The sequence below is a fragment of the Microvirgula curvata genome (genome assembly GCF_054781615.1).
Map to the genome: position 1 here is coordinate 57525 of NZ_BAAGUB010000031.1, position 41985 is coordinate 99509.

At 64.6% G+C, this 41985-nt stretch carries 38 protein-coding genes (1 of these 38 cut by a window edge); 24 read left to right on the plus strand and 14 right to left on the minus strand.

The genetic code is table 11. The features are described from left to right. The 4 genes from ACYVG8_RS13735 to ACYVG8_RS13750 form a co-directional block, all read left to right on the plus strand. Window positions 1-924 carry the 3' portion of a YfcC family protein gene (locus tag ACYVG8_RS13735; RefSeq protein WP_244879582.1) on the plus strand. 573 nt of this gene lie to the left of the window's left edge, so 924 of the gene's 1497 nt are visible here — the last part of the coding sequence; the start codon falls outside the window, past its left edge; it ends in the stop codon at window positions 922-924. 285 nt (window positions 925-1209) lie between these two features. Further along, on the plus strand, window positions 1210-2739 hold the full coding sequence (locus tag ACYVG8_RS13740) for a methyl-accepting chemotaxis protein (RefSeq protein WP_460746075.1): 1530 nt from the start codon (window positions 1210-1212) through the stop codon (window positions 2737-2739). A gap of 137 nt (window positions 2740-2876) precedes the next feature. Further along, a complete protein-coding gene (locus ACYVG8_RS13745; protein WP_460746076.1) occupies window positions 2877-4661 on the plus strand; it encodes a PAS domain S-box protein in 1785 nt (594 codons plus the stop codon). Then, window positions 4661-7153: a two-component system response regulator gene (locus ACYVG8_RS13750; protein ID WP_460746077.1), complete on the plus strand. Its 2493-nt coding sequence runs from the start codon at window positions 4661-4663 to the stop codon at window positions 7151-7153. Before ACYVG8_RS13745 ends, ACYVG8_RS13750 begins: the two co-directional genes overlap by 1 nt. A 27-nt stretch (window positions 7154-7180) precedes the next feature. Here the strand turns inward: ACYVG8_RS13750 and ACYVG8_RS13755 are convergent, their stop codons facing one another. The 3 genes from ACYVG8_RS13755 to ACYVG8_RS13765 all read right to left on the minus strand — a co-directional run bounded on the left by ACYVG8_RS13755 (window position 7181) and on the right by ACYVG8_RS13765 (window position 9084). Further along, the gene (locus ACYVG8_RS13755) at window positions 7181-7384 is read right to left on the minus strand and encodes a hypothetical protein (RefSeq protein WP_146745116.1); all 204 of its coding nucleotides are present in this window, start codon (window positions 7382-7384) and stop codon (window positions 7181-7183) included. Between the two features lie 242 nt (window positions 7385-7626). Continuing rightward, the gene (locus ACYVG8_RS13760) at window positions 7627-8055 is read right to left on the minus strand and encodes a PaaI family thioesterase (RefSeq protein WP_281660323.1); all 429 of its coding nucleotides are present in this window, start codon (window positions 8053-8055) and stop codon (window positions 7627-7629) included. 123 nt (window positions 8056-8178) lie between these two features. Continuing rightward, window positions 8179-9084 (minus strand): LysR family transcriptional regulator, encoded by a 906-nt coding sequence (locus tag ACYVG8_RS13765; protein WP_460746079.1) that lies wholly within the window; start codon window positions 9082-9084, stop codon window positions 8179-8181. Window positions 9085-9186: 102 nt separating this feature from the next. On the opposite strand from ACYVG8_RS13765, the gene ACYVG8_RS13770 reads away from it, so the two are divergent. After that, entirely contained in the window at window positions 9187-9945 is a 759-nt protein-coding gene (locus ACYVG8_RS13770; RefSeq protein ID WP_233495278.1) for a sulfite exporter TauE/SafE family protein, read from the plus strand. A 20-nt stretch (window positions 9946-9965) separates the two neighbouring features. On the opposite strand, the gene ACYVG8_RS13775 is transcribed toward ACYVG8_RS13770, so the two are convergent. Next, window positions 9966-10838 carry a LysR substrate-binding domain-containing protein gene (locus ACYVG8_RS13775; RefSeq protein WP_460746081.1) on the minus strand — a complete coding sequence of 291 codons (873 nt, stop codon included), beginning with the start codon at window positions 10836-10838 and terminating at the stop codon, window positions 9966-9968. A 105-nt stretch (window positions 10839-10943) separates the two neighbouring features. Here ACYVG8_RS13775 and bla point away from each other — a divergent pair, with 105 nt between their 5' ends. From bla to ACYVG8_RS13790, 3 genes are all read left to right on the plus strand, one after another. Next, window positions 10944-11831 carry a class A beta-lactamase gene (gene bla, locus ACYVG8_RS13780; protein WP_028499833.1) on the plus strand — a complete coding sequence of 296 codons (888 nt, stop codon included), beginning with the start codon at window positions 10944-10946 and terminating at the stop codon, window positions 11829-11831. A gap of 72 nt (window positions 11832-11903) precedes the next feature. Further along, complete coding sequence (locus tag ACYVG8_RS13785; RefSeq protein WP_460746082.1) at window positions 11904-13421, plus strand: phage tail protein; 1518 nt, start codon at window positions 11904-11906, stop codon at window positions 13419-13421. A gap of 12 nt (window positions 13422-13433) precedes the next feature. Further along, entirely contained in the window at window positions 13434-13856 is a 423-nt protein-coding gene (locus ACYVG8_RS13790; RefSeq protein ID WP_460746084.1) for a tail fiber assembly protein, read from the plus strand. On the opposite strand, the gene ACYVG8_RS13795 is transcribed toward ACYVG8_RS13790, so the two are convergent. Further along, entirely contained in the window at window positions 13814-14176 is a 363-nt protein-coding gene (locus tag ACYVG8_RS13795; protein WP_460746085.1) for a DUF1801 domain-containing protein, read from the minus strand. The two genes, ACYVG8_RS13790 and ACYVG8_RS13795, sit on opposite strands and share 43 nt — an antisense overlap. A 67-nt stretch (window positions 14177-14243) precedes the next feature. Next, entirely contained in the window at window positions 14244-15761 is a 1518-nt protein-coding gene (locus tag ACYVG8_RS13800; protein ID WP_460746086.1) for an MFS transporter, read from the minus strand. 86 nt (window positions 15762-15847) lie between these two features. Between ACYVG8_RS13800 and ACYVG8_RS13805 the strand changes: the two genes are divergently transcribed. Then, a complete protein-coding gene (locus ACYVG8_RS13805) occupies window positions 15848-16825 on the plus strand; it encodes a LysR family transcriptional regulator (protein WP_460746088.1) in 978 nt (325 codons plus the stop codon). Here ACYVG8_RS13805 and ACYVG8_RS13810 read toward each other — a convergent pair. Then, window positions 16753-17142 (minus strand): autotransporter outer membrane beta-barrel domain-containing protein, encoded by a 390-nt coding sequence (locus ACYVG8_RS13810; protein ID WP_460746089.1) that lies wholly within the window; start codon window positions 17140-17142, stop codon window positions 16753-16755. The genes ACYVG8_RS13805 and ACYVG8_RS13810 overlap by 73 nt on opposite strands. 264 nt (window positions 17143-17406) lie before the next feature. On the opposite strand from ACYVG8_RS13810, the gene ACYVG8_RS13815 reads away from it, so the two are divergent. Further along, complete coding sequence (locus ACYVG8_RS13815; protein WP_107888488.1) at window positions 17407-17871, plus strand: GNAT family N-acetyltransferase; 465 nt, start codon at window positions 17407-17409, stop codon at window positions 17869-17871. A gap of 7 nt (window positions 17872-17878) precedes the next feature. On the opposite strand, the gene soxR is transcribed toward ACYVG8_RS13815, so the two are convergent. Continuing rightward, entirely contained in the window at window positions 17879-18382 is a 504-nt protein-coding gene (gene soxR, locus ACYVG8_RS13820) for a redox-sensitive transcriptional activator SoxR (RefSeq protein ID WP_276324994.1), read from the minus strand. 94 nt (window positions 18383-18476) lie between these two features. On the opposite strand from soxR, the gene ACYVG8_RS13825 reads away from it, so the two are divergent. Genes ACYVG8_RS13825 through ACYVG8_RS13835 form a run of 3 tightly spaced genes read left to right on the plus strand, consistent with a single transcriptional unit; the run spans window position 18477 to window position 24123 of the window. Then, window positions 18477-19595 carry an efflux RND transporter periplasmic adaptor subunit gene (locus ACYVG8_RS13825; protein WP_460746090.1) on the plus strand — a complete coding sequence of 373 codons (1119 nt, stop codon included), beginning with the start codon at window positions 18477-18479 and terminating at the stop codon, window positions 19593-19595. 3 nt (window positions 19596-19598) lie between these two features. Further along, window positions 19599-22676, plus strand: coding sequence for an efflux RND transporter permease subunit (locus ACYVG8_RS13830; RefSeq protein WP_460746092.1), 3078 nt, complete (start codon window positions 19599-19601; stop codon window positions 22674-22676). Then, window positions 22669-24123 carry an efflux transporter outer membrane subunit gene (locus tag ACYVG8_RS13835; protein ID WP_460746093.1) on the plus strand — a complete coding sequence of 485 codons (1455 nt, stop codon included), beginning with the start codon at window positions 22669-22671 and terminating at the stop codon, window positions 24121-24123. The genes ACYVG8_RS13830 and ACYVG8_RS13835 overlap by 8 nt, the downstream gene beginning before the upstream one ends. Window positions 24124-24262: 139 nt before the next feature. Here the strand turns inward: ACYVG8_RS13835 and ACYVG8_RS13840 are convergent, their stop codons facing one another. After that, a complete protein-coding gene (locus ACYVG8_RS13840; RefSeq protein WP_107888486.1) occupies window positions 24263-25888 on the minus strand; it encodes a methyl-accepting chemotaxis protein in 1626 nt (541 codons plus the stop codon). 759 nt (window positions 25889-26647) lie between these two features. Here ACYVG8_RS13840 and ACYVG8_RS13845 point away from each other — a divergent pair. Together ACYVG8_RS13845 and ACYVG8_RS13850 are read left to right on the plus strand one after the other, a co-directional pair. Then, window positions 26648-26854: a glycine zipper 2TM domain-containing protein gene (locus tag ACYVG8_RS13845; protein ID WP_199489849.1), complete on the plus strand. Its 207-nt coding sequence runs from the start codon at window positions 26648-26650 to the stop codon at window positions 26852-26854. 237 nt (window positions 26855-27091) lie between these two features. After that, window positions 27092-27334 (plus strand): hypothetical protein, encoded by a 243-nt coding sequence (locus ACYVG8_RS13850; protein WP_146745115.1) that lies wholly within the window; start codon window positions 27092-27094, stop codon window positions 27332-27334. Window positions 27335-27392: 58 nt separating this feature from the next. Here the strand turns inward: ACYVG8_RS13850 and ACYVG8_RS13855 are convergent, their stop codons facing one another. From ACYVG8_RS13855 to ACYVG8_RS13870, 4 genes are all read right to left on the minus strand, one after another. Continuing rightward, a complete protein-coding gene (locus ACYVG8_RS13855; protein WP_028499843.1) occupies window positions 27393-27749 on the minus strand; it encodes a phasin family protein in 357 nt (118 codons plus the stop codon). Between the two features lie 278 nt (window positions 27750-28027). Further along, complete coding sequence (locus ACYVG8_RS13860; RefSeq protein ID WP_051528971.1) at window positions 28028-28633, minus strand: methyltransferase family protein; 606 nt, start codon at window positions 28631-28633, stop codon at window positions 28028-28030. Between the two features lie 61 nt (window positions 28634-28694). Beyond that, a complete protein-coding gene (locus tag ACYVG8_RS13865) occupies window positions 28695-28904 on the minus strand; it encodes a YegP family protein (RefSeq protein ID WP_233495277.1) in 210 nt (69 codons plus the stop codon). A gap of 290 nt (window positions 28905-29194) precedes the next feature. Further along, the gene (locus ACYVG8_RS13870) at window positions 29195-30022 is read right to left on the minus strand and encodes an alpha/beta hydrolase (protein WP_460746095.1); all 828 of its coding nucleotides are present in this window, start codon (window positions 30020-30022) and stop codon (window positions 29195-29197) included. A 189-nt stretch (window positions 30023-30211) separates the two neighbouring features. On the opposite strand from ACYVG8_RS13870, the gene ACYVG8_RS13875 reads away from it, so the two are divergent. The 8 genes from ACYVG8_RS13875 (at window position 30212) to ACYVG8_RS13910 (ending at window position 39393) form a co-directional block, all read left to right on the plus strand. After that, window positions 30212-30898, plus strand: a complete 687-nt coding sequence (locus ACYVG8_RS13875; RefSeq protein ID WP_028499846.1) for a response regulator — start codon at window positions 30212-30214, stop codon at window positions 30896-30898. Window positions 30899-30901: 3 nt separating this feature from the next. After that, the gene (locus ACYVG8_RS13880) at window positions 30902-32209 is read left to right on the plus strand and encodes an ATP-binding protein (protein ID WP_460746096.1); all 1308 of its coding nucleotides are present in this window, start codon (window positions 30902-30904) and stop codon (window positions 32207-32209) included. A gap of 211 nt (window positions 32210-32420) precedes the next feature. Continuing rightward, window positions 32421-32630 (plus strand): hypothetical protein, encoded by a 210-nt coding sequence (locus ACYVG8_RS13885; RefSeq protein ID WP_036386396.1) that lies wholly within the window; start codon window positions 32421-32423, stop codon window positions 32628-32630. Between the two features lie 129 nt (window positions 32631-32759). After that, window positions 32760-34064, plus strand: a complete 1305-nt coding sequence (locus ACYVG8_RS13890) for a TolC family protein (protein WP_460746098.1) — start codon at window positions 32760-32762, stop codon at window positions 34062-34064. A gap of 49 nt (window positions 34065-34113) precedes the next feature. Continuing rightward, entirely contained in the window at window positions 34114-35178 is a 1065-nt protein-coding gene (locus ACYVG8_RS13895) for an HlyD family secretion protein (protein ID WP_028499850.1), read from the plus strand. After that, on the plus strand, window positions 35157-37103 hold the full coding sequence (locus ACYVG8_RS13900; protein WP_028499851.1) for an ATP-binding cassette domain-containing protein: 1947 nt from the start codon (window positions 35157-35159) through the stop codon (window positions 37101-37103). The genes ACYVG8_RS13895 and ACYVG8_RS13900 overlap by 22 nt, the downstream gene beginning before the upstream one ends. After that, entirely contained in the window at window positions 37100-38254 is a 1155-nt protein-coding gene (locus ACYVG8_RS13905) for an ABC transporter permease (RefSeq protein ID WP_028499852.1), read from the plus strand. Before ACYVG8_RS13900 ends, ACYVG8_RS13905 begins: the two co-directional genes overlap by 4 nt. Then, on the plus strand, window positions 38251-39393 hold the full coding sequence (locus ACYVG8_RS13910; RefSeq protein WP_028499853.1) for an ABC transporter permease: 1143 nt from the start codon (window positions 38251-38253) through the stop codon (window positions 39391-39393). Before ACYVG8_RS13905 ends, ACYVG8_RS13910 begins: the two co-directional genes overlap by 4 nt. A 74-nt stretch (window positions 39394-39467) precedes the next feature. Here ACYVG8_RS13910 and ACYVG8_RS13915 read toward each other — a convergent pair whose 3' ends face one another. Further along, window positions 39468-41102: a methyl-accepting chemotaxis protein gene (locus ACYVG8_RS13915; RefSeq protein WP_028499854.1), complete on the minus strand. Its 1635-nt coding sequence runs from the start codon at window positions 41100-41102 to the stop codon at window positions 39468-39470. Window positions 41103-41542: 440 nt separating this feature from the next. Between ACYVG8_RS13915 and ACYVG8_RS13920 the strand changes: the two genes are divergently transcribed. Further along, window positions 41543-41985, plus strand: a 443-nt coding sequence (locus ACYVG8_RS13920; protein ID WP_460746100.1) for a PDC sensor domain-containing protein, incomplete at its 3' end; no start/stop codon positions are given.

Sequence of the window (41985 nt, forward strand, 5' to 3'; positions counted from 1 at the left end):
ATTGTCTGCGTCGGCGCGATCTTCCTGGCCGCCTCGATGGGGACCACGTTCTCGACCATCAACCCGTTCTCGGTGGTGATCGCGTCCAACGCGGCCGGCATCACCTTTACCGATGGTATCGGCTACCGGGTGTTTGGCTGCATCGTCGGCGGTCTGGCCGTTATCGGTTACCTGTACTGGTACTGCCGTCGCATCAAGGCCGATCCGTCGTTCTCCTACACCTATGAAGACCGTGAAGCCTTCCGCGCCCGCTTCCTGAAGAGCGACAACAACGGTGAAGTGGTGCCGTTCACCACGCGCCGCAAGCTGATCCTGACCCTGTTCGTCATCGCCTTCCCGATCATGGTGTGGGGTGTGACCACGGGCGGCTGGTGGTTCCCGCAGATGGCGGCTTCGTTCCTTGCCGTTGCCATCATCATCATCTTTATCTCCGGACTGGGTGAGAAGGAGGCGGTCGACGCATTCACCCGCGGCGCATCCGAACTGGTGGCCGTGTCGCTGATCATCGGTCTGGCCCGCGGCATCAACATCGTGATGGAACAGGGCATGATCTCCGACACCCTGCTGGACTATGCGTCCAACCTGGTGTCCGGCATGCACGGCACGGTGTTCGCGGTGGCGCAGATGCTGGTGTTCTCGCTGCTGGGCTTTGTCGTGCCGTCGTCGTCCGGCCTGGCCGTGCTGTCGATGCCGATCATGGCACCGCTGGCGGATACCGTTAACATCCCGCGCTCGGTGGTGGTGTCGGCCTACAACTGGGGCCAGTACGCGATGCTGTACCTGGCGCCGACCGGTCTGGTGCTGGTCACCCTGCAGATGCTGGGCATCCAGTTCAACAAGTGGGTGAAGTTCGTCTTCCCGATGGTGGGATTCGTGCTGGCCTTTGGCGGACTGATGCTGGTGGTGCAGGTCATGATGTCGTAGTAGCGTGAGCAAACCCCGGGCCTGACAAGCCCGTCCCGAAGCCAGGTTCCCGCGGAACCTGGCTTTTTTTGTGCCCTGATCCGGTTCCGCATCCTGCCGGTCGCGGCACGCACAAAGTTGTTTCAACGCAAACAGGCAGTTCAATTTGCCATGCTATATATGTAAATATTTCCCGCAATAATGGCTATTGCGTATTCTGTCGTCAGAAAGCAACGGAGGCACGCGATGCGCAGTAACCTGCCTGTAACGCAGCATGAGCTTTTTCTTCAGCCCAGACGTCCGATCGTGACCAAGACGGACCCTGGCGGGCTGATTACCTATGCGAACCGGGCCTTTATCGACATCAGCGGGTTTACCGAGGAAGAACTGATCGGCCAGCCGCACAATATCGTGCGCCACCCCGACATGCCGCCCGAAGCGTTCGAAGACATGTGGCGCACGATCCAGGCGGGTCATTCGTGGCGGGGAATCGTCAAGAACCGGAGCAAGTGCGGGGGTTTCTACTGGGTGGAAGCCTATGTGACGCCGTTGACGGAAAACGGACAAACCGTCGGTTTCATGTCCGTCCGCACTCCGCCAACGCAACAGCAGAAAATCGATGCGGAAAAATGCTGTGCCGAAGTGAAGGCAAAGCGCGCCCGCTTCCCCTCCACCAGCCTGAAGCAGAACTGGGGCCTGAACCGGTACCTCTGCGTGGGCCTGTTGCCCCCCTTCGTCGCACTGATTGCCCAGCTGCTGGTGCCGGACGAAATCACGCGGGACATCCTCAACCTCGGCAGCATCCTGTGGCTCGGAATTTCCGCCTGGCTGCTGCACCGGAGCATTACCGTCCCGCTCAACCGGACCCGGGCGGGTCTGGTCAGGCTGACCGAAGCCAACTTCAGCCACTCGTTCGCCAAATCCGGGTGCCGTGAAATCCAGCAGATGCAGGCATCGCTGGAAACCATGCGGATCAATCTGCGTGCAGTGATCTCTGACGTGGTGGCCGGCGCCGGCACCGTCAACGCGGCGGCCACGTCCGCGTACAACCAGTCCGACGCGCTGCAGAAGAGAGGTGAGCAGACGCTAGAAGGCGTCAGCCGGATTGCTGCCGCGCTGGAGCAACTGGCGGTGTCAACTTCCGAGATTTCGTCCTCTACCGGTGCTGGTGCTGCGCATGCCAGTCATGCCAGCCAGCTGGCGGAGAACGGCGAGGACAACATGAAAGTGACGGAGGAGGCAGCCCGGACCGCCTCGCGGGAGTTCAACAGCACCCGCGACTCCATTTCCCTGCTCAAGCAGTCGGTCACGGAAATCGGCTCCATCACCTCCCTGATCCGCGATCTGGCCGACCAGACCAACCTGCTGGCGCTGAATGCCGCCATCGAGGCGGCCCGCGCCGGCGAGCAGGGGCGCGGTTTCGCCGTGGTGGCGGACGAGGTGCGCAAGCTGGCCGAGCGCACGACCGGCAACACCCGCGATATCGAGCAGTCGATCGGCGTGCTGACCAGCCAGACCGGGCAGGTCACCAGCAATATCGAGGCGGCGCTCAGGCAGGTGGTCGAGATCGAGCAGGCGATCCAGACCGTCAGCGACAGCCTGACCGAGATCCGGGATGCCAACCAGGGCGTGGCCTCGGCATCCGGCAGTGTCAACGACATGCTCAAGCAGCAGTCCGCTTCCGCCGCCGAGGTGGCCCAGAACATGGAGCTGATGAGCTCCATGACCGAGCAGAACAGCCAGAGCATTGCCACCGTGAACCAGGTCGCGGGCGAGCTCCGCACCACGGCGCATGACCTGCAGCAACTGGTCAAGCGGTTCGAGGCGCACCTGTAGGCCGGCTGAAGGGCGCCTGAGCCCGTCCGGCCGTGGCCGCGCCATGACCGTGCCATGAGATTTGCTTCTTTGAATACCCTGTTCCGTTACCCATAATGACTGTCAGGCGCTGACGTCCAAGTGCATGGGGTGAGGCGATGGAAAAATGGGTAGAAGATCTACTGGAAGCGTCACCGACCGGCATTGCGATTCTGGATCGCCAGCTGCGCTATGTGCACATCAACGGCCGGCTGGCCAATTCGAACGGACTGGCCGTTCAGCAGCATCTCGGTCGTCGTCCGCGGGATATCCTGCCGGCCATCGGTCCCGCACTGGAAGACATCATGAACGAGGTGATGACCAGTGGCGCCGCGCGCTGCCATTTCGAGGCCAGCGCGGAAATCCCGGCCGGCTCCGGCTGCATGACTTTCTGGGATGCCAGCTATCACCCGCGTTTCGATGACGACGGCATTGTGTGCGGCATCATCGCCATGGTGGAGGACATCTCGCTGAAGAAGCAGGCCGAGCAGGTCATGCGCAACGGCAGCGAACGGGTCCGCAAGGTGCTGGACGCGCTGTTCACCTTCGTCAGCGTGCTGGATGTCGACGGCGTGCTGCTGGAGGCCAACCGGGCGCCACTGGAGCAGGCCGGGCTGGCGCTGTCGTCGGTGCAGGGCAAGCCATTCTGGGAATGCTACTGGTGGAACCATGATCCGCTGACACAGGCCCGGCTGCAGGAGGCCATCGCCCGGGCGGCGGGCGGCGAGACGGTGCGCTACGATGTGGCCGTGCGCATGAAGAACGACAGCCGCATGACCATCGACTTCATGCTGACGCCGCTGCGGGACGGCAGCGGGCATATCGTCAATATCGTTGCTTCCGCCATCGACATCACGGCCAGAAAACAGAACGAGCTGGCGCTGGAGATCAGCGAAACCTATTTCCGCCAGGTCGTGGAATCCACCCCGGACGGGCTGATGATGGTTGACGGCCGCGGGCAGATCCGCCTGATCAACACCCGGATGGAAGAACTGTTCGGCTACACGCGCAATGAACTGGTCGGCGAGTCGATGGGCAAGCTGCTGCCGGACGATGTCCGCCACCTGCACGTTGACTATGTGCAGGGTTTTTTCCGCCAGCCGTCGGCGCGCAGCATGGCCAACCGCAAGCCGCTGTTCGCCCGGCGTCAGGATGGCTCGCAGTTCCCGTGCGAGATCGGGCTCAATCCGATGCAGGTGGGCGCCGAGCTGCTGACCCTGGCCTGCGTGACCGATGTGTCGGAACGCTATTACGCCAAACAGATGCTGGAAAAGGCCCTGCAGGAAAAGACCGTGCTGCTCGGTGAGGTCCACCACCGGGTGAAGAACAATCTGCAGGTGATCTCCAGCCTGCTCAGTCTGCAGTCACGCAATGCCACGCCGGAAGTGCACAAGGCGCTGGTGGACAGCCAGAACCATGTGCGCTCGATGGCGCTGATCCACCAGCTGCTCTATGAGCGCAATGACTTCTCGCGCATTCCGGTGTCGGTCTATGTCGAGCGCCTGATTCATCTGCTGCGCGATGTCAGTGCGACCTATGGTGCCCATATCAGCCTCACTTTCCGTCGCGAAGGCGAGGAAGCGTTTCTCGAACTGCAGAACAGCATCCCGTTCGGGCTGATCCTGAACGAAATCGTGATCAATGCCTGCAAGCACGCCTTTGAACCCGGTTGCCCCGGCTCGGTGGAAATCGTGATGCTCAGCGGAGAGCAGGTACAGGTGCAGATCCGGGACAACGGCAAGGGCATTCCCGACGACGTGAAGCTGGGAACGGCCTCCACCCTCGGTTTCCAGTTGCTGCCGCTGCTGGCCGAACAGTTGAAGTGCACGTTGACGCTGCGGTCCGGGCCGGGGCAGGGCAGTTGTTTCACCATGGTCATGCCAGACCTTATCCGGGAGTCGTGATGGGCTATCGCATCCAGATTGTGGAGGACGAGCGCATTGTCGCGCTGGACCTGAAAATCGCCCTGCAGAGCCTGGGCTTTGACGTGGTGGCCTGCTGCGCCTCCGGCGAGGAGGCGATCGTGGTTGCCGGCGAGGCCCGGCCCGACCTGATCCTGATGGACATCCATCTGGAGGATGGCATTTCCGGCACTGAAGCCGCGCTGATCATCCGTCAGGAACTGGGCATTCCGGTGGTATACCTGACGGCCTTCGCCGAAGAAATCATCCTGCAGCAGGCGGAAAAGAGCGCGCCGTATGGCTATCTGCTCAAACCGTTCGAGTTGCGCGAGCTGAATGCCACCATCCGCATGGCGCTGGCCTGCCGCATGGCGGAAGTGGAAGTCCACAAGCAGCGCAAGCTGCTGATGCTGGCGGTGGAAACAGCCCAGCTGGGTATCTGGGAGTGGGACAAGCAGCAGTCGCTGTTCACCGGGCAGGGGTATTTCGGCAAGATCACCGGACTGGACATGGCGCCGCGCCAGGAAGTCATCCCGCCGTTCCTGCGCCTGCTGGAGCATGCCGACCAGGGCCGGCTGAACCAGCTGATCAAGGACCGGGGGCGGGTGGATATGGTCACCGCCATCACCCCGGACGACGGCGAAGTGGTGTGGGTGGAAATGTCGGTGCAGGAGTACGAGCCGCAGTGGCAGGAGAACGCCAAACAGATCGGCGTGCTGCGCGACATCACCGAACGCATCAAGTCCGGGCAGCTGCTGCAGCAGGCCGGGGCCGTGTTCCAGTCCACGGCGGAAGGCATCGCCGTCATCGATGCCGAGCGGCTGGTCAAATCGGCCAATCCGGCCTTTCTGCGCATGACCGGATTCTCGCTGATCGAAATCCTCGGCATGGACATCGACGAGTTGCTGCACGTGAAAAAGCACACGCCCGATTTCTACCACAGCATCGCCCAGATGCAGGATGTGGGCTGGCATGGCGAGGTGATGTGCCGGCGGAAGAACGGCGAGCAGTTCCCGGCCTGGGAACATATCTGCCAGGTGTCCTACGACAACGAGTTTCCGTCCCACTTCATCATCGGCTGCACCGACGTCAGCTCGATCAAGAAGGCGGAGATCGAACTCAACCGCATGGCCTTTCACGATGCGCTGACCGAACTCGGCAATCGCTATCTGCTCAATGAGCAACTGGCGATCGAACTGCGGCGCGCCGAGATCAACGGCAGCGAAATCGGACTGGTGTTCATCGATCTGGACGGTTTCAAGCTGATCAATGACGGCCTCGGTCATGCCACCGGCGACCTGTTGCTGAAGGTGGTGGCACAGCGCATTCGCGAAACCATCCGCCGCTCGGACATTGCGGTGCGCTTTGGCGGCGACGAGTTTTTCATCGTCTGCCCGCACAGCAGCGAGGCGGACTGCAGCATCGTGGCCAGCCGTCTGCTGGAAAAGCTGGAACAGCCGATCGTGGCCAATGACGAAACCATCGTCGTCACCTGCAGCATCGGCATCGCCATGTATCCGCAGCATGGCACCACGGCGGAAAAGCTGCTCAGTGCTGCCGACAGTGCAATGTACGAGGCCAAGGAATCCGGCAAGCGCCGCTTTTGCACTTTCAACCAGTCCATGGCGGAAAAGATTCACGAACGCTTGCGGCTGGAGCAGCGACTGCGGCAGGCGGTGAAGGAGCGCCGCTTCCTGCTGCATTACCAGCCGCTGGTCCGGATGACGGATGGCGCGCTGATCGGCTTCGAGGCCCTGCTGCGCTGGCAGGACGGGGACCGGCTGATCCCGCCTGACACTTTCATTCCGGTCGCCGAGGAATGCGGGCTGATCCAGGAAATCGGCGGCTGGGTCCTGCAGCAGGCGTGCCAGGAGGCGCGGCGCTGGAATGTCCGCTACGGCCACCCGCTGAAAGTGGCGGTCAACGTGTCGGTGATGCAGTTTGTCGAGCCGGATTTTCTGCAGGGGATCGAGGACGTGCTGGCCACCTCCCGGCTGGCGGCCTCCCTGCTCGAACTGGAAATCACTGAAAGCGTGCTGCAGTCGCTGGAGGACAGCAAGCGCATTCTCAAGGCGCTGAAATCGGTGGGCGTGTCCGTCGCCATCGACGACTTCGGTACCGGCTTCTCGTCAATGGCGGTACTGAAGGATCTGCCGGTCGACCGGCTGAAAATCGACCGCTCCTTTATCTGCAACATTCCCGAACTGGCCCAGGATACGGCGGTCTGCAAGGCCATCATCATGCTGGCCGGAAGCCTGGGGCTGGGCATTACCGCTGAAGGCGTCGAAAAGGCCGAACAGGCCGATTTCCTGAAGGAAAACGGCTGCGATACCGCCCAGGGCTATCTGTATGCCCGACCACTGGATGCCCGTGCGCTCGACGCCTATCTGGCGCAGTATTTTTCCCGCGGGCCTGCCGGCGGGCAGAGCGGTCAGCACGACCCGTTCATCACCACGATCTGGCCCGGGGCGGAAGGCTCGCAGCCTGCCTCCTGACAAGGCAGGGCTGCGTGCTGACACGATTCAGGCCGTGACGTTGATGACTTTCCCGGTTGTCTGGCCACTGCTGTTGACCGAAGTGGCCGGCGTCGACGATGCCGGCTTGCTGCTGTCGTTCGCGTCGCCGTTACTGTTCCGGTGGTTTCTGACTTCAGTCGAGCCGTGCTTGTGGTGAGGGGCGTGGGCAGGGGAAGTCCCGTTTGTATTGCTGACGGAGGCGGTGCTCATGAATCGATCCTTTGCAAGGTGACAACACGAAATGGCACGCATGGCCACAGGGCAGCAGCGCTCCAGACGGTGTCACTGGCCGCAAGGCCGTGACCCCATGCATTGTCCTCACCGATCATTAGGGCCCGGATATATTCATAAATAAATTTTCCACCGATCAGGCCATGTCAGATGGCCGGCTGCGGGCCATCCGGAAGCGGAATGGAATAGCTGCCTGAGCCCGCCTTGATCCGCCGCCTGATTCAACGGGAACCGGTTTGCCTGGCACCGGACGGCGGGACGGAATACGTGCCGACCACATGGGCGACCGGGTCTGCGACACCTTCAGAATAAAGGGCGACTTCCCCCGTCACCAGGCTCCTGCCGACTTTCATCAGCGCGCACTTGCCGATCACCCGCTTGTGCGATTCGGGTTTTCTCAGAAAATTGATGGTCAGGCTGGTCGTCACCGCCAGCGGCACGATACCAATGGCGCCGAGCACGGCCACATAGAGGGCGACATCCGCCACCGCCATCAGGGTCGGTCCCGACACGGTGCCGCCGGGGCGCAGATCGGCCTCTCCGGTGTCCAGCGACACGGTGGCACCCCGGTCGCCCACGTCCTCGATGACCACTCGCGTCTGTGGAAATTCAGCCGCTATGAAATCGGCGATTTCTTCCCTGCTTGCCATGTTCATCCTCCTTGCATCGCCGTACTGTGCCCTGCCGGCGGCGCCAGCGCTACTGCCGCCGGACTCCGGTCATCGACCGGGGCCTTCCCGCTGCCCGGGTCTGCGGGATGGTGCCGGTCGCGGTCAGCCAGCGGCCATCGTGCTCCGGGCAAAGTAGTCGGTCAGAAACCCGACGAACACCCGTACCCGGGTCGACTGTTCGAGCCGGGGCGGATACAGCGCCCAGATGTCGGCCGGCGCGCCCTGCCAGTCCGGCAGGACCTGACACAGGCGGCCGGATTGCAGGCAGGGCGCCACATCCCACAGCGAGCGCAGCAGGATGCCGTGCCCGTCCAGTCCCCAGTTGACGGCGGTTTCGCCGTCATTGGTCGCCAGCGGACCGCCAACCTTGACCGTTTCCTGCCGCTGGCCGGCGTGAATCTGCCAGTGGCCGTAGGCATCGTGGTTTTCGCGCACCACGATGCAGGTATGCCGGCTCAGGTCGCGCGGGGTGACTATCGGCGGGTGGGCAGCGAGGTAGGCCGGTGCGGCGCACAGGATGCGGCGATTGGCGACAATCTTTCTGGCTACCAGACGCGCTTCGGGCGGTTCGCCAAAGCGGATGCTGACGTCGAAGGCGCCGGCCGTGAGGACCGGCATGCGGTCGCTCAGCTGCAGCTGTACTTCGGTCTTCGGATACGCGCGCACGAAAGCGGACACCGCCGGCGCGATATGCCGGCGGCCAAAGCCCAGCGTGGCATTGACGCGCAGCAGGCCCTGCGGCGCCGACTGGCTGCCGGCCAGTTCGCGTTCCAGCTCGGCCAGCTCGCTGAGGATATGCCGGCCCTTGTCGAGGTAACGCTCGCCCTCGTGGGTCAGGGCCAGCGTGCGGGTGGTGCGGTTCAGCAGCCGCACGCCCAGTCGCTGTTCCAGCGCGGACAGCCGCCGGCTGACCGAAGGCGGCGTTACGCCGAGTTCCTGGGCGGTGGCACTCAGGCTGCCGCACTGCATCAGCCGGGCAAAGAAGGCCAGATCGGAGACATCGCTCATTGTTGCGCTCAAGTAAAGAATGGCTTTCCCTGAGCGGAATTATATCCATTCTTCGACAGGCTACACTGGCGGCCTGTTTCCGGGAAAATGCAGGCGATGACGATGGCGCTGATCATGACACTGGGTCTGGCCCTGCTGCTGGGGGCGGCACTGGGCGCACTGGGCGGATTGCTGGGCATCGGCGGCGGCATTCTGGCCATCCCGGTACTGGTGCTGCTGTACGGCATGGACCAGCAACTGGCCCAGGGCACGGCGCTGGTGATGATGGTGCCCAATGTACTGATCGCCTTCTGGCGCTACCGCCAGCGCAACCCGTTTCCGCTGCGCACGGCGCTGGCCATCGGGCTGACCTCCATCCTGTCCACCTATCCGGCCGCGCGGCTGGCTGTGGCGCTGGATGCCCGGCTACTGAAGCTGGCGTTTGCCGTCTTCCTGCTGTGGCTGGCGGCGTATTTTCTCTGGACCAGCCGGCCGCGTGCCGGCAACGCCAGCCCGGGGGCGCACTGGAACGAACGCTATCTGCCGGCCGTCGGCGTGGTTGGTGGCCTGTTCGCCGGCCTGTTCAGCGTCGGCGCCGGCATCGTGGCCGCGCCGATTCTGGTGCGCGGTTTCGGCAAGCGCCAGGCGGTGGCGCAGGGGCTGGCCCTGGCACTGGTGGTACCGGGCGCGCTGGTCGCCCTGGCCACCTACGGTCGGGCGCAGCATGTGGACTGGCGGCTGGGGGCCGCGCTGGCGGCCGGCGGCATGGCTACCGTATCGTGGGGCGTGGCGCTGGCGCACCGCGTGCCGGAACGGCGGCTCAAGCAGTCATTTGCGCTGATGCTGCTGCTGACGGCGCTGCTGATGATCGGGCAGTCCTGAGACCCGGGGGTGCCGGGCCGCTAGCGGGTCGTGGCCATCAGCCAGTCGCGGAACGCCTCCATGGCGGGGGTCGGGGTACGGGACTTCAGATGGGTCAGCCAGTAACTGCCCATGCTGACGCTGAGGTCGAACGGCTGGCAGATGCTGCCGCCGGCCAGATGGCGCCGGAACATCAGCGCGGGGGCCAGGGCAAGGCCGACCCCCTGCAGGACCGCATCCATCATGGTCAGTGAGGAGTCGAACACCACCTGCTTGTGCGGCGGTACCGGCAGCGGCAGACCGGCGGCCTCGAACCAGCGCGTCCATTCTTCCGGCCGGTAGGAGCGCAGCAGGGTCTTGCCGATCACGTCCTGCGGCGTCCGCAGACCCTGCGCCATGTCCGGCGCGCACAGCACCGAGAACGGCGCCTCGCACAGTTTTGCCGCCGCCGTGCCGTGCCAGGCCCCATCGCCAAAACGGATGGCGAAATCCAGCCCTTCGGCGGCGATATCCACCCGGTTGTTGTGGGTGGACAGCCGGAGGTCGACAAGCGGATGGCGTTCGCGGAAGTCCGCCAGCCGTGGAAACAGCCAGCCGGCGGCAAAGGTGCCGACGGCACCCACGCTCAGCACTTCCCGGAACCGGCCGCCCTGGAAGCGGTCCAGCACCCCGGCCATCCGGTCGAAGCTGTCCTGCAGCACCGGCAGCAGGCTTTCGCCCTCCTGGGTGATCATCAGCCCCCGGGGCAACCGTTTGAACAACCGGACATTGAGCTGCTCCTCCAGCTTCTTGACCTGATAGCTGACTGCTGCCTGGGTCACGCACAGTTCGATCGCCGCTTTGGTAAAGCTGCAGTGCCGCGCCGAGGCCTCGAAAGCGCGGAGGGCATTGAGCGGCAGGTGAGGGCGATCCATGCTGAGGCCAGATTTTATTGATGTCAGGGGCAAAATATCATCGTTTGTCGCCACCATCCACCGTGTATACGATGCGCTTGCCCAAATAATTAAAGGACATGACCGATGAATCTGGTTTGCCGAAACCGGCTGGCAGCCGTGGTTTTTTCCCTCGCGGCCAGCGCCGCCGCCCTGCCGGGCAACACCCTGGCGGCGGACGATCCGCTGACAACCCGAGTGGCCGCCATCGAGCAGTCGCTCAATGCGCGGCTGGGGGTCGCCGTCATTGACACCGGGACCGGCCGCGAGTGGGCGTACCGGGGCAATGAGCGTTTTCCGATGATGAGCACCTTCAAGCCGCTGCTGTGCTCGCTGCTGCTGTCGCAGGTCGATCAGGGCCGGGAAATGCTGGACCGGCGCATTGAAATCCGGCCGGACGATCTGCTTGAACATGCTCCCGTAGCCGGGAAGCATGTGGGCAAGGCCGGCATGAGCCTGGGCGAGCTGTGCGAGGCGGCGATCACCCAGAGTGACAATACCGCCGCCAATCTCGTGCTTGAGCGAGTCGGTGGCCCGGCACGGGTGACGGCTTTCCTGCGTTCACTGGGCGACAGCAAGACCCGGCTGGACCGCAACGAGCCCACGCTGAACGAAGCCCGCCCCGGTGACGAGCGCGATACGACAATGCCGGTCGCCATGGCCGGCTCGCTGAAGCAACTGGTGCTGGGACAGACGCTGTCTCCCGCCTCGCGCCGTCAGCTGACCGACTGGCTGGTTGCGAACCGGACCGGTGATGCGAAGATCCGCGCCGGCCTGCCGGCCGGCTGGCGTGTCGGCGACAAAACCGGCTCCGGGGCCAATGGCAGCATGAATGATGTCGCGGTGATCTGGCCTGCCGGCCGGAAGCCGGTCGTGCTGGCCATCTTTATCACCGGAACCGGGGCATCGGTGGCGGCGCGCAATGCCGCCATGGCCGACATCACCCGGGCGCTGGTGGATACACTGCCGCACTGACCGAACCGCCCCTGAAGGCCCGGCACAAAGAGGGAGGGACTTTGCTGGCGGAATGCGCAGGTCGTCAAGCGCATGGGCATTGTTGAGCATCCGCAGCTCTCGACGAGCCACGTTCTGGATTTCCGCCGGCAGCTGTCGGGAGATCTCGCCGAGCCAGATCTTGCCGGTCTCCTTGTCGATGAAGTTGTGGATCGCCATGCGTGGAATATAACGCGGGGCGTTATCCCGTCAATGCTGGCGCAAGACGGCACGGCAAGACCGCCGCGGAGGGCAAAGTCACTGAAATCCTGCCCATGGTTAGCTTCACCGCCCGGGTTGCACACTGCTGCAACTGAACACCTTGTTCGCAACCAGGAGCTGACCATGCAAGACCGAATGCCCTCGATTGACTCACCGGACGGCCTGTTCCACGACGGCAATCCGTTTACCGGCGAGATGGGCACCATCGTGACCTCTGCGCACCTGAACGATGTGCAGTCGGGCATCCAGGACCTGCAGACCGAGGCGATCACGCTGCTGGCCGCTGCCGGCATGCAGCCGGAGCCGGCGCAGAAAAACCAGTGGCTGCAGGCGCTGAAGGCGCTGTTCCTCGGCCGGGACGACAAGGCGCGCGACAGCGCCGCGCTGGACGGGCACCCGGCCGCGTACTTCGCCAGGGCCAGCGACCAGGCTGCGGGTCTGCCGCTGCTGTTTCCACTGTGGTGCCCGAACCGCACCGCCATTCCGGCCGGCTATGCGCCGGCCGACGGTCAGACCCTGGCGCGCAGCCTGTACCCGGACGCCTGGGCCGGCATCGCCGCCGGCAATGTACCGGTCGCGACCGATGCCGCGTGGCTGGCCACGCCGACCGAGCGCGGCAAGTTCACGGCGGGGGATGGGGCGGGCACGTTCCGGTTGCCGGATTACAACGGCAAGTCGGCGGGGAGCTTGGGCGCGGTGTTCATGCGCGGGGATGGGGAGCTGTCGGCTGGGGCTGATGGGGTGATTCAGGGGGATGAGCTCAAGAGCCATAAGCATGAAACCGTGGATACATCAAATTTTTTGCTGACCAATTTCCCTGCATTCGGAAAATCCGGCATCACGCGAACTGGTGCAGCGTATGCAACGACGTTTAATGGTGAAACGACCCTGACTGCTGCAGTTGGCGGCGCCGAAACCCGCCCACTCAACGTCACCGGCTGCTGGGTCATTCGCCTGTTCGGTGCGGTGGTCAATCCCGGTGCGGCCGATGCGGCGCAACTGGCGACCGAGGTCAGCAAGCTGGGGGCGGACAAGGTGCCGTATGCCGCGTTTCAAGGGGCAAACCAGTCTCTGACTACTGGTGGTTATCAGCGGCTGCCTGGCGGGCTGATCCTGCAGTGGGGAACGTTGACAACGACCTCCGCCGCTGATTCTTCCATCACTTTCCCTGTCGCATTTCCGACGGCGTGCCAAAGCCGCACCGCGACGGTGAGGCAGGGCACAGGAGCCATTAGTTTACTGGCGTCAATTGGGGCGCATAACCTGACGGGGATGGGCATATCGATCTTTGTTTCGTCGACGGGGGCAAGGGCGACATCGGTTGTTGACTGGGTTGCGATTGGATATTAAGGAGAAGTGACGATGTTTTATTCTGCACAAACTGGCGGTTTCTACGACCGCGAAATCCACGGCGATACTATCCCCACAGATGCCATCGAAATCACCACCGCCGAGCACGCCACCCTGTTCACCGGCCAATCCGCCGGCCAGCGCATCGAGGCCGACGAACATGGCCACCCGGTGCTGCGCGATACCCCGGCACCGGATGACAATGCGCTGGCTGACGCCGCCCGCGCCCGTCGCGATGCCCTGATCACCGCGACCGACTACCTGCTGATGCCGGACTACCCGGTCAGCACCGCGCAACTGGCCGAAGTCCGTGCCTATCGCCAGGCACTGCGCGACCTGCCGCTGCAGCCGGCCTTTCCGCAGGCAATCGACTGGCCGGTACTGCCGGCAGGCTATGCGGCGGACGAGGCCGCCGCGCAAGCCAGCGCGATATAGTCCGCGACATGCCTGTCCGCCATATCTTCCAGCTGTTGCAGCTTGATATGGCGGCGCAGTTTCCCCTGTCCCTCCAGCATTTGGAACGGGTCCGGCAGCGAAGCGCCGGCGCTGAATTCCAGCGTGACGTGGTTCGCATACGAGAACACGCCGCAGAACGAGCGGGTAGTGGAAAACAGGATGCCGCCATACTTGACCTCCTCGCTCACCCCGTCGCCCGCGGCGAGGGCGAGGCGCCTGACCTGCTGCACGATGGCGTGGTTGCGCTCGCTGACGAGGCAGATGTCCTGCAGCAGGGTCTGGATTCTGTCGGTGTTCATGAGTGGCCCGGGGTCGATGGCATCCGCGCATCATAAACGGGCGCTGGTGCCCTTGCCGAGGCCCGGCTCATTCCCGGAATGTCCGCTGCAGCAGGATGATCAGCACCAGAACGGCCGCCACGCCGGTTTCGAGCCGGAAAAAATCCTGACAGGACAGCAGCATCGCCTGTTGCACCAGCTCGCCGACCAGCAGCGCCAGCCGCTGTTCCTGCCCGAGCTGCGGCAGCAGTTGCTGCAGGTGGTCCATGGCTTCCGTGAACCGCGGGGCATGCCAGGAAAAGCCTTCGGACAGTCGCTGGTAGTGCAGGGCATTGCGTGCCTGCAGAAATACGGTGCTCAGCGCCACGCCCATGGAAATGGCCAGTTGCCGGACGATGTTCTTGGTCTGGTAGGCGTGGGCGAACTGCGCCGGCCGGACCTCGCGGAAGGTGCCTTGCGCCACCGCCATGATGAACAGCGACATGAAGCCGCCGTTCAGCAGCAGGATTGCGGTCAGCTGCCACAGCGTCATGCCGGGATGGATCATGCTGGTCATCAGCAGGCCATAGGCCGCCAGCAGCGCGCAGGCGATCAGCAGCATGATGCGAAGCCCGGGCGCCCGCCGCCGGAACAGCAGGGCGGCGTAAACGGTGGCGAACAGCATGCCGGCCAGAAAGCTGACCGAGAGCAGCTGTCCGGAAGTCGGGACATCAAAGCCCAGTGCCTGCTGCACCATGACCGGCAGGATATAGCTGTTGGCGGATACCAGCAGATAGCAGCAGAAATAGAAAAACAGCCCCAGCACATAGCGCAATTGCGCCAGCGAACGCCAGCTGTAAACCAGGCGGGCATTGCCGCCCTGCAGGCGGATCGCCACCAGTGCCGCCATGCCGCACAGCGCCAGGATCATCAGCAGCTGTTGTGCCTGGCCGAAAAAATCATACGGTGTCTGCTGGATCAGCCATTGCAATGCCAGCACTGCCGCTGCCAGCCAGGCCAGCGCGTGCGGGGTGGACGACGAGGGGCGTGGCCGTCGCGCCCGCAGACTCAGCAGACGGGTGGCCGGCAGGGCCAGGGCCAGCCACGGCAGGATGCCCCAGAAGATCCAGCGCCAGTCCAGATGGCGCAGCGCCTGACTGCCGAGCAGGGGGCCGAACGCGGAACCCAGCATCAGCGCATAACCAAAGCACAGCAGGCCGAGTATCTTGCGTTTGTCCTGCAGCCGGTCGACTTCGACCCGCGCGGCGGTAAAAAACACCGCGCCGCCCAGCCCCTGCACCGCCCGGCCGAGAATGAAGGCCGCCGGCGTGCTGGCGCAGGCGCAGAGCACGGCGCCAAGCCCGAACAGCAGCAGCGAGCCCTGCACGAACCGGCGCGGCCCCAGCCAGTAACTGCAGCGCTGGTGGTTGAACAGCACCACAATCGCCGTGCTCGCATAGGCCATGGCTGCGTAGCTGAATTCTTCAGGCGCGGCGCCGATGCCGCCCATGACGGCGCTGGCCGCGAAATTCAGCATGCCGTTCTGAATGAATTCCAGACTGGCTACCAGCATGATGGCGAACAGGTAACGGCGGGGAGGCTGAAAATGACTGCGGGAGTCGAACATGCCGGCGGGTGACGAGTAATGAATTCACCAGTGTAGGGAGTCCGGATAAAGTAATAAAATCAATACTCATCATGTAATATATTACTATGAATAATATCAATCCCGTGCAGTTGCGGCGGCTGGATCTGAACAGTCTGGTGGTGCTGCACACCCTGCTGACGACCTGCAGTGTCAGCGCCAGCGCGGAGAAACTCTGCCTCGGACAACCGGCGGTCAGCCATATTCTCAAGCGCCTGCGGCAGCGGACCGGGGACCCGCTGCTGTACCGCCATGGCCGGGGCATGGTGCTGACGCCGCTGGCCGCGTCATTGCTGCAGCCGCTGACGCAGTGGCTGCAACAGGGCCAGCAATTGTTGCAGCCGCAGGCTTTCGATCCGGCAACGGTGCAGGCAAAGGTACGGCTGGCCATGCCGGATCTGCTGGAAGTCGCCCTGTTGCCGGCCCTGATCATCCAGTTGCAGGACTGCGCGCCCGGCCTGCAGCTGGAAGTGCAGGCCATGTCATCCGCCGAGGTCGGGCAGGCGCTGGAAAGCCAGCGCATCGACTGCGCGATCGGCTATTTCCCGCATCTGACATCCCGGCTGCAGCGGCAAACGCTGCTGGTCAGCCGTTTTGTCTGTCTGCACCACCAGGACCGGCTGCATCTGCCGGCGACCTTGCGCGCGGCGGACCTGGCCGATGTGCCGCATGTCTACACGTCCTATGCCGGCGACAGCGCCAGCATGGTTGACGACTATCTGCACCAGCATGGCCTGCAACGGCGGATTCTGGTCAGCATGGCCAGCCTGCTGGCCATTTCCGCCTTGCTGGAGCAACTGCCGGCGGTATCGGTGCTGCCCGACGTGATCGGACAGGTCGTCAGCCAGCGCAGCCACGGCCTGCAGCTGAAGCCGATCGCCGATGCGGACCTGTCCATCGGGGTCGAACTGCTGTGGCATCCCGGGCTGGAGGCGGACCCGCTGCAGGCATTCCTGCGGCAGCAGATCTGCCGTCAGGCTGCGCAGTTGCAGGCGTCGCTCGACCGGGCCGCGGCGGCTTGCCGCAGTGGCAGGTCTTCCGGATAGCCGGTGCGCTGCCGCACGTCGGCGGCGGGCAGCCGGTATTGGGCATCCATCCACTCCGGATGGTTCGGGACCTGTGCCGAGAACGTCGACAGAAGCGCATCGGCGCCGCTCTCGGTGTAGGGCTGGTCGCGGATCCAGGTGTAGTCGGCGCGAACCGACGGCGTGAACGAGGTGTGCTCGCGCAGCATCAGCGTGCGGCCGAGGCCGATGCCGGCATGGGCGGTGGTGGCCTTGTAGCCGGCGACGCCGTCGCGATCATCCTGGTTGGCCCAGGAGCCGAACGGCTTGACCCAGACGGTGCGGTGCATTCTGTTCATGTCGGGTTCCGGTTTATTCGAACGGTATAAGCGACTGGGACTGTAATGAAAAAATGACGGCTGGAACTGAGCGAATCCGAGCAACGGCAACCCGGGTTAACACCGGAGAACAAGGGATAAAACATCGCGCCGGCGGTGGGGTCGCCCGCCCGGCCTTTTTTACCCGGTTATTTTCAGGTATCATGCTGATGTATTTCCGGATTATTAAATTATTGTTTTAATAATCCGGCAGATTTCCAATAAAAATTTGATTGCAGTCAGGTAATGAAAATCGTCAGATTGTCCAGTCGTCCGGATCTGATCCCGGAGATTGTCAAACATTTGCACGCTGAATGGTCAGCTTTCACCAACTGGTCGAATCCGGAAAAAATCAGGCAGCGCTTTCTGAAGCGCAGCCAGCCGGAAACGGGAGAAACCTGTTTTGTCGCCCTCGGCGATGAAAAGAAACTCCTCGGTACCGCCAGCGTGCTGCAGCATGAAATCAAGGAAATTCGCGAAGGCACTCACTGGATGAGTGAGGTGTATACCTGCCCGGAAGCGCGCGGCAAGGGCATCGGTACCGCCCTGATCGAGAAATGTGTCGATTATTGCCGGGCGCAGAATTTCAAGGATATTTATCTGTATACGCCGGACCAGCAGGCGCTGTACCGCAAGCATGGCTGGCGCGCCGTCAAGTCGATTGAATATGACGGCGAGCAGGTTTCCATCATGAAGCGCACGCTGGCCTGAGTCACCCTCAGCCCGGGTCGAGCAGACGCGGGCCGGCGCCTTCGCGCGACACCTCGTCGCCCGGGTTGCGCAGCGGGCAGTCGGTCAGCGACAGGCAGCCGCAGCCGATACAGGTGCCGAGCTGGTCGCGCAGCCGCTGCAGCCGCGCGATCCGGTCATCCAGCACTTCGTGCCATCCGGCAGACAACTTCGCCCAGTCCGCCGCGCTGACCGGGCGGTCGTGCGGCAGGCAGGCCAGGTGTTCGCGGATTTCCGCCAGCGGAATCCCGGTGCGCTGCGCCACCTTGATCACCGCAATCAGCCGCAGGACCGCCCGGGGATAGCGGCGCTGGTTGCTGGCATTGCGCCGGCTGGTGATCAGGCCCTGGGCCTCATAGAAGTGCAGTGCGGACACGGCGATGCCGCTGCGGGCGGCAACCTCGCCGACACTGAGTTCGCGGGCGAACTCTTCTGCCGTCATCGGCACGAAGGGCCCGGTGGACAGATCGCGTCGCACTGATCGCTTTGGCATGAAAAATTTCCCGTTCCAGTATGTGGGCACTTTACCTCAAGCAAGGTTGAGGAAATAGAGTGCCGGCTACTGTTATGCCGAACGGAAGCCATTCATGGTCGATCAACCCGATATCTCCCCCCGTCCACGCCTTTCCCGCGCCGCGCTGGGCGCCACCCTGGTCCTTGCCCTGCTTGCCGCCGGCCTGTCCGGCTGGCGCCAGTGGCGGCACCCTGCGTCCGCTCCGCAGCCGGCGACACCGGTTGCCGTGGTCGCCACCGTGCTGCAGGCCGGCGATGCCCCCGCTGCGCTGGATGCGGTCGGTTCGCTGCGCGCAGTGCGCGAAGTGGTGCTGGCTCCGGAATCCGCCGGCCGGGTGACCGGTCTGCACTTTGCCTCGGGCACCCGGGTCGCGGCCGGCGACCTGCTGGTCCAGTTGTATGACGCGCCGGAGCGGGCCGATCGTGCCGCCGCGCTGGCGCGGGTCCGGCTGGCGCAGACCCTGCTGGCCCGCTCGCGGCTGCTGGTACCGACCGGTGCCGAGCCGAAAGAACTGCTGGAGCAGCATCAGGCCGAGCTGGATCAGGCGCAGGCCAGTGTGCAGCAGCTTGATGCGCGGATTGCGCAGAAGCAGATCCGGGCGCCATTCCCCGGCGTGATTGGCGTGCGCCAGGCGGACCTTGGCCAGTACCTGAATCCCGGTGATGCCATTGCCGCCCTGGCGAATATTGACCGTCTGTACGTCGATTTCTCGATCCCGCAGCACGCCCTGGCGCAGGTGCGGGTCGGCGCCACGGTGCGCGTGGCGGCGGATGCCTGGCCGGGGCGGGCGTTTGTCGCCACGGTCAGTGCCATCGAGCCGCGGGTCGATCGCGATACGCGCAATCTCCGGCTGCAGGCAACGCTGGACAACGCCGACGGTGCGCTGCGGCCCGGCATGCACGTCAGCGCGGCCCTGCAATTGCCGCCGGAACGCCAGGCGCTGGTACTGCCGGCGACGGCAGTCCAGCTGTCGGCGGCCGGTGACAGCGTGGTGGCGATCCGTGGCGACCGGCCCCGGCAGGCGGGAACCGCCGAGCGGGTGGCAGTCACGCTGGGCCGGCGCATCGGTGACGACGTCGTGGTGACGCGCGGGCTCCGCGCCGGCGATGTGGTGGTGACCGAGGGCCAGCTGCGCATTCAGCCCGGCGCCGCGCTGCGGGTCAGCCGGCTGGTCGGCGCGGGGGAGCACTGAGCCATGCGCTTTACCGACCTCTTTATCCGCCGCCCCGTCCTGTCTCTGGTGGTCAGCCTGATGCTGCTGCTGATCGGCGGCAGTGCGCTGTTCTCGCTGCAGGTGCGCGAGTACCCGAACATGGAAAGCGCGACCATCGTTATCGACACCCGCTTCCCGGGCGCCACCCAGGCGGTGATGCAGGGCTTCGTGACCACGCCGATCGCCCAGGCGGTGTCGACGGCCAGCGGCATCGAGTACCTGTCGTCCACCTCGACCCAGGGCAAGAGCCAGATCAAGGCCAAGCTGGTGCTGAACGCCAATGCTGACCGGGCGATGAGCGAAATTCTGGCCAAGGTCCAGCAGGTCAGGTACCAGTTGCCGGAAGGCGTCAACGATCCGGTCATCAGCAAGATGACCGATGGTGCGTCGGCCATCCAGTACGTGGCCTTTACCAGCGACACGCTGGGTGTGCCGCAGATGACCGACTTTGCCGTCCGCGTGGCCCAGCCGCTGATGACGTCCGTGCCCGGTGTGGCCTCGGTCGACCTGTTCGGCGGCCAGGCGCTGGCGATGCGCATCTGGGTGGACCCGGCGCGGATGGCAGCGCGCGGGCTGACCGCACCGGATGTGGCGGCGGCGCTGCGCGCCAATAATGTGCAGGCGGCACCGGGGCAGTTGAAGGGCCGCGACACGGCGATCAACCTGACGGCCGGTACCGATCTGACCAGCCTCGACGATTTCCGCAAGATGGTGGTCAGGCAGGGGAGCGGGGGACTGGTCCGCCTCGGCGACATCGCCACGCTCGAAATCGGCGGCCAGAATTACAACAGTACCGCCAGCAGCAGTGGCCGGCCGGCCGTGATCCTGGGCATTTCGCCGACGCCGGACGGCAACCCGCTGGAGATTGTCCGGGCGGTCAAGGCGCTGCTGCCGGCCATCCAGCGCGTGGCCCCGCCGGGGATGACCGTGTCCAACCAGTTCGACGTGGCGCATTTCGTCAATGCGTCGATCGACGAGGTGATCCACACCCTGATCGAGGCGGTCGCCATCGTGATCGTGGTCATCTTCCTGTTTCTGGGCTCGTTCCGCGCGGTCATCATTCCGGTGGTGACCATCCCGCTGTCGCTGATCGGCACGGCGGCGCTGATGCTTGCCTTCGGCTTTTCGCTGAACCTGCTGACGCTGCTGGCCATGGTGCTGGCCATCGGCCTGGTGGTCGATGATGCCATTGTCGTGGTCGAGAACATCCACCGTCATATCGAGGACGGGCTGTCTCCGGTGCGGGCGGCGCTGGTCGGCGCGCGCGAGATCGTCGGACCGGTCATTGCCATGACCCTGACCCTGGCCGCGGTCTATGCGCCGATCGGGCTGATGGGCGGGCTGACCGGTGCGCTGTTCCGCGAGTTTGCCTTTACGCTGGCCGGCTCGGTCATTGTCTCCGGGCTGGTGGCGCTGACGCTGTCGCCGATGATGAGTTCCTGGCTGCTCGATGCCAAAGTGAGCGAAAGCCGGCTGTCACGGCGGGTCGAAGCTGCCATGGGCCGGCTGACCCGGAACTATGACCGGCTGCTCGGGCAGACGCTGGCCGCGCGACCGGTGGTGCTGATGGTCGGCGCGGCGGTGCTGGTGGCCATTGTCGTGCTGTTCAACGGCAGCCGGCGCGAGCTGGCACCGTCCGAGGATCAGGGCTATGTCTTTGTCCAGGCCAGGGCGCCGCAGTACGCGAATATCGACTACACCCAGCGCTATTCCGGCCAGATCGAACAGCTGTTCAAGTCGCTGCCGGAGTATGCGAGCAGCTGGTTCACCAATGGCACCGACGGCGCCAACAATGCCTTTGGCGGGGTGCTGCTGACGGAATGGTCGGCGCGCGACCGCAGCGCGGCGCAGATCCAGACCCGGCTGAATGCCGACGGCGCCGCTGTCACCGGTGTGTATGCGGCAGCCTTCCTCGGCGCGGCGCTGCCTGCCGGCAACGGCGGCCTGCCGGTGCAGATGGTGTTGCGTTCGCCGGATGATTTTCCGGTGCTGTATGCCGCGATGGAAAAGATCAAGGCGGCGGCCTGGGGCAGCGGTCTGTTCGCCTTCGTCGACAGCGATCTGGCCTTCGACAGCCCGGGGGCGCGGATCCGCATCGATCGCGAAAAGGCCGGCGAGATGGGAGTGACGATGAGCGCCATTGCCGACACGCTGGCGATCCTGGTCGGCGAGAACTACATCAACCGCTTCAACTGGCACGACCGCTCCTACGACGTGATCGCCCAGGTGCCGCGCGCGCAGCGGCTGGCGCCGGACAGCCTCGGGCAATTCCATGTCCGCGCCGCCTCGGGGGCGCTGCTGCCGCTGTCCACCGTGGTGGGCTTCGACATGCACCCGGAAGCCAACCGGTTGCCGCAGTTCAACCAGATGAATGCGGCCACGCTGTCGGCGGTGCTGGCGCCCGGCGTCACCATGGGCCAGGCGGTGGATTTCCTGCAACACCAGCCGATTCCGGCCGGCGCCAGCATCGACTGGCAGGCGGACAGTCGCCAGTACGTCAGCGAGGGGAACCGGCTGACCGTGTCTTTCCTGTTTGCGCTGGTGGTGATCTTTCTGGTGCTGGCGGCGCAGTACGAATCGTTCCGCGATCCGCTGGTCATCCTGGTTACGGTGCCGCTGGCGGTGTGCGGGGCCCTGGTGCCGCTGTACCTCGGCTTCAGCACACTCAATATCTACACCCAGATCGGCCTGGTCACCCTGATCGGCCTGATCTCCAAGCACGGTATTCTGATGGTTGCCTTTGCCAATGAAATCCAGAAACACGAGGGGCTGGACCGGGTTGCGGCGATCCGCAAGTCCGCCGCCGTCCGCATGCGCCCGATCCTGATGACCACGGCGGCGATGGTGGCCGGGCTGGTGCCGCTGCTGTTTGCCAGCGGCGCCGGTGCGGCCAGCCGGTTCGCCATCGGCATCGTGGTGGTGATGGGACTGCTGATCGGCACGCTGTTTACCCTGTTTGTCCTGCCGACGGTCTATTCCTTCCTGGCCCGGGATCACCGGGCGGCGCACGACAGCCTGCGGGCGCGCGAACTTGCCGTGGCGGAGGTGGCCCATGACTGAGCGTCCGATCGTTTCCCGCCGTAGCGGCAGCGGGCTGCTGGCTGCACTCGTCATGACTGCGGCAGGCTGCGCCAGCGGGCCGGACTACCGGGCCGCGGCCGTGCCGGCAGCGGCGACCGGCGCCTTCGTGTCGCCGGCAACCCGCGCCGTGGCTCACGGGGCCGAGCTGCCCGACGACTGGTGGCGGCTGTACGAGGACGCATCGCTGGACGCCCTGGTGCAGACTGCGCTGGCAGCCAACACCGACCTTCGCATTGCCCAGGCCAATCTCGACCGGGCACAGGCGATGTTCCGCGAGGCACGCAGTGCGCAGTGGCCGGCCACGACCGTCAGCGGCAGCGCGCAGTATGGCCGTGACGCGGCCGCATCGTCCGGCCCGGGCCGGGCGCCGGTGCAATGGTCGTACAGCGGCGGTCTGCAACTGGCTTATGAAGTCGATCTGTTCGGCCGGGTTCGGCGCGATATCGAGGCGGCGCAGCACGACGCCGGGAGCATGGCGGCCGCCCGTGATGCGGCGCGGGTCGCCGTCGTGGCGGAAACCACTCGTGCGTATGTGGAGGCCTGCACGCTCGGCGAGTCGATTGCCATCGCCCGCGAGTCGGTGATGCTGACTTCGCACAGTCTGGAACTGGTCACGCAGAAATGGCAGGCAGGCTCGGCATCCCGGCTTGATGTGGAACGGGCCGGCGCCAGTGCCGCGCGGGCACGGGCGGCACTGCCCCCGCTGCAGGGGCAGCGGCAGGCGACGCTGTTCGAGCTGGCCGCACTGCTCGGCCGTCCGCCGGCCGCCGTGCCCGGGACGGCGGCGCAATGCCTGCAGGCACCGGTGCTGCGTGGCCCGATGCCGGTCGGGGACGGTGCGGCGTTGCTGCGCCGGCGGCCGGACATCCGCCAGGCCGAGCACCGGCTGGCGGCAGATACTGCACGGATCGGCATTGCCGTTGCCGATCTGTATCCGCGCATTACCCTGGGCGCGACGGGCAGCCGGCTGCGCAACGACGCAGGGAACCAGGACTGGTCATTCGCCCTTGGGCCCTTGATCAGCTGGCACTTTCCCAATGTGATGGCAGCACGCAGCCGTGTCGGGCAGGCGAAAGCCCGGACGGCCGCCTCGCTGGCTGCCTTCGATGGCACGGTGCTGACGGCGCTGAAGGAGACCGAACAGGCGCTGACGATCTATGACGCGTCGCTGTCGCAGCATGAGGCGCTGCGCGATGCGCGGGACCGTGCCGGCCGGGCATACCGGCTGGCTGATCAGCGCTGGCGGGCAGGTGCCATTGCCTATCTCGACGTGCTGCTGGCACAGGCCGACCATGTCGAGGCCCGCGCCCGGCTCGCTGCCTCTGCCCTGCAGGTCGGCAACGACCGGGTCACGCTGTTCAGGGCGCTGGGCGGGGGGTGGACGGCGGCGGCGGTGTCGCCGTACCCGCCTTCCAGCGATAGATGAAAAACAGGGCCATGCCGTGCCGGATGAAACATTTTGCATGGTAGCCGCTGGCACGGAGCCGCGTCACGGTGTCGTCGTCCAACCGGGTCATGACCATCTCTGTCTCCTTGAAAGGAAGCCATTCCGACCGCGCTCGCCGCTATACCTGGAACTGGGCGATGGTGGTCAGCATCCGCTGCGCCTGATCGTTCAGGTTGGCGGCGGTGGCCGAGTTGTTCTGCGAGCTGGAATGGCTTTCTTCGGCCATCTGTGCCACGCGTTCGATCTGCTGGGCGATGCTGGTGCTGGCCAGCGACTGCTCGCGCATCGAAAACGAAATCTCGGAAATCTGCTCGACGGCACCGCTGGTGCGCTCGAGGATGCGGTTGATGGCCTCGGTCGCCTGGTTGGCCGAGCTCATGCCGGTTTCGACCTGGGTGACCACACCCTTCATCGAGGCGACCGTCCGGTTGGCGTCTCCCTGCATCGACTGCACGGTGGCGGTGATTTCCTGGGTCGAGATCGCGGTGCGTTCGGCCAGCTTGCGTACCTCGTCGGCGACCACGGCGAAGCCGCGGCCGGTTTCGCCGGCACGGGCGGCTTCGATCGCTGCGTTCAGCGCCAGCAGATTGGTCTGGTCGGCGATGTCCTTGATCACATCGATCACGGCGCCGATCGACGTGGTCTTTTCCTGCAGCTTGACGATCTGCTCCGCGGCCAGCTTGACGCTGTCCGAGGTGCTGCGGATGGCACTGATGGTCTCGCCGATCACGGCGGCGCCCAGGGTGGCTTCCTCGCCGGCGGCGCGGCCGCTTTCATCGGCCTGGGCCGAGCGGTCGGCAACGTGGTTGACGCTGACCGTCATCTGTTCGACCGCCGCCGACATGCTGGAGGTCGATTCGCTGACCTGTTCGACCGCCTGCGACATCTGTTCCGACGAGTCGGCGACCGCCGTGGCGTGCCCGCCGACTGCCTGACCGATCCGGGTCAGCTCGACAAAGCTGGTCTGCAGCATCTGCAGCAGCTGGTTGAAGCGGGACGCGATATGGGCGATCTCGTCCGTGCCGCTGTCGTCGACGCGCAGGGTCAGGTTGCGTTCGCTGGTGATGGCGACGATCTTGACTTCGAGCTTGCCGAGCGAGGCCTTGACGCTGAACGCCACCCACAGACTGGAACCGGTAATCACGGCCAGCAGTGTCAGCCCCAGCGCCAGCAGCGTCCATTTTGCGTTCTGGCCGGCCTGCACGGCATCGAGGCCGGACTGGGTACCGAGGGTCTTGTTGAACTCGACCAGCTTGTCGATGGCGGCATAGGCATCGGCGGCGACCGGCGTGATCTTGTCCTTGCTGAACTGCAGCGCAGCCGCGTTCCCTTCCACCGTGCCCTTGCCGGACAGCGCCAGGAAGTCGGCCATCGACGCCTGCCATTTCTTCAGCGCCGCCAGCGTCGCCTCGACATTGGCGCGATCCTCATCGTTGATGAGCAACGTGCTCTTGTAGGTGTTGAGGTCCTTCAGCAGCGTGTCGACATTGCTCTGGATACCCTGTTCTGCCTCTTTCTTGTCGGCGGGATCCAGGCTGGCGGCATGGATCATGGCCTGCCGGCGCGCCTCGATGTAGTGGGCCTTGACCTCTTCTGCGATGACCAGCGAGGGCTGGGCATTCTGGGTGGCATCGATGATGCGCTGATCCACTACTGCCATTTGCACATACAGCGTGCCGAGCATGGCGACCAGGCCAATGAGACTGATCGCCGCCATGCCATACAGTTTAGTCGAGATTTTCATATAGCCACCTTCAATAAGTGGGGAATGACGGGGGCTGGCCGGCAATGAGTGCCCGATGCTCAGTCACTGAGAAAAAGGAATAAGCGGGAAGGGCATTGACGTGTCACGCTACGCGCATGACATTTAATTTATCAGCATCGTTACGCTCTGGTAAACCGTTTGCTGAATATTTTTTTTCACCGCTGTCACGCGCCGTTCATAACGACCGTATTTTGGTAAAAGCCCTGTCCCTATTGGCCTGATTGTCAATTTTTATCTGCCTGACTACAGCATGCATCTTGAAACTTAGGAGCGGCACAGCTGAAATTAACTACCTGAATATTCTGTGTTACAAAATTTTCATTCAAGATCAAAAGTGAATTGCCAGTCAGCAATGGCCATGAAATCGGCCAAATGTTGAAAGTGCAAATATAACGGCCGTTACCATTGCCTGGAGGCCCTGCCGGGGAGGGCGGGTCCGGTCCCGCTGCCGTCTGCGGCCACCGCGCTGTGCATGCCGTTCAGATACAAATGGTAACGTCCGGTGCGCTAGCGCACAGACACGCGTTCCGGCCTGTGTCAGTAATGGTTTCACTCCTCCGCAAGGCATCACAACCGTCGTGCCGCGGGGTCGGAGACTGGCGCTCGGGGAACGTTGCCGTCCGTCCGGGGTCTACCTGACAGGGACGCCCGGGCGGCCCATCCATTCAGGATGGAGAGGAGAGACGTGCCGGGTGCCAGTGCCGGAAACTCAACAGAAGAGGTGTAACCATGAAAACCATGAACAAACTTGCGCTGGGTACCGTCGTCGCAGCCATGCTGCTCGGCCTTGGCGGCTGCGCCGGCATGTCGAAGCAGGGCAAGAGCACGGCAGTCGGCGCCGGTATCGGCGCGGTCGGCGGTGCGGTCCTGACCAATGGCAGCGCACTGGGCACCATCGGCGGCGCGGCGGTCGGCGGCGTGGTCGGGCATGAGGTCGGCAAGTAGCCACATGATGCGCGGCAGGCAGCGACGCCACGCTGCCTGCCGGTGACCGCCCTCATGGGCAGTTGCGGGCCGGTTTGCCGGCCAGTGGAAGTCTCCCGTTTCTGGATGGGAGGCTTTTTTGTTTGCGGGCCGGAATCCGGCGCGACGAAGAATGCAAAAGCTTGACCGATGTCGTAGTCCGGGCTTGACGCTTCAGTTGTAATCCCGCTCCTTGATGACCATGCCATGGGCGGGCTGATGAAAGCCGAGCTGATTCTCGAACTGATGGGGCGGGTTGAAACGCCACCGGTGCGGCTGGAATGGCTGATGACACTTTATGCGCAGCAACTCGAATCGCTGGCCGGGCGGTTGAGCGAAGAAGAGATTTTCCAGTGGATCGCGCTCGGTGCGCTGATCGTCGATGCGCGCCGTCGCGAGGGGGCGTCGTGGGATACCGTGCAGCACCTGCTTGGCAGGCTGGGGCGGGAACCGATGGTCTGAACCGGGCGGCGCAGCCCGCCGCGCAGGGGAGCAACGGGCTTTGCCGCGCAGGGGAAGCTTACTTCTTGTTCGAGCTCGCGGCGCCGTCTGTCCGGGGGATTGGCGACGTTGCGGTGACATCGAAGATTTTCTTGTTCATGTCGTTGAAGGTTTCGTAGATGGCGTTGGTCGTTTCCATCGTTTTCTCGAAGACCGGGACCGACTGCAGGCCGGCGAAGCCTCGCGCGGCTTCACCATTGCCACTTTGGCGGAGACTTTCCGCCGAGTGATTGCAAATCTCTCTCATCAGATTGAGCTGGAGCTGGGTGATTTTCTCTGCACATTCAATGCCGATGTTCGATGCTTTCAACATTTTCTCGAATTGCGTTTGATAAATGCCGGCCCATTGCTCAAAACTGTGCAGTTGATTTTCCATAATGCCTCCTGGTCATGATGTAATCATGTGATGAATATTTTCCCTGATCACATGTAATAGGCGCGAAATAAACCAACTCCCCCATGGCGGGCGGGGCCACCATGATCTCGCGTACAAAAAGTATAGAAAGTTTTTCCGGCCCTGCCCCAGTATTTGGCTATATGCGGCAGAACGGTCATGCATGCAGGCAATGGCGGCGTGAGCGTGGCGAAAACCCGGTTTTCGCCACGAATAATCAATGCGGGCAACCGCTCCGGCCGGAATAATGGCCGTGCGTATTACAGCCAGCGGCGTACATGCTGGCAATATTTGACGTAGTGGGCACCATGCTGTGCCAGTAAATGTCGCTCTTCGAGCCGCACCTGGACCTGCATCAGGATTTCCCCGGCAACCAGCAATGCCAGCGTTGCCGCAGACGGAAAGACCAGCAGCAGGCCGATCTGGTTGACGCGCATGGCCAGATAGATCGGGTTGCGCGACAGACGGAACAGGCCGTGGGTGACCAGTGCCGTCCTGCGCGCGTGGTCGATGCCGATGCGCCATGACGCCCCCATCTGCAGCTGTGCGAGCAGCAGCCAGCCCAGGGCGACCAGCAACAGCAGCCAGCCGGCTGCGCTGACCCATGGCGACTGCAGCGGGACGTAGGCGCCGAGCCAGTACGGAGCGGTCGGCAGCAGGGCGATCACGGATACGGTCAGGCCACTGGCGAGCAGCAGCATTTTCGAGGCGCGCGCCACGTAGCCGTAGGCGTCGGCGCCGGCGGTCAGGACGACCGGGTTGATGCCGGTGCGCCGGTAGGCAACCAGTGCGCGCCAGACCACCGACAGCAGGAAGAAAACCAGAGAGTAGATGAGCAGGGCGCTCGGCGGGAGCCAATAGTGCATGTACAGTCCGTGTTCGATGGAGTGAGGGATCGATCCGCGTCCCGCCGTTGCCGACTGTGACTCAGGCGTCCAGGCAGAGCGCGTCTTCGCGCTCGATTACCGGCGTGGCAGACAGTGTGCTCTTGACCAGTCTGATGCCATGCTGGCAATCCCCCTTGTTCCGGTAGCCTTCGCCGGAGTCGGCGACGATCTGGTGATCCTCTGCCAGCAGGCGCCAGCGCCAGTCGCCCATCTGATCCTTGTACATCACGAAGTACATAGCAGCTCCCATGATTTCGGGTTTCAGGACAGGTCCGCCAGATGGCGGCCGGGACTGTGCCGGCGGGTCGATGGTGCGGCGGGCCGAGGGGCCAGACTCGGTGAGCGGCCGTGACTGTAATAAAAATGTCAGGGCTGGAACTGAGCAAATCTGAGCGTCGGCAGCCCGGAAATGATGCATCCGGCATTCCCAGGGCACGATTTTACGGTATCAGGTTTTCTTTTGTCATTTTTTGATGGCGTTCGCATGCCGTAGTGGCATGGCTGGCCCGCTCCGCAGCGGCCTTGCCGGCCGGGCAGCGTTCAGGCGCAGGCTTGTTCGGCGACCGGCTGCGCGGCCAGGCCGAGACCGAGATGGGTGAGAACTTTTCTGGCGACCAGATGGCGGTCATTGTCGACACAGATCATGTGATAGCTGTTTTCAAGCACATCCATCCGCGCCGTCTGCGCGCCGATGCGACGGACCAGCAGCTCGGCCGAGCGCAGGCTGGTCAGTTCATCCTCGCGCGAGTGGATGATCAGGGTCGGGCTGCGGATATCGGCCAGCGAACGCTTGACCCAGCCGCGCAGCCGGTCGACCTGGCGGATGCACGACAGCGGAATCCAGCCGTAATGGAACGGATGATTCTGTGCGAACTGCTGGCAGACCATGCGGCGGATGCGGGCATTCTTGACGCCGAACGGCTCTGCCTCGACCACCCGCATCCGGTTGGCGAGTCCGCCCGGCAGACGATAGACCAGATGGCGCAACGCGCGATACCACGGCATCGACCAGCCATCGATGAACACCGGCGGCGCCAGGGCGACCAGATTGCCGTTGTGATGGTGTTCGCGTTTGGCGACTTCGATCACCAGCAGGGCGCCCAGACACATGCCGACCAGATGCAAAGTCCGGTAGCGCGGCAGCAGCTCGCGATAGGTCGCACTCACGGCCTCGACCCAGTCCTCGGCGGTGATGCCGAGCAGGTCTTCCGGCTGCAGGCCGTGGCCGGGCAGGGTCAGGGTCTGGGTGTCGACGCCGGTCTGGCGCAGTGCCTTGTAGACCGCGCCAAGATCGAACTCCGTCCCGCCCAGTCCATGGACGAGCAGTACGCCAACGGGAGCGCAGGCGGGAGCCGTGATCGGCAGCATGGAAGAATCCTTGCCGGAGTGATGAATGAGCCATGATAAAAGTCGCCGGGGTCAGGCTTGTGACGAACCTGTATGTGAATTGTTAAAAACTATGAAAATGACAATTGTGGCGTTGACGCTGATGCAGGCCTGCCAGTAACGTGATTTCCAATTGCAGCTTTATGAATGCCGTCGCGGCAGATAGTGGATATGGGCAAAATCCTGATCGTCGAGGACGATCTCAAACTGGCCCGGCTGATGGGCCGGTTTCTTGAACAACACGGCTTCGAGGTGGCGGAATGCCACCGCGGTGATGAGGCGACCGAAGCCTGCCGGCGTTTTGCGCCTGACCTGATCGTGCTCGACCTGATGCTGCCGGGACGGGACGGACTGCAGGTCTGCCGCGACGTGCGCAGCTTTTCGATGACGCCGATCCTGATGCAGACCGCGCGCGAAGAAGATGTCGACCAGATTCTGGGTCTGGAGTCCGGTGCCGACGACTATGTGATCAAGCCGGTGGAACCGCCGGTATTGCTGGCGCGCATCCGTGCGCTGCTGCGCCGGCCGTCGATGGCCGTGGCCGATTGCCTGCGCTTCGGGCCGCTGACCATCGACCGCGGCAAGCGCGTGGTCGTGCTGGACGGCGGCGAGGTGGAGCTGAGCACGGTCGAATTCGAGACCCTGTGGGCGCTGGCCAGCCATGCCGGCCAGGTGCTGTCGCGTGACGACATCATGAACCTGGTGCGGGGCATCGATTTCAACGGTCTGGACCGCAGCGTGGACGTTTGCGTCAGCAAGCTGCGACGCAAACTGAATGACGATCCGCGCGATCCGCGCCGGATCAAGACCGTCTGGGGACGGGGCTATCTGTTCAGCACCCCGGACTGGGGTGTCTGACGCATGCTGAAGTTTTTCCTGCGGCTGTACCTGTTGCTGACGCTCGGTTTCGCCGCGTCCTTGCTGCTGATCGACAAGGCGGCCAACGCCTACTTTGCGCCGTATGTCGAGCAGTTCAACCGCGAGGCGGTGCGCGGCCAGCTGTATTCGCTGCAGCAGGAATTCGAGCAGCGCCCCCCGTCGCAGCGCGAGGCTTTCCGGCGCGAACTGCAGCCGCATTACGGTCTGTCGCTGTCGCTGGTCGATGCCAACACCTTCCCGGCCAGTGCCGACGAGCGGGCTGAACTGCGTGCCGGCCGTTTCGTCCCGCGCGACGAATTTGCGGAATACCTGGTGCCGCTGGCCGGCGAGGGCAAGCCGCAATGGCTGCGTGTGGTCCTGCCGCAGGAGCCGGCGCTGAGTGATGTGCTGCTGTTCGGCGTCTATCTGGCGCTGGCGGTCATGGTCGGCATGGTGCTGTTTATCTGGGTCAAGCCGATGTGGCACGACCTGCAGGCGCTGAAACTGGCCGCCCAGCAGGTGGGGGAAGGCCGGCTCGGCGCCCGCGCCCGGGTGTCGAAGCGCTCGAGCATTCGTGATCTGGCGCGGCATTTCAACCAGATGAGCGAGCGCATCGGCCGGCTGATCAGCAGCCAGCGCGACCTGACCAATGCGCTGTCGCACGAGATCCGTACCCCGCTGGCCCGGCTGTCGTTCGAACTCGACATCCTGCGCCGCGAGGAAGACCCGGTCGCCCGGCTGGCCCTGATCGAGGAGATGGTCGGTGATGTGCGCGAGCTCGACGACATGGCCACGGAGCTGCTGGCCTATGCGCGGCTGGAACATCGCGGCACGGCGCTGACGGTGGCGCCGGTCGAACTGCGGGCCTGGCTGGAATCGCTGGTCGAGCAGGTCGCGCTGGAAGCGTCCGCCCGTGGCGTCGAATGCGTGGTGGTGTCCTGCCCGGACGGCCAGGCTGAATTTGATGCCAGAGTCATGAGCCGGGCGACCATCAATCTGCTGCGCAATGCGATCCGCTATGCGGGACGGCGGGTCGAGTTGCGCATTGCCGCCTGTGCCGACGGTTATGTGCTGCATGTCGATGATGACGGCCCTGGCATTCCGGCCGAGGCGCGCGACCGCGTCTTCGAGCCGTTCACCCGGCTGGACGAGAGCCGTGACCGGACCACCGGTGGCTTCGGCCTTGGTCTGGCCATTGTCCAGCGTGCCGCGCAATGGCATGGCGGTCAGGTGGTAGTGACCGCGTCGGCACTCGGTGGTGCGTCGTTCGCGCTGTCGTGGCCGGCGTGCCCCGGTGCGCTGCACGACTGATCCGGCGCCCGGCCGTGCAGGCAATGACCATGGCATGATTTGCCGCGAAAATCCGCAGAAGCAAGAAAACGGGCGGGGAACCGGACCGCCCCTGCCATTCGTCGCATGCCGCCGCACCGCCCGCTGCGTGCGCTTGGCTTGCCGGAGGACGACTGCTAGAGAGGAAAAGGGACCGGCGTTCGCCCGGCTCCTGTCTCGGGGGAAAACGACAATGAAACCGTCGATAGTGCTGCTGGCGCTGTCGCTGACCGGCTGCGCGTTCGCGAGTTACCAGAACGGGCAGGTCAGTGTGTCATCATTCGGAAATGGCTGTGCCGTGGTCCGGCACGACAGCGAAGTCGTGGCGTCCTGCGCCCGGGCCGTCGACATCGGACCGATTACCAATCCGCCGATCCAGCCCGGTGCGGCACCGGCTGAATAGGCCGCCGCCGGTCCGCCGGACCGGGAGGGTAAACCGGGTAATAGGTATGTGCTATTGACCAAAATCAACCCAAGGTCATGCTAATGACCTAAGATGAAGGTTCTGCGTTCCTGACTGCCCGGAAGGTCCGTGTTGAGCCCGAAATTCGTTTTACTCTCTTCCGCCCTGTTTCTGGCCGGTTTGCCGCCCGCGGTGTCCGCTGAAAACCTTGATGACGCCTGGCGGGCCGCGCTGTCCGCCAATCACCGGCTGGCGGCCCAGTCCGAGTCGACTGCCGCCGCCGAGCGCCAGCTCGACAGCGCCAGGGCGACGCGTCTGCCGACCCTGTCGATCGATGCGTCCTACTACGCACTCGACAATGCCCCTTCCGTGCGCAACAGCATGTCGTCGGTCGGCCTGCCGCTGCCGGGCAGCGTGACCCTGCCGATTGCCGACGACCATGGCTGGGTCGGCCAGGCCGGCATTACCCAGCCGCTGTATACCAGTGGCAAGATCAGCAATGGCATTCGTGCCGCCGAGGCCGGCCTCGATGCGGCGCGCGCCGACGAAGGTCGTGAGCGGCTCGACGTCAAGCTGTCGGTGGCGGAAGCCTATCTCGACGTGCTGCGCGCCGATGCGGCGCAAGAGGTGGCGCGGCAGTATGTCGACAGCCTGGAACACCATCGTCGCGACGTGCAGGCCCTGCTCGACAAGGGCCTGGTCGCCCGCGCCGACCTGCTGCAGGTCGATGTCGCGCTGGCCGATGCCCGCCAGCGGCGCATCCAGGCCGACAACCGCGTGTCGCTGTCCCGCGCGGCCTACAACCGGCTGCTGGACCGGCCGCTGCAGCAGCCGGTGTCGCTGCAGAACATGGATCTGCCGCGACCGCAGCGCTCGCTGCTTGAATGGCAGCGCGATGCGGCGCTGAAACGCGACGAGCTGCAACAGCTCGACGCCACCCGCCGCGCGCTGACCGCGCAGGCGAAAAGCCAGCGCGGCGATGCCGGGCCGCAAGTCGGCCTGTTCGCCAAACACCTGTATGTTCAGAACCCCTACCTGGTCAATGAGCACATCAACGCTGTCGGCGTGGCAGTGAGCTGGACGCTGTTCGACGGCGGGCTGGTGCGCAACCGCGCTGCCGCCAGCGAGCGTCAGGCCGCACGCGCCGCCGACCTGAAGGCCGATGCCGAGAGTGCGATCGCGCTGCAGGTCCAGCAGGCCTGGTCGCTGGAGATCGAGGCCGATGCGCGGCGCGGCGTGGCGCAGAGCGGCGTGGCACTGGCTGACGAGAGCCTGGCGATCCAGCGTGACCGCTACGCCAACGGCCTGGCCACCCAGAGCGACGTGCTGGACGCGCAGGCGCGCCGTGCCGATGCGCGCCGCAATCTGCTGAATGCCCGCTACGACCATACCCTCGCCGTACTGCGCCTGAACCGCGCGGCAGGGCAACTCTGATCGACTTCCGCCCGCGATGGCTGCGCGGGCGCGACGACAAGGAAACGGAATGACCGTCGACAAACGCAAAATCCTGACTGCCTCGCTGATCGTGCTGATCCTCGTGGTCGCCGGTGCGCTGTGGTATGCGCAACGCGACTCGGGTCTGCCCGACGGGCTGATCCAGGCCAATGGCCGGCTGGAGGGTGACCGGGTTGCCATCTCCAGCAAATTCGCCGGCAAGCTGCTGGCGCTGCGGGTCGGCGAGGGCGATACGGTCAAGGCCGGTCAGGTGCTGGCCGTGCTTGACGACAGCCAGATCGCGGCGAAGAAGGCCCAGGCCGATGCGGCGGTGGCCGCGCTCAGCGCGCAACTGGATGCGGCCCGCCAGGGGCTGGCGGTGCTGGAAAAGGAAGTGCCGCTCGGCATCAGTGCCGCGGCGGCGGCCCGCGACCGCGCGGCGGCCTCGTCGGCGCAGGCGGCCCGTGACGCGCAGCGCTATGCCGAGTTGCTGGAGCGGGGCTCGGTCGACCGCCATCGCGCCGAGCAGATGGCGCTGGGCGCCACGGCGGCGCGCACCACGCAGATCGAAGCCGAGCAGCAACTGGCGCAGGCCAGGCTCGGTGGCGACAAGGTAGCGGCACGACGTGCCGAGGTCGCGGCGCTGGCTGCACAGAAGGCGCAGGCAGTGGCCGCACAGACCGAAGCGCAGTCGGTGCTGGACGACCTGACGCTGAAGGCACCGGGCAGCGGCACCATTACCCGCAAGCTGCGCGAGCCGGGTGAGACGCTGGCAGCCGGCTCGCCGGTACTGGAACTGGTCGACCTCGACCGGCTGTACCTGAAGGTGTATGTGGCCGAGCAGCAGATCGGCAAGGTCAGACTCGGGCTGCCGGCGCGCATCTACACCGATGCCTTCCCGCGTGAACCGTTCAGCGCCCGGGTCAGCTTTATCGCCAGCCGCGCCGAATTCACGCCGAAGGAAGTGCAGACGCCGGACGAGCGGGTCAAACTGGTCTACGCCGTCAAACTGGCGCTGGATGCGAACCCGACCCACCGGCTGACGCCGGGGCTGCCGGCCGATGCCGTGATCCGCTGGGACGACAAGGTCGAATGGCAGGCACCGCGCTGGTGACCGCCATGAACGACAACGCCGTGACCCTGCGCGGCTTCGGCAAGCGCTATGGCAAGACCGTGGCGGTCGATGGCGTCGACCTCGATATCGCCCGTGGCGAGATTTTCGGCCTGATCGGCCCGGACGGCGCCGGCAAATCCAGCCTGATGAAGGCGGTGGCCGGCGTGCTGACCTTCGACAGCGGCAGTATCGACGTGTTCGGCACCCGCATCGACTCGGAGCGGGCGGCGGAGACCATCAAGGCCCGGCTCGGGCTGATGCCGCAGGGGCTGGGGCAGAACCTGTACGGCGACCTGTCGATCGAGGAGAACATCGACTTCTTCGCCCGGCTGCGGCTGGTGCCGGCCGACGTGCTGGCCGAGCGCAAGAAGACCCTGCTCGGCATGACCCGGCTGGACCGCTTCCGCAACCGGCCAATGAAGCAGCTGTCCGGCGGCATGAAGCAGAAACTCGGTCTGGTGTGCACGCTGATCCATGCGCCGGACCTGGTGATTCTCGACGAACCGACCACCGGGGTCGACCCGGTGTCGCGGCGCGATTTCTGGACCATCCTCGCCGAACTGCTGCACGAGCAGGGCATTACCGCACTGGTGTCGACCGCCTATCTCGACGAGGCCAGCCGTTTCCAGCGCATGGCCATGCTGCATGGCGGGCGGGTGCTGGCATCGGGCACGCCGGCCGATATTCACGCGCTGTCCCCCGGCGCGGTGGTGACGCTGGCCAGCGACGATCAGGTCGGGGCACTGGCGCGACTCAAGCCGCAGTTTCCGCAGTCCGAGGCACTCGGACCGCAGCTGCGGGTGTTTGTCGATGATGCCGGGCCCGGACCGGCCGGCGAGCAGGTGCTGGCCGCACTGGACGGCCTGCCGGCACAACTGCTCGACTGCAGCGATCCGGAGCTGGAGGACATCTTCGTGGCGCTGCTGCGCCGGCGCGGGCTGGCCGATCTGGGCGACGGCGAGGCCGCACCGGCCGGTACGCGGGGGGCGCGGCCGGAAGGCATCGCCATTGCTGCCGATGCGCTGACGCGTGATTTCGGTGAATTCCGTGCCGTCGATGCGGTCAGTTTCAGCGTGCCGCAGGGCGAAATCTTCGGACTGCTGGGGGCCAATGGCGCCGGCAAGACCACGGTCATCAAGATGCTGTGCGGCATCATGCCGCCATCGGCCGGCTCCGGCGCGGTCGCCGGCGCCGACATGCGCAGCGCCGGGCGGCAGATCAAGGAACGCATCGGCTACATGTCGCAGGCGTTTTCGCTGTACCTGGACCTGACCGTGGCCGAGAACATCCGGCTGTACGCCGGCATCTACGGGCTGGACCGGGTGCAGACCGCCGAGCGGCTGGACTGGATCATCAATATGGCCGGCCTGCACGGCTACCAGACCATGCTGGCCGCCGACCTGCCGATGGGCCTGCGCCAGCGGCTGGCGCTTGGCTGCGCGCTGGTGCACAAGCCGCAGGTACTGTTTCTCGACGAGCCGACCTCGGGGGTCGACCCGGTCGGGCGGCGCCAGTTCTGGGACATCCTGTTCCGGCTGTCGCGCGTCGACGGCGTGGCCATCCTGGTCACTACCCACTACATGAGCGAGGCCGAGCACTGCGACCATATTTCGCTGATGTTCGCCGGCCGGGTCGTTGCCGACGACAGCCCGGCCGGGCTCAAGGCCGACCTGACCCGCGAGGCCGGTGAATTGCTGGAAATCACCGACCCGGCACCGGCCGATGCACTGGCAGTGGTACGCGAACTCGGCTTCGCCGACGCGGCGCTGTATGGCCCGAAAATTCACGCTTTCAGCCGCGATGCCACTACCGACGGCCGCCGGCTGCGCGAGCGCCTGCCGCAGGCCTCGGTGCGGGTGCGGCCGGTGTCGATGGAGGATGTGTTCGTCCATCTGGTCACCCGGCTTGAAGGAGCGAGGACATGAACCGCCAGCGCATTGTCGCCGTCGCCTACAAGGAATGGCGCGAGATCGTTCGCGACCGGCTGTTCTTCGCGCTGGCCTTTGTCGTGCCGGCGCTGCTGATGGTGCTGTTCGGCTACGGGCTGTCGTTCGACGTCGAGCACGTGCCGATGAAGGTCATCGACTATGACCGCAGTGCTGCCAGTCGCGACTACATTGCGCGCTATACCGCAACGCCGTATTTCGACCTGATCGGCGGCACGCTGGACGAACGTGCGGTCGGCGAGCAGATCGCCCGCGGCGAGGTCCGTGCGGCGCTGGTGATTCCGCCCGGCTTCGGTCAGGACATGGCCGCCGGCCGCGCCGTGTCGGTGCAGACCTGGGTCGACGGCACGTTCCCGAGCCGCGCACTGACCATCAAGGGCTATCTGACCGCCATCAACGCCAATGCGACCAGTGACCGGCTGGTCGAGCTGCTCGGTGCCTCGCGCGGCATCGGCGAGGCCGACGCCCGTGCGCTGCTGCAGCCGATACGGCTGGAAACGCGCTATCTGTACAACGAGCGGGTGGTCAGCATCTGGTCGCTGGGGCCGAAACTGATCATGCTGATCCTGATGCTGTCGCCACCGTTCCTGACCGCGCTCGGTGTGGTGCGCGAAAAGGAGAACGGGTCGATCTTCAATATCTATGCGTCCAATGTCAGCCGCGGCGAGTTCCTGATCGGCAAGCTGGCGCCGTATGTCGGCATCTCGTCGCTGAATATCGTCATCCTGTGGCTGATGGCGGTCCTGCTGTACCAGGTGCCATTCAAGGGCTCGTTTGCGTTCTTCCTGTTCTCGACACTGATCTACGTGATCTGCACCACCGGCATCGGTCTGGTGGTATCGGTACTGGTGCGCACGCAGATGGCGGCGATGATCGTGACCATGATCGTGACCATGATTCCGGCGGTGCTGTACTCCGGCCTGATCATTCCGGTCGCCTCGCTGGGCAGTGCCGCGCGGGTGGCGGCCGATCTGCTGCCGGCGCAGTACTACACCAATATCGTGGTCGGCTGCTTCCTCAAGGGGGTCGGCTTCGCGGCGCTGTGGCCGGATCTGCTGATCCTGACCGTGTACGCGCTGCTGCTGTTCGGCGCCGGCTACGCCCTGTTCAGCAAGAGGCCATCGACATGAGAGCGCTGCGTATCTGGATCTGGCGGCTGGTGGTGATGGCGGAAAAGGAAATGCGCCAGCTTGGGCGCGACCGCATTCTGCTCGCCTTTATCGTCTACGCCTTTACCGTCGACATTTTCCTTGCCGCGTCCGGCGTCACCATGCAGTTGAGCAATGCGGCGACGGTGCTGGTCGACAGCGACCGCAGCGCGACCTCGCGCGAGCTGGCGTCGCGTTTCCAGCCGCCATACTTCCGCCAGGACGGCGTGCCGCGCCGCTCGGACGACGCCCAGCGCGAGCTGGACAATGGCAAGGCAATGATTGCGCTCGACATTCCGCCGAACTTCGAGGCCGATCTGGCCAATGGTCGCCAGACCTCGGTGCAGATGCAGGTGGATACCACCAACTCGGTGCTCGGTTTCATGGCCGCCAGTTATGGCGCGCGCATCGTCGGTGCCTTCGGTCTGGAGCAGGCGATGGCGCGGCTCGGACTGGGCGGTGGCGGCGAGCTGCCGACCGTCAGCAACGAATTCCGGGTCTGGTTCAACCAGGACCAGAACGACAGCTGGTTCATGGGCATTGCCGAACTGCTGAATATCGTCACCGTGTTCGCCATCCTGCTGCCGGCGGCGGCGATGGTGCGCGAAAAGGAGCGCGGCACCATCGAGCAGTTGCTGGTCAGTCCGCTGTCGTCGGTGCAGATCCTGCTGCCCAAGGTGCTGGCGATGACCACAGTCATCGTCGCCGGCGCGGTACTGGCGCTGTACGGGGTGCTGGTGCCGCTGTTCGACGTGCCGATCCATGGCAGCGCGGCCCTGTTCTTTGCGCTGACCGCGCTGTACACCTTCACCACTGCCGGCCTCGGCCTGTTCGTGGCCACGGTGGCGCGCAATCTGGCCCAGGCGGCGATGCTGTCGATCCTGATCCTCGCTCCGGTGCTGTTCCTGTCCGGTACCTGGACGCCGCCGGAAGCGCTGCCGTACTGGCTGGCCGAGCTGATGAAGGTGTCGCCGCTGCACTACTTCCTCGACGCCTCGTTCGGCGTCTTGCTGAAAGGGCAGGGCGCGCAGGAACTGTGGCGCTCGATCGCCGGCATGCTCGGCATCGGCGTGGTGGTGTTCGGCTTCGGGCTGTACCGCTTCCGCCGCCAGTTCGGGTAGCGGCAGGCGCTGCGTCGACATGAAAATGGCGGTGGACCGGTCCGGCCCACCGCCATTGTCCTTGCGCCCGTCTGCTAGATCCTGAACGCCGCCACGCTGGCATCCAGCTGGTTGGCCAGTTCGGCCATGCGCTGCGAGTGCTCGGCAACCCGGTGCACGTCGAGCATGTTGCGCTCGGCGATCTGGGCGACCGATTCCAGATGCTGCGCCACTTCCTGGCTGGCGACCTTCTGCTGGTCGACCGACACGGCGATATGGTGACAGTCGCCCTCGTTGCGGCTGGCGACCTGCTCGCCGTCGCGCAGCACTTCCGCTACCGACTCGACGAAACCGCGGCTGTTGGCCAGCGACTCCAGACCATGGGCAATGGTCTTTTCCAGCTCTTCGGTCTGGGTATGGATGGCGGTGGTGATGCGGTTGATCTCGTCCGCCGAACTGGCCGACTTTTCCGCCAGCTTGCGCACTTCATCGGCCACCACGGCAAAGCCGCGGCCCTGCTCACCGGCCCGCGCCGCCTCGATCGCGGCGTTCAGCGCCAGCAGATTGGTCTGGTCGGCGATATCGCGGACATCGCCGGTCATCGACGAGATCTTGCGGCTGTTGGACAGGAAGTGCTGGGCGGTTTCGGCAATCGCCTCCACCGTGCGTTCCGCCTCGTAGACCTGCTCGACCAGCGAGGCCAGCCGTTCGCTGCCGATTCGTGCCGAGCTGAGTGTTTCCGTGGCCGACGCATGCAGGCTGGTGGCGGCGGTGGCGACGGCGCCGATGCTGCCGGTCAGCTCCTCGACCGAACTGGCCGAAGTCACTGCCGCACTGGTCTGCGCCGCCGAGGCATCCAGCACCTGGCTGGCCGTGCTTGCCAGTTCCCTGGCCACTGCCTTCACCTCGCCGGCACTGTCATGCACGGTGGTGACCGAGCGCGTCAGTTGCCGGGTCATGCTGTCCAGTGCGGCCAGCAGGCGGCCGGTTTCATCGCGTCCTCCCTTTGGCACCGCCACGCTCAGATTGCCGGCCGCGACCGCATCGGCCACCCGCATCGCCTGCTGCAGCGGCACGGTAATGCTGCGGGTGATGGCCCAGGCGAGGAAGGCGCCGATCAGCACCACGGCCGACGTGGCCACGGCACACAGGATGACCGCCTCGTTATAGGCTTTCAGGCCGCGCGCGCTGGCTTCTTCCAATTGCTGGTTTTCCAGCACCGCGAGCTGCTCCAGCGCCTCGCGCCACGGTCTGACTGCCGGCACGACATCGTCTTTCATGATGGCTTTCCACTGATCGATGTCGTTGGCCAGCCCGGCGGCGACCAGCTTGTCGATCAGGGGCGCGGCGCGCTTTTCCTGTGCGACCACCAGGTCCACCAGTTCGCGCTGCTTGTCGCTGCTGCCGGCGCGCTGACCGATGCGGGTGACCAGGCTGGCCTGTTGTTCGCGGTAGCTGGCCAGCTGCGCCTGCAACTGGTCGGCGGCGTTCTTCTTTTCTTCCGGCGTGCGACCGAGCATCACGTCACGGTACAGCGTGCGCTGCATCTGCAAGCGGGTATTGAGGTCGGTCAGCAGGCGACCGGCCTCCACATGGTCGTCCGCGATGGTCGAAATGCTCGATCGCAGCGCGTTCAATTCGCCGAACAACAGGATGGACAGCAGGATGACCATCCCGCCCAGACATGAAAAGGCGACGAACAGCCGATGGCCGATGCGCAGTGCTTGCATTGAGGGTTCTCCGGTAAATGCCACTTAAATATTTCTATGTGGTTTGTTGTTATATATTTTTATGTTATTTGAATGACCATTCTAAACGAATGGATAAATAAATGTGTCATTTTCCTGTGCCGGGGGGAGAGTCTGGCGCAGATGGGGCGTTGCCCCGGCAAGGCGTTTGCCCAGCAGACGCGGGGCATCCGGGCCCGCCGTCGTCCTCCGGCGTGGCAATCCGGTCATAACAATGAGATCATATTCAAAATTCATTTTTATTCATAAATGAGTTGTCTGTGCCGATATAGCGGCACAGTGAGCGCCTTCCTCACGTCGCAACCGCGGACCCGTGTTTCCGGCAGGAACCCGCGTCCCGGCCGGGAGGGAGACAACGCACTGGTTTGACAAGTTGATGGAGGCCGGGTCCGGCGCTCCGCATCACGAACGAGGAAACTCCGATGAAGTCTCTGCGCAGCAGAATGGTTGCGTTTGTCATTCTGATCATAACGCTGCTGTCCATCCTCTTTTGCGTGGTCGTCTACAGCAAGATGAGCAGCGCGCTGCTGTCCAGCGTGCATGGCGAGATCGACCAGGCAGCCAGCAACAAGGTCAGTTTTGTCACCGAGTGGGTCAATTCCCGCCAGCAGGTGATGGCGGCGACGCTGGCGCGCTTCGGCCAGGGCGACCTGCATCCGGTGCTCGACCAGACGCTGGAAGCCGGCCATTTCGACGATGCCTACGTCGGCCAGCCCGACAAGACCATGACCCAGTCCAGCAAGACGCCGCCCGTTCCCCCCGGCTACGATCCGACCGGGCGACCGTGGTATGTAGCGGCGATTGCCGCGCAGGGACCCATCGCGACCGCACCTTATATTGACGCCGCGACCAAGCGCCCGATCAT

Coding starts and splice junctions, on each gene's coding strand:
- ACYVG8_RS13745 (WP_460746076.1), top strand. CDS start 2,877: ATGGAAAAATGGGTAGAAGATCTACTGGAAGCGTCACCGACCGGCATT.
- ACYVG8_RS13750 (WP_460746077.1), top strand. CDS start 4,661: ATGGGCTATCGCATCCAGATTGTGGAGGACGAGCGCATTGTCGCGCTG.
- ACYVG8_RS13755 (WP_146745116.1), bottom strand. CDS start 7,384: ATGAGCACCGCCTCCGTCAGCAATACAAACGGGACTTCCCCTGCCCAC.
- ACYVG8_RS13760 (WP_281660323.1), bottom strand. CDS start 8,055: ATGGCAAGCAGGGAAGAAATCGCCGATTTCATAGCGGCTGAATTTCCA.
- ACYVG8_RS13765 (WP_460746079.1), bottom strand. CDS start 9,084: ATGAGCGATGTCTCCGATCTGGCCTTCTTTGCCCGGCTGATGCAGTGC.
- ACYVG8_RS13770 (WP_233495278.1), top strand. CDS start 9,187: ATGGCGCTGATCATGACACTGGGTCTGGCCCTGCTGCTGGGGGCGGCA.
- ACYVG8_RS13775 (WP_460746081.1), bottom strand. CDS start 10,838: ATGGATCGCCCTCACCTGCCGCTCAATGCCCTCCGCGCTTTCGAGGCC.
- bla (WP_028499833.1), top strand. CDS start 10,944: ATGAATCTGGTTTGCCGAAACCGGCTGGCAGCCGTGGTTTTTTCCCTC.
- ACYVG8_RS13785 (WP_460746082.1), top strand. CDS start 11,904: ATGGGCATTGTTGAGCATCCGCAGCTCTCGACGAGCCACGTTCTGGAT.
- ACYVG8_RS13790 (WP_460746084.1), top strand. CDS start 13,434: ATGTTTTATTCTGCACAAACTGGCGGTTTCTACGACCGCGAAATCCAC.
- ACYVG8_RS13795 (WP_460746085.1), bottom strand. CDS start 14,176: ATGAACACCGACAGAATCCAGACCCTGCTGCAGGACATCTGCCTCGTC.
- ACYVG8_RS13800 (WP_460746086.1), bottom strand. CDS start 15,761: ATGTTCGACTCCCGCAGTCATTTTCAGCCTCCCCGCCGTTACCTGTTC.
- ACYVG8_RS13805 (WP_460746088.1), top strand. CDS start 15,848: ATGAATAATATCAATCCCGTGCAGTTGCGGCGGCTGGATCTGAACAGT.
- ACYVG8_RS13810 (WP_460746089.1), bottom strand. CDS start 17,142: ATGAACAGAATGCACCGCACCGTCTGGGTCAAGCCGTTCGGCTCCTGG.
- ACYVG8_RS13815 (WP_107888488.1), top strand. CDS start 17,407: ATGAAAATCGTCAGATTGTCCAGTCGTCCGGATCTGATCCCGGAGATT.
- soxR (WP_276324994.1), bottom strand. CDS start 18,382: ATGCCAAAGCGATCAGTGCGACGCGATCTGTCCACCGGGCCCTTCGTG.
- ACYVG8_RS13825 (WP_460746090.1), top strand. CDS start 18,477: ATGGTCGATCAACCCGATATCTCCCCCCGTCCACGCCTTTCCCGCGCC.
- ACYVG8_RS13830 (WP_460746092.1), top strand. CDS start 19,599: ATGCGCTTTACCGACCTCTTTATCCGCCGCCCCGTCCTGTCTCTGGTG.
- ACYVG8_RS13835 (WP_460746093.1), top strand. CDS start 22,669: ATGACTGAGCGTCCGATCGTTTCCCGCCGTAGCGGCAGCGGGCTGCTG.
- ACYVG8_RS13840 (WP_107888486.1), bottom strand. CDS start 25,888: ATGAAAATCTCGACTAAACTGTATGGCATGGCGGCGATCAGTCTCATT.
- ACYVG8_RS13845 (WP_199489849.1), top strand. CDS start 26,648: ATGAACAAACTTGCGCTGGGTACCGTCGTCGCAGCCATGCTGCTCGGC.
- ACYVG8_RS13850 (WP_146745115.1), top strand. CDS start 27,092: ATGAAAGCCGAGCTGATTCTCGAACTGATGGGGCGGGTTGAAACGCCA.
- ACYVG8_RS13855 (WP_028499843.1), bottom strand. CDS start 27,749: ATGGAAAATCAACTGCACAGTTTTGAGCAATGGGCCGGCATTTATCAA.
- ACYVG8_RS13860 (WP_051528971.1), bottom strand. CDS start 28,633: ATGCACTATTGGCTCCCGCCGAGCGCCCTGCTCATCTACTCTCTGGTT.
- ACYVG8_RS13865 (WP_233495277.1), bottom strand. CDS start 28,904: ATGGGAGCTGCTATGTACTTCGTGATGTACAAGGATCAGATGGGCGAC.
- ACYVG8_RS13870 (WP_460746095.1), bottom strand. CDS start 30,022: ATGCTGCCGATCACGGCTCCCGCCTGCGCTCCCGTTGGCGTACTGCTC.
- ACYVG8_RS13875 (WP_028499846.1), top strand. CDS start 30,212: ATGGGCAAAATCCTGATCGTCGAGGACGATCTCAAACTGGCCCGGCTG.
- ACYVG8_RS13880 (WP_460746096.1), top strand. CDS start 30,902: ATGCTGAAGTTTTTCCTGCGGCTGTACCTGTTGCTGACGCTCGGTTTC.
- ACYVG8_RS13885 (WP_036386396.1), top strand. CDS start 32,421: ATGAAACCGTCGATAGTGCTGCTGGCGCTGTCGCTGACCGGCTGCGCG.
- ACYVG8_RS13895 (WP_028499850.1), top strand. CDS start 34,114: ATGACCGTCGACAAACGCAAAATCCTGACTGCCTCGCTGATCGTGCTG.
- ACYVG8_RS13900 (WP_028499851.1), top strand. CDS start 35,157: ATGGCAGGCACCGCGCTGGTGACCGCCATGAACGACAACGCCGTGACC.
- ACYVG8_RS13905 (WP_028499852.1), top strand. CDS start 37,100: ATGAACCGCCAGCGCATTGTCGCCGTCGCCTACAAGGAATGGCGCGAG.
- ACYVG8_RS13910 (WP_028499853.1), top strand. CDS start 38,251: ATGAGAGCGCTGCGTATCTGGATCTGGCGGCTGGTGGTGATGGCGGAA.
- ACYVG8_RS13915 (WP_028499854.1), bottom strand. CDS start 41,102: ATGCAAGCACTGCGCATCGGCCATCGGCTGTTCGTCGCCTTTTCATGT.